The sequence below is a fragment of the Aliidiomarina indica genome (assembly GCF_015354615.1).
Lineage (GTDB): Bacteria > Pseudomonadota > Gammaproteobacteria > Enterobacterales > Alteromonadaceae > Aliidiomarina > Aliidiomarina indica.
On sequence record NZ_JACAVQ010000007.1, the window covers coordinates 1 to 57061 of the forward strand.

General features: G+C 48.8%; 54 protein-coding genes and 1 tRNA gene (1 of these 55 cut by a window edge). 24 read left to right on the top strand and 31 right to left on the bottom strand.

Annotated features, from left to right (window positions below):
• Nucleotides 1-264: 264 nt before the first annotated feature.
• From murB to HXZ99_RS10040, 3 genes are read left to right on the top strand one after another with little or no spacing between them, the layout of a single operon-like run.
• Nucleotides 265-1281, top strand: coding sequence for a UDP-N-acetylmuramate dehydrogenase (gene murB / locus HXZ99_RS10030; RefSeq protein ID WP_228517906.1), 1017 nt, complete (start codon nucleotides 265-267; stop codon nucleotides 1279-1281).
• Nucleotides 1271-2257, top strand: a complete 987-nt coding sequence (birA, locus tag HXZ99_RS10035; protein ID WP_194757169.1) for a bifunctional biotin--[acetyl-CoA-carboxylase] ligase/biotin operon repressor BirA — start codon at nucleotides 1271-1273, stop codon at nucleotides 2255-2257. The genes murB and birA overlap by 11 nt, the downstream gene beginning before the upstream one ends.
• Nucleotides 2235-2981: a type III pantothenate kinase gene (locus HXZ99_RS10040; RefSeq protein WP_194757170.1), complete on the top strand. Its 747-nt coding sequence runs from the start codon at nucleotides 2235-2237 to the stop codon at nucleotides 2979-2981. Before birA ends, HXZ99_RS10040 begins: the two co-directional genes overlap by 23 nt.
• Nucleotides 2982-2992: 11 nt before the next feature.
• Here HXZ99_RS10040 and nspC read toward each other — a convergent pair whose 3' ends face one another.
• The 6 genes from nspC to HXZ99_RS10070 all read right to left on the bottom strand — a co-directional run bounded on the left by nspC (nucleotide 2993) and on the right by HXZ99_RS10070 (nucleotide 11725).
• On the bottom strand, nucleotides 2993-4129 hold the full coding sequence (nspC, locus tag HXZ99_RS10045) for a carboxynorspermidine decarboxylase (protein WP_194757171.1): 1137 nt from the start codon (nucleotides 4127-4129) through the stop codon (nucleotides 2993-2995).
• A gap of 15 nt (nucleotides 4130-4144) precedes the next feature.
• Nucleotides 4145-5347, bottom strand: a complete 1203-nt coding sequence (locus tag HXZ99_RS10050; protein WP_194757172.1) for a saccharopine dehydrogenase family protein — start codon at nucleotides 5345-5347, stop codon at nucleotides 4145-4147.
• Nucleotides 5348-5437: 90 nt separating this feature from the next.
• Nucleotides 5438-7609, bottom strand: a complete 2172-nt coding sequence (locus tag HXZ99_RS10055) for a prolyl oligopeptidase family serine peptidase (protein ID WP_194757173.1) — start codon at nucleotides 7607-7609, stop codon at nucleotides 5438-5440.
• A 46-nt stretch (nucleotides 7610-7655) separates the two neighbouring features.
• The gene (locus HXZ99_RS10060; RefSeq protein ID WP_194757174.1) at nucleotides 7656-9572 is read right to left on the bottom strand and encodes a GNAT family N-acetyltransferase; all 1917 of its coding nucleotides are present in this window, start codon (nucleotides 9570-9572) and stop codon (nucleotides 7656-7658) included.
• Nucleotides 9573-9659: 87 nt separating this feature from the next.
• Nucleotides 9660-11078, bottom strand: coding sequence for a sodium-dependent transporter (locus HXZ99_RS10065; RefSeq protein ID WP_194757175.1), 1419 nt, complete (start codon nucleotides 11076-11078; stop codon nucleotides 9660-9662).
• 182 nt (nucleotides 11079-11260) lie between these two features.
• Complete coding sequence (locus tag HXZ99_RS10070) at nucleotides 11261-11725, bottom strand: hotdog fold domain-containing protein (RefSeq protein ID WP_194757176.1); 465 nt, start codon at nucleotides 11723-11725, stop codon at nucleotides 11261-11263.
• A 139-nt stretch (nucleotides 11726-11864) separates the two neighbouring features.
• Between HXZ99_RS10070 and HXZ99_RS10075 the strand changes: the two genes are divergently transcribed.
• Both HXZ99_RS10075 and HXZ99_RS10080 read left to right on the top strand, forming a co-directional pair.
• Nucleotides 11865-12203, top strand: a complete 339-nt coding sequence (locus HXZ99_RS10075) for a zinc ribbon domain-containing protein YjdM (protein WP_194757177.1) — start codon at nucleotides 11865-11867, stop codon at nucleotides 12201-12203.
• Between the two features lie 36 nt (nucleotides 12204-12239).
• Nucleotides 12240-13628 carry a flavin-containing monooxygenase gene (locus HXZ99_RS10080; RefSeq protein ID WP_194757178.1) on the top strand — a complete coding sequence of 463 codons (1389 nt, stop codon included), beginning with the start codon at nucleotides 12240-12242 and terminating at the stop codon, nucleotides 13626-13628.
• Here the strand turns inward: HXZ99_RS10080 and HXZ99_RS10085 are convergent.
• From HXZ99_RS10085 to HXZ99_RS10100, 4 genes are all read right to left on the bottom strand, one after another.
• Nucleotides 13603-13917: a hypothetical protein gene (locus HXZ99_RS10085; protein WP_194757179.1), complete on the bottom strand. Its 315-nt coding sequence runs from the start codon at nucleotides 13915-13917 to the stop codon at nucleotides 13603-13605. The genes HXZ99_RS10080 and HXZ99_RS10085 overlap by 26 nt on opposite strands.
• Entirely contained in the window at nucleotides 13910-14401 is a 492-nt protein-coding gene (locus tag HXZ99_RS10090; protein ID WP_194757180.1) for a hypothetical protein, read from the bottom strand. Before HXZ99_RS10090 ends, HXZ99_RS10085 begins: the two co-directional genes overlap by 8 nt.
• Nucleotides 14402-14596: 195 nt before the next feature.
• Nucleotides 14597-15757: a PQQ-dependent sugar dehydrogenase gene (locus tag HXZ99_RS10095; protein WP_194757181.1), complete on the bottom strand. Its 1161-nt coding sequence runs from the start codon at nucleotides 15755-15757 to the stop codon at nucleotides 14597-14599.
• Complete coding sequence (locus HXZ99_RS10100) at nucleotides 15754-16275, bottom strand: hypothetical protein (RefSeq protein WP_194757182.1); 522 nt, start codon at nucleotides 16273-16275, stop codon at nucleotides 15754-15756. Before HXZ99_RS10100 ends, HXZ99_RS10095 begins: the two co-directional genes overlap by 4 nt.
• A gap of 221 nt (nucleotides 16276-16496) precedes the next feature.
• Here HXZ99_RS10100 and HXZ99_RS10105 point away from each other — a divergent pair, with 221 nt between their 5' ends.
• Nucleotides 16497-18521: an NADPH-dependent 2,4-dienoyl-CoA reductase gene (locus HXZ99_RS10105; protein WP_194757183.1), complete on the top strand. Its 2025-nt coding sequence runs from the start codon at nucleotides 16497-16499 to the stop codon at nucleotides 18519-18521.
• A gap of 137 nt (nucleotides 18522-18658) precedes the next feature.
• Nucleotides 18659-19960 carry a Glu/Leu/Phe/Val family dehydrogenase gene (locus HXZ99_RS10110; RefSeq protein ID WP_194757184.1) on the top strand — a complete coding sequence of 434 codons (1302 nt, stop codon included), beginning with the start codon at nucleotides 18659-18661 and terminating at the stop codon, nucleotides 19958-19960.
• 151 nt (nucleotides 19961-20111) lie between these two features.
• On the opposite strand, the gene HXZ99_RS10115 is transcribed toward HXZ99_RS10110, so the two are convergent.
• A complete protein-coding gene (locus HXZ99_RS10115) occupies nucleotides 20112-21716 on the bottom strand; it encodes a cryptochrome/photolyase family protein (protein ID WP_194757185.1) in 1605 nt (534 codons plus the stop codon).
• Between the two features lie 17 nt (nucleotides 21717-21733).
• Nucleotides 21734-21862, bottom strand: coding sequence for a DUF2256 domain-containing protein (locus HXZ99_RS10120; RefSeq protein WP_194757274.1), 129 nt, complete (start codon nucleotides 21860-21862; stop codon nucleotides 21734-21736).
• A gap of 128 nt (nucleotides 21863-21990) precedes the next feature.
• Between HXZ99_RS10120 and rsuA the strand changes: the two genes are divergently transcribed.
• Nucleotides 21991-22686: a 16S rRNA pseudouridine(516) synthase RsuA gene (rsuA, locus tag HXZ99_RS10125; RefSeq protein ID WP_194757186.1), complete on the top strand. Its 696-nt coding sequence runs from the start codon at nucleotides 21991-21993 to the stop codon at nucleotides 22684-22686.
• 7 nt (nucleotides 22687-22693) lie between these two features.
• Here the strand turns inward: rsuA and HXZ99_RS10130 are convergent, their stop codons facing one another.
• Together HXZ99_RS10130 and HXZ99_RS10135 are read right to left on the bottom strand one after the other, a co-directional pair.
• On the bottom strand, nucleotides 22694-23977 hold the full coding sequence (locus HXZ99_RS10130; RefSeq protein ID WP_194757275.1) for an anti-phage deoxyguanosine triphosphatase: 1284 nt from the start codon (nucleotides 23975-23977) through the stop codon (nucleotides 22694-22696).
• Between the two features lie 69 nt (nucleotides 23978-24046).
• Complete coding sequence (locus HXZ99_RS10135) at nucleotides 24047-24523, bottom strand: GNAT family N-acetyltransferase (RefSeq protein WP_194757187.1); 477 nt, start codon at nucleotides 24521-24523, stop codon at nucleotides 24047-24049.
• 195 nt (nucleotides 24524-24718) lie between these two features.
• On the opposite strand from HXZ99_RS10135, the gene HXZ99_RS10140 reads away from it, so the two are divergent.
• Nucleotides 24719-25651, top strand: a complete 933-nt coding sequence (locus HXZ99_RS10140; RefSeq protein ID WP_194757188.1) for a LysR family transcriptional regulator — start codon at nucleotides 24719-24721, stop codon at nucleotides 25649-25651.
• 72 nt (nucleotides 25652-25723) lie between these two features.
• The gene (locus HXZ99_RS10145; RefSeq protein WP_194757189.1) at nucleotides 25724-26746 is read left to right on the top strand and encodes a helix-turn-helix transcriptional regulator; all 1023 of its coding nucleotides are present in this window, start codon (nucleotides 25724-25726) and stop codon (nucleotides 26744-26746) included.
• 42 nt (nucleotides 26747-26788) lie between these two features.
• Here HXZ99_RS10145 and HXZ99_RS10150 read toward each other — a convergent pair whose 3' ends face one another.
• On the bottom strand, nucleotides 26789-28519 hold the full coding sequence (locus HXZ99_RS10150; RefSeq protein WP_194757190.1) for a thiamine pyrophosphate-binding protein: 1731 nt from the start codon (nucleotides 28517-28519) through the stop codon (nucleotides 26789-26791).
• Between the two features lie 45 nt (nucleotides 28520-28564).
• The gene (locus tag HXZ99_RS10155) at nucleotides 28565-30199 is read right to left on the bottom strand and encodes an FAD-binding dehydrogenase (RefSeq protein ID WP_194757191.1); all 1635 of its coding nucleotides are present in this window, start codon (nucleotides 30197-30199) and stop codon (nucleotides 28565-28567) included.
• 84 nt (nucleotides 30200-30283) lie between these two features.
• On the opposite strand from HXZ99_RS10155, the gene HXZ99_RS10160 reads away from it, so the two are divergent.
• From HXZ99_RS10160 to HXZ99_RS10180, 5 genes are all read left to right on the top strand, one after another.
• The gene (locus HXZ99_RS10160) at nucleotides 30284-31006 is read left to right on the top strand and encodes an SGNH/GDSL hydrolase family protein (RefSeq protein ID WP_194757192.1); all 723 of its coding nucleotides are present in this window, start codon (nucleotides 30284-30286) and stop codon (nucleotides 31004-31006) included.
• Nucleotides 31003-31458, top strand: coding sequence for a VOC family protein (locus HXZ99_RS10165; protein ID WP_194757193.1), 456 nt, complete (start codon nucleotides 31003-31005; stop codon nucleotides 31456-31458). The genes HXZ99_RS10160 and HXZ99_RS10165 overlap by 4 nt, the downstream gene beginning before the upstream one ends.
• Nucleotides 31459-31540: 82 nt before the next feature.
• Nucleotides 31541-32320, top strand: coding sequence for a dienelactone hydrolase family protein (locus HXZ99_RS10170; RefSeq protein WP_194757194.1), 780 nt, complete (start codon nucleotides 31541-31543; stop codon nucleotides 32318-32320).
• A gap of 104 nt (nucleotides 32321-32424) precedes the next feature.
• Complete coding sequence (locus HXZ99_RS10175) at nucleotides 32425-32886, top strand: methyltransferase family protein (protein ID WP_194757195.1); 462 nt, start codon at nucleotides 32425-32427, stop codon at nucleotides 32884-32886.
• Nucleotides 32887-32931: 45 nt separating this feature from the next.
• Entirely contained in the window at nucleotides 32932-33402 is a 471-nt protein-coding gene (locus HXZ99_RS10180; protein WP_194757196.1) for a hypothetical protein, read from the top strand.
• Here the strand turns inward: HXZ99_RS10180 and HXZ99_RS10185 are convergent.
• The 6 genes from HXZ99_RS10185 to mutY all read right to left on the bottom strand — a co-directional run bounded on the left by HXZ99_RS10185 (nucleotide 33399) and on the right by mutY (nucleotide 37844).
• The gene (locus HXZ99_RS10185; protein WP_194757197.1) at nucleotides 33399-33701 is read right to left on the bottom strand and encodes a YciI-like protein; all 303 of its coding nucleotides are present in this window, start codon (nucleotides 33699-33701) and stop codon (nucleotides 33399-33401) included. The two genes, HXZ99_RS10180 and HXZ99_RS10185, sit on opposite strands and share 4 nt — an antisense overlap.
• A gap of 96 nt (nucleotides 33702-33797) precedes the next feature.
• Nucleotides 33798-33873: transfer RNA gene (locus tag HXZ99_RS10190), tRNA-Phe, on the bottom strand.
• Nucleotides 33874-33933: 60 nt separating this feature from the next.
• A complete protein-coding gene (locus HXZ99_RS10195; protein ID WP_194757198.1) occupies nucleotides 33934-35205 on the bottom strand; it encodes a glutamate-5-semialdehyde dehydrogenase in 1272 nt (423 codons plus the stop codon).
• Nucleotides 35202-36317 (bottom strand): glutamate 5-kinase, encoded by a 1116-nt coding sequence (proB, locus tag HXZ99_RS10200; protein WP_194757199.1) that lies wholly within the window; start codon nucleotides 36315-36317, stop codon nucleotides 35202-35204. Before proB ends, HXZ99_RS10195 begins: the two co-directional genes overlap by 4 nt.
• 150 nt (nucleotides 36318-36467) lie before the next feature.
• Nucleotides 36468-36740, bottom strand: coding sequence for an oxidative damage protection protein (locus HXZ99_RS10205; protein ID WP_194757200.1), 273 nt, complete (start codon nucleotides 36738-36740; stop codon nucleotides 36468-36470).
• A 99-nt stretch (nucleotides 36741-36839) separates the two neighbouring features.
• Entirely contained in the window at nucleotides 36840-37844 is a 1005-nt protein-coding gene (gene mutY / locus HXZ99_RS10210) for an A/G-specific adenine glycosylase (RefSeq protein ID WP_194757201.1), read from the bottom strand.
• A gap of 100 nt (nucleotides 37845-37944) precedes the next feature.
• On the opposite strand from mutY, the gene trmB reads away from it, so the two are divergent.
• Nucleotides 37945-38661, top strand: a complete 717-nt coding sequence (gene trmB, locus HXZ99_RS10215; RefSeq protein WP_194757202.1) for a tRNA (guanosine(46)-N7)-methyltransferase TrmB — start codon at nucleotides 37945-37947, stop codon at nucleotides 38659-38661.
• Here trmB and hemW read toward each other — a convergent pair whose 3' ends face one another.
• Both hemW and rdgB read right to left on the bottom strand, forming a co-directional pair.
• On the bottom strand, nucleotides 38662-39822 hold the full coding sequence (gene hemW / locus HXZ99_RS10220) for a radical SAM family heme chaperone HemW (protein WP_194757203.1): 1161 nt from the start codon (nucleotides 39820-39822) through the stop codon (nucleotides 38662-38664).
• Nucleotides 39819-40424, bottom strand: coding sequence for an RdgB/HAM1 family non-canonical purine NTP pyrophosphatase (rdgB, locus tag HXZ99_RS10225; protein WP_194757204.1), 606 nt, complete (start codon nucleotides 40422-40424; stop codon nucleotides 39819-39821). Before rdgB ends, hemW begins: the two co-directional genes overlap by 4 nt.
• Before the next feature lie 166 nt (nucleotides 40425-40590).
• Between rdgB and HXZ99_RS10230 the strand changes: the two genes are divergently transcribed.
• Nucleotides 40591-42321, top strand: a complete 1731-nt coding sequence (locus HXZ99_RS10230) for a potassium/proton antiporter (RefSeq protein ID WP_194757205.1) — start codon at nucleotides 40591-40593, stop codon at nucleotides 42319-42321.
• Nucleotides 42322-42412: 91 nt separating this feature from the next.
• Here HXZ99_RS10230 and HXZ99_RS10235 read toward each other — a convergent pair whose 3' ends face one another.
• The 4 genes from HXZ99_RS10235 to HXZ99_RS10250 are packed head-to-tail and all read right to left on the bottom strand — an operon-like array spanning nucleotide 42413 to nucleotide 45018.
• The gene (locus HXZ99_RS10235; RefSeq protein ID WP_228517918.1) at nucleotides 42413-42883 is read right to left on the bottom strand and encodes a DUF4426 domain-containing protein; all 471 of its coding nucleotides are present in this window, start codon (nucleotides 42881-42883) and stop codon (nucleotides 42413-42415) included.
• A 1-nt stretch (nucleotide 42884) separates the two neighbouring features.
• Entirely contained in the window at nucleotides 42885-43424 is a 540-nt protein-coding gene (locus HXZ99_RS10240; protein WP_194757206.1) for a YggT family protein, read from the bottom strand.
• A 12-nt stretch (nucleotides 43425-43436) separates the two neighbouring features.
• On the bottom strand, nucleotides 43437-44267 hold the full coding sequence (gene proC, locus HXZ99_RS10245; RefSeq protein ID WP_194757207.1) for a pyrroline-5-carboxylate reductase: 831 nt from the start codon (nucleotides 44265-44267) through the stop codon (nucleotides 43437-43439).
• Between the two features lie 49 nt (nucleotides 44268-44316).
• Nucleotides 44317-45018, bottom strand: coding sequence for a YggS family pyridoxal phosphate-dependent enzyme (locus tag HXZ99_RS10250; RefSeq protein ID WP_194757208.1), 702 nt, complete (start codon nucleotides 45016-45018; stop codon nucleotides 44317-44319).
• Nucleotides 45019-45091: 73 nt separating this feature from the next.
• Between HXZ99_RS10250 and HXZ99_RS10255 the strand changes: the two genes are divergently transcribed.
• Together HXZ99_RS10255 and tsaD are read left to right on the top strand one after the other, a co-directional pair.
• The gene (locus HXZ99_RS10255) at nucleotides 45092-46123 is read left to right on the top strand and encodes a type IV pilus twitching motility protein PilT (RefSeq protein ID WP_194757209.1); all 1032 of its coding nucleotides are present in this window, start codon (nucleotides 45092-45094) and stop codon (nucleotides 46121-46123) included.
• Between the two features lie 132 nt (nucleotides 46124-46255).
• Nucleotides 46256-47269 carry a tRNA (adenosine(37)-N6)-threonylcarbamoyltransferase complex transferase subunit TsaD gene (gene tsaD, locus HXZ99_RS10260; protein ID WP_194757210.1) on the top strand — a complete coding sequence of 338 codons (1014 nt, stop codon included), beginning with the start codon at nucleotides 46256-46258 and terminating at the stop codon, nucleotides 47267-47269.
• Here the strand turns inward: tsaD and plsY are convergent, their stop codons facing one another.
• Nucleotides 47270-47887, bottom strand: coding sequence for a glycerol-3-phosphate 1-O-acyltransferase PlsY (plsY, locus tag HXZ99_RS10265; protein ID WP_194757211.1), 618 nt, complete (start codon nucleotides 47885-47887; stop codon nucleotides 47270-47272).
• A gap of 215 nt (nucleotides 47888-48102) precedes the next feature.
• Between plsY and folB the strand changes: the two genes are divergently transcribed.
• Both folB and folK read left to right on the top strand, forming a co-directional pair.
• On the top strand, nucleotides 48103-48510 hold the full coding sequence (gene folB, locus HXZ99_RS10270) for a dihydroneopterin aldolase (RefSeq protein WP_194757212.1): 408 nt from the start codon (nucleotides 48103-48105) through the stop codon (nucleotides 48508-48510).
• A gap of 3 nt (nucleotides 48511-48513) precedes the next feature.
• Entirely contained in the window at nucleotides 48514-49044 is a 531-nt protein-coding gene (folK, locus tag HXZ99_RS10275; RefSeq protein ID WP_194757213.1) for a 2-amino-4-hydroxy-6-hydroxymethyldihydropteridine diphosphokinase, read from the top strand.
• A gap of 70 nt (nucleotides 49045-49114) precedes the next feature.
• Here the strand turns inward: folK and HXZ99_RS10280 are convergent, their stop codons facing one another.
• The gene (locus HXZ99_RS10280; RefSeq protein WP_194757214.1) at nucleotides 49115-50248 is read right to left on the bottom strand and encodes a multifunctional CCA tRNA nucleotidyl transferase/2'3'-cyclic phosphodiesterase/2'nucleotidase/phosphatase; all 1134 of its coding nucleotides are present in this window, start codon (nucleotides 50246-50248) and stop codon (nucleotides 49115-49117) included.
• A 142-nt stretch (nucleotides 50249-50390) separates the two neighbouring features.
• On the opposite strand from HXZ99_RS10280, the gene HXZ99_RS10285 reads away from it, so the two are divergent.
• From HXZ99_RS10285 to HXZ99_RS10295, 3 genes are all read left to right on the top strand, one after another.
• Complete coding sequence (locus tag HXZ99_RS10285; protein ID WP_194757215.1) at nucleotides 50391-52484, top strand: AAA family ATPase; 2094 nt, start codon at nucleotides 50391-50393, stop codon at nucleotides 52482-52484.
• Nucleotides 52485-52606: 122 nt separating this feature from the next.
• Nucleotides 52607-54385, top strand: a complete 1779-nt coding sequence (locus tag HXZ99_RS10290) for an acyl-CoA dehydrogenase C-terminal domain-containing protein (protein ID WP_194757216.1) — start codon at nucleotides 52607-52609, stop codon at nucleotides 54383-54385.
• A 148-nt stretch (nucleotides 54386-54533) separates the two neighbouring features.
• Nucleotides 54534-55982: a GGDEF domain-containing protein gene (locus HXZ99_RS10295; RefSeq protein ID WP_194757217.1), complete on the top strand. Its 1449-nt coding sequence runs from the start codon at nucleotides 54534-54536 to the stop codon at nucleotides 55980-55982.
• A 4-nt stretch (nucleotides 55983-55986) separates the two neighbouring features.
• Here the strand turns inward: HXZ99_RS10295 and HXZ99_RS10300 are convergent, their stop codons facing one another.
• On the bottom strand, nucleotides 55987-57061 hold the 3' portion of the coding sequence (locus tag HXZ99_RS10300; RefSeq protein ID WP_194757218.1) for a putative bifunctional diguanylate cyclase/phosphodiesterase. It continues 1193 nt past the right edge of the window; only the last 1075 of its 2268 coding nucleotides appear in the window; its start codon lies off the right edge, out of view; it ends in the stop codon at nucleotides 55987-55989.

Below are 57061 nucleotides of genomic sequence, written 5' to 3' on the forward strand. Positions count from 1 at the left end.
TCCGCCACATGGATGTGTTGCAGAGCGTGGCCTGCGCATAGAAAGCTGTCCTACTCTCCGGCTCTGGCGAAAGGCCAGCTCACGGACCAACGCGGTGCGTTGGCTACGTCTATTCTCAGCCTGGGGGTCGGCGCGGTATCCTGATGGTTGGTTCAAGATAGTGTACGCAATTGCGGATTTTTGTTGTTTTCAGAAAGAAAATCACCTGTGACGGGCACTGAATGATACAATTCAGTTAAATTAACGGTATCGTTTATTCATCATATGGTTTCATTGCAAGATAAGCATAGCTTTAGAATTCCTGTGTATGCTCGGGACTTGATCAAAGTGACATCACTCGATCAATTGCGAGATTTACCTAACACACAAGATCTTTGGATTTTGGGTGAGGGTACAAACACAATTTTTACCGAGGATTTCGATGGCAGTGTGCTCTGGGTCCAGTTGCTTGGTATCGAGGTTCAGGAGGAATCTGACGCTTGGATTTTAAACGTTGGTTCCGGCGAGAATTGGCATGCGCTTGTTGAGTATACACTCGCTCGCAATATGCCTGGCTTAGAGAATCTTGCGTTAATTCCGGGAAGTGTCGGTGCCGCACCGGTTCAGAACATTGGCGCCTACGGTGTTGAGCTAAGTGAATTTGTGGTCTCGGTTGAGGGTTATGATCTTGATGCACAAGAGATGCGCCGGCTGCAAAACGCGGCGTGTGAATTTAATTATCGTGAGAGCATTTTCAAGACCTCTCAATTTTCGCGATTTGTGATCACTAGCGTGCAGTTACGACTCCCTAAATCGTGGTCGCCACGTTTAAACTATCCCGACCTTGCCGATCTATCTGCTGCATCAACACCCGAGGCGGTAATGCAACGAGTCATTGAAGTGCGGCAACGAAAATTGCCTGATCCGCAGCAAATCCCCAATGCGGGAAGTTTCTTTAAGAACCCTATTTTAGCTGTGGAAACGGTAGAAGGGTTAAGAGCGCAGTATCCCAATTTGCCTGTTTTCCCGATAGACGCAGCATATTGCAAGGTGCCAGCAGGTTGGCTAATCGACAAAGCAGGGCTGAAGGCGATGCAGGTAGGGGATGCCGGCGTTCATCAAAATCAAGCCTTAGTGTTGGTTAACCGGGGTTCGGCAACGGGCCAAGATATTACCGAGTTGGCACATAAAATTATTGCTCAAGTATATGATATATATGGTATAAGACTGGAACCGGAAGTTCGTTTATTAAATAGTTTTGGGCTAATCCCGAAGGCCCATTGGTGGCATCATGGCGCGTAAAGACATCGATTCGATTCTCATGCAAACTTTGGCAGATGGTCGATTCCATTCTGGTGAGGCGTTGGGCGAAAAGATTGGAATTTCGCGTGCTTCGATCAATAAGCATGTGCAAAAACTGGGCAAACTCGGTGTGGATATTTTTCGAGTTACCGGAAAAGGCTATCGCTTAGCGCAACCTATTCAATTGTTAGATCTCGATGAGATCCGCAGGCATTTACCCCATTCCAGTAAGCATTTAGATATCGAAGTGCTTCATGTAACTGATTCAACCAATGATGTTTTGAAGCAAAAAATTGCCGAGAAGGCGCAACTCAAGCCTGGGGCTGCTGTCCTTGCTGAAATGCAAGCAAAAGGGCGGGGGCGCAGAGGCCGCGCTTGGTTTTCGCCGTTCGGCACGAATCTTTATTTGTCGATGTATTGGCCACTGAAAGACGGACTGAATTCTGCAACAGGGATGAGTGTTGCACTGGGATTGGCTTTAGCCCGGGAGCTATCGCAACAAGGTATTTCTGATGTTGCGGTAAAATGGCCGAATGATGTCTACATCGGCGGCAAAAAGGCGGCGGGAATTTTAGTTGAACTCGAAGGGCAGGCAGAAGGCGAAGGTTTTGCTATCGTAGGAATTGGGATTAACTTAAGCATGCCTGATGACATGCTCGAGATCGATCAACCCTATACGGCAATTCAGGCCCATCAAGACGACCCTGTCGATCGTAACCGCTGGGCTGCTCTCATCGTCCATCGTTGTGCGCACGCCTTAACAGGGCACGACGCAGAGGGTTTGGCGAATGTATTAGCAACCTGGCGTCGCTTTGACTATTTTTACCAGCGCCCTGTCCGTGTATTACTTGGTCAACATGAACATGTAGGTATTGGCTGCGGTATTGATGAAATGGGTGCGTTTTTGGTGCAGCAAGATGATGGCTTAAAGCGGTATTTTGGAGGCGAGATCAGTGTCCGAACCCCTTCTTCTTGAATTTGGTAACACCCGGTGGAAACTGGCACGCGCCGCGGCACAAGGGACGGTTGAATTTATTGCCGTGGGCTCTGAGATTGAGCCACTGCTCGCATACATTCAGTCGGCACATGCTTCCTACTTAGCGGTTGCCAGCGTTGCCCGTGAGGAGCATTTGAATCATTTGCGTGATGCGTGCTCAGGGCGTATTGACGTGCATGAGGCAACGGTGGAAGTTGGTTACGATATTACTTTGTGTTACGAAGACCCAAGCCGGCTCGGTGTTGATCGTTGGCTTACCCTGCTTGGAATGCGACCGGCCAAAGAGTCGGTGGCTATTATCGATGCGGGTACCGCAATTACTCTTGATGTGATGAATGCGGATGGAGCACATTTGGGAGGCTGGATTGCGCCTGGTTTTCGGTTAATGCAGGAAGCCTTGATTCAGAAAAGTAGTCGGTTGCGTATTAGTGAGCAGCAGCCGGTTGGCTTGTTGGGCACCGGTACTGAGGCGGCCATACATTTAGGCTGCCAGGCCAGCCTACAAGGCTTTGCGGCAGAAGCAGTTATGGCTGCAAAAGAATCTCTTCAAGAATACCCAGACCGGATCATCCTTACGGGTGGCGATGCCAAGCTAATTAATAAAAAGGCCCTTCCTCACGGTCCTAATGGCGTCGTAGAGAAAAGGCCTCATTTAGTACTGGAAGGCTTAGCGCAGTGGGTAACGTTCCAAGGGCTAAGCTAAGTACAGACTACTCACGATAAACGATGTTTAAAGTCGTGGTAGTTAAACTTGCGAACTAATCTAAAAATACCGCTTTCTTCAAGAATTCCAATTGCAGGATGCTCAACGCCGTTGAAGTACGTTGTCTTCACCATGGTGTAGTGCATCATGTCTTCGAAAACGACCCGATCACCCGGTTTCAATTTCTTGTCGAAACTGTACTCACCAATGACATCGCCTGCCAAGCAACTATTTCCACCTAAACGGTAGTTGTGTGCCTTTACGCCAGGGAGATCGGCATCGGTAATCGTGGGTCGATAGGGCATTTCTAAAACATCAGGCATATGCGCTGTTGCTGAAATATCCAGAATCGCGATTTTTCCGTTGTTCTCAACGATATCGACAACTTGAGCGACAAGAGGCCCCGTTTGCCATGCAACCGCAGAACCTGGCTCTAAGATGACCTCTAGATCATATTGCTCGCGTAACCGCTTGAGCTGCGCAATAAGATGATCTACGTCATAGCCCTTGCGCGTCATCAAGTGACCGCCGCCAAGGTTTAGCCATTTCATCTGCGGTAACCATTTAGCAAACTTAGTTTCAACGGCCTTAAGGGTGCGCTCAAGGGCGTAGGAGTCACATTCACATAAGTTGTGGACGTGAAGGCCTTCGATACCCGTGAGGTCCTCACCTTCAAGCTGTGACGCTAATACACCGAGTCGTGAACCCGGCGCTGAAGGATCGTAGAGCTCCGTTGACGCTTCTTGATGCTCAGGATTGACGCGTAAGCCCATGGATACCTTTTCTTGTTTCACATGATCGCGATACAAGTGCCACTGAGTAATGCTGTTAAAGGAAATATGGCAGCAATGTTCTAGCAAAATATCCATATCCTGCGGCTTGTACGCGGGCGAATAAGCATGAACTTCCTTCCCGAACTCGTCGGCGGCAAGTTCAGCTTCCCACGCAGAGCTCGCGGTGCATCCTTGTAAGTACTTACGAACCAGCGGAAAGGTGCTCCACATGGAAAAGCCTTTCAGTGCCAAAATAATTTTGGCACCGCTTTCGTCTTGCACACGCTTCATGATTTCAAGATTTTCTCGAAGCTTTTTTTCATTCATCACGTAACACGGTGATGGAATCTGTGCCGACAAGTAAGGGTTGCTCATCGCTATCACTCCTGATTAGTCTGCCAATGGATTCGTATCAACTTCTAACACTTTCCATGGCAAACCATACTGGTTTAAACGCTCCATAAATGGGTCAGGGTCGAACTGTTCCATATTCCACACGCCTGGCTTCATCCATTTTTCTTGGAGCATCAGTGATGCGCCAATCATTGCAGGTACACCGGTGGTGTAGGACACTGCTTGGGCGCCAACCTCGCGATTACACTCAGCGTGGTCGCAATTGTTATAGATAAATATAGTCTTTTCTTTGCCGTCTTTCATGCCGGTAATGTAGGTACCGATACAGGTTAAACCTTCATAACCTTCCGCCAGCGAACCTGGGTTAGGAAGAACAGCTTTTAAGAATTCCAATGGGGCAATTTGCTGGCCGTTAAAGTCGATTGGCTTAATTGACGTCATGCCGATACCTTCGAGCACGCGCAAATGGTTTAAGTATGCATCGCCAAAAGTCATCCAGAAGCGAGCGCGCTTAATCGTAGGGAAGTGTTTAACGATCGACTCTAACTCTTCGTGGAAAAGAAGATATGATGCGCGCACACCCACACCTGGGTAATCAAGATCTTTGCGAACGCTAATAGGATCGGTTTCATGCCAATCGCCATTTTCCCAATACTTGCCCCGTTGCGTGATTTCACGGATGTTAATTTCTGGGTTGAAGTTAGTCGCAAAGGCTTGGCCGTGGTCACCACCATTACAATCAACGATATCGAGGTAATGAATCTCGTCAAAATAGTGTTTTGCAGCATAGGCAGTAAATACATTGGTTACGCCTGGATCAAAGCCAGAGCCTAGTAGTGCCATCAATCCTGCTTCTTTAAAGCGATCGTGATATGCCCATTGCCAGCTGTATTCAAATTTAGCTTCGTCTTTAGGCTCATAGTTGGCAGTATCAAGATAGTGCACGCCTGTGGCTAAACAAGCATCCATGATTGGGAGATCTTGATATGGCAGCGCGACATTGATGACCAGCGCTGGCTGCACTTTTTCAATAAGAGCAACGAGTTCATCTACGTTATCCGCATCTACTTGGTAAACGCCTACAACCCGATCTTTCCCTGCTTCTTCTTGCAAGCGCTCACATTTTGATAAGGTGCGCGAGGCGAGATGAATTTCACCAAAATACTCAGGAAGCATCGCACATTTTTTAACAACAACTGAACTGACGCCACCGGCACCAATAACTAAAACTCGAGACATAATATTCACCCCTTTTTTGATGCTTGGGTTATGTATATAAAACGGGCGCGATTGTGCCTACGCCCGTGTTCAAAAGCAATCGTTTGTCGATTAATTTCTGCTGTGTTCGACCCCTAGATGCTCTACCAAGAATGCCCATTGATCGGCAATTTGCTCTATTCGCATCCAGGTTGGAGTGCCAGCGCCATGGCCAGCACGGGTTTCAACACGCAGTAATATTGGGTTATCACACCCTTGGTCACGCTGCATGACAGCCGCATATTTATAACTGTGCCATGGTACCACACGATCATCGTGATCGCCTGTGGTGATCAAGGTTGCCGGATAGCAAACACCGGCTTCAGTATTGTGAATGGGTGAGTAGGCATACAATGCTTCAAACTCATCACGATTCTCACTTAAACCATAATCATCACTCCAAGCCCGAGCGTTTGCGCTTGGCGTGTGGTAGCGCAGCATATCCAATACGCCCACGGCAGGCAGTGTTGCTGCAAAGAGCTCAGGACGTTGTATCGTCACGGCGGCAACTAGCAACCCACCGTTTGAACCACCTTGGATGGCCAAGCGATTCGGATTGGTATATTGATGCTCGATAAGGTACTCAGCAGCCGCAATAAAATCGTCGAATACGTTTTGCTTATTTAGACGCGTGCCGGCTTGATGCCATTCGAATCCATATTCACCACCACCCCGTAGATTCGGCAGCGCCAAAATTCCACCTTGTTCAAGCCAGACCAAGCGCGCTGGGCTAAACCCAGGCGTGATAGACACATTGAATCCGCCATAACCGTGCAGCAGAAGAGGAGCATTCCCATCAAGCGCTGTTGATTCATGGCGAACAATGAACATAGGAATGCGCGTGCCATCTTTACTCTCGTAGAATACTTGTTCCGTTACATATCCAGAGAGTTCGGCATTGACTTGCGTTTGTTGGTGTAAATCAATGGAACCATCACTAATATCGAACCGATAAACAGCTCCAGGCTGGGTAAAACCGGTCAGTCTAAAGAAGGTTTCACGATGATTCTTATCGCCACTGAATCCAGAAACAGTACCTATTTCGGGCAGTTCAAGGGCTTGTTGGAAACGTCCGTGGGCATCATAGAGATGAACCATGGATTGCGCGTCTTTTAGATAGCTAGCAAAAAAAGTTCCGCCCACATAGGAGATGCCACCTAGGGTTTCATCACGGGCTGGAATAATCTCTTGCCAGTTTTCTTGTGCTGGATTATTTACATCCACAGCGATAACACGGCCTGTCGGAGCATCTTGAGTTGTGGAGAAATAGAAAATATTACCGTCGGTTTCGATCAGCGAGTAAAGGCCATCCCACGCATCAAATAATGGCTGCCAGTTAGCTGTTGCATCAGAGCGATCCAGCACATAAACCGCATTGGCGATATAGCCATCCCAGTGGGTGGCCATTAGGAAGCGACCATCGCTTGTGACTGTCGGATAGGGGTTAATTGGGCGTTCGCTATCAACCGCGTAAATTTGCTCGTCGGCACTTTGCACGGTGCCCAACTGGTGAAAATAGATTTGCACGGTTTGCTGATCATCGGCGAGACCATCATCACCGTCAGGATAGCGGCTGTAGTAGAAGCCAGACTCGTCCGGTAACCACGTTAAATTGGTGAACTTGGTTCCGGTAATCGAAGTAATTAAATCCTCTCCGGTGGTGATATCGCGAACTTTGAATTCAACCCAATCGGAACCGCCATCGGAGACGCCATAGGCTATGTAATTGGCCCGGGGACTGACGTAGACACGAGAAAGGGATACCGTCCCGTCGTCACTCAGCTGGTTGGGATCAATTAACACGCGGCCAGGGTGAGTCACATCGTCAGTGACATACAAGACAGACTGATTCTGTAATCCCTGATTGCGATAGTAAAAATAGAGATCGTGGACACGGAACGGTGTGCTTAAGCGCTCGTAATTCCATACTTGCGTTAAGCGATCTTTGAAAAACTCGCGCGTTGATAAGCTTTCAAGATAGGGAAAGGTAAGCCTATTTTGTTGGTTCACCCACTGCTGGGTTTGCTCAGAGTTCATATCTTCAAGCCAACGATATGGGTCGGCCACCTCGATGCCATGATAGGTATCTATCTGAGAAACCGTCGGCGTATCCGGGTATTGTGGACCTGCAGGCACTGCAGTGTCGGGCTCGTAGGTTTGTGAACAGCCTGCGAGCAAAAGAAGGGCAGAAATCACTGCAATGTTGCCCGCTTTTTTATTGATATTAGTTATATACGAACCCATGATCATCCTTATGATAAATCAAAAATATCGATTGTTGAGGCAATTACTATACCGATAGGCGTGCTTGCGCACAAACGTCACGTAGATAGCCTTCAGCTTCTTTTTTACCTTGCAAATTCCAGCGCTTAGCCAAGTCTTTGAGGGGCGCGTTACTCATCAATGCCTCGTATATCTGTGGCTGCAGATCGTCAGGAAAGGTGATGAGTTGATAATGCAGGGCGGCGGCCAGAACTGGCTGTACCAACCCAAAATTTATCCAGCTAGCAAGAAACGCAATCAAGGTTTCTTGCAGATACCGTGAGAGCATAATTTGATCACTGGCTGTTAGCTTAGTGACAGGCAGTACGTAAAAGAAGCGGTCTTGGGGTTGTTTGATTGCTTGAAAAGGCAGCGTGAGCATATTGCGATGCTGTAAGCAATCAAGTTCGATTGTCGCCGAGTGGGTTAACGGATACAGCATCAATGCCGAAACGTAACCACTGGCGGCATCGGTTCGTTGTCCAAAACGTAATAGCCGAAAGCCCGCATGACGCCAAAATTTGAGAAGATCGTGCGCGGCACCAAAACTGGTTCCAAGGGCAAAGTAGCCAGACGTTCGATAGAAATTGAGAATACGCGTAAGGAACTTGGACCCCCAGCCCTGATTTTGCAATTCTGATGCCACGACTATGCGCGTGATGCGCGCATAGGATTTCCCCATGAGTTCTTTCTCACGCAGGTGATACCCCACAGACTGGGAGATAAGGTGACCGGGAATGCGGCGCTTACCTTGCCAAACGGATTCTCGCAATTCTCGAGACATCGGTGTTTCAAAGGCTAGCCAACAGGCGCAAATTAATGTCTCTCCCAAATAACCCATAATCAGTTGCTGCTGGGGATCGTCGAGCAACATGCGAACGTCATTAGGCGATGATTGATAATGCGCGGCCATCAACAGGGTGAAAACATCGGTAAATTCATGCAGCGCCAGATCAGTGGGCTTGGCAAATCGAATGGTTAAATCGAGCTTAAGATCTGCCTCTGTTAGCTGCGGTGGATTTCCCTGGTACATGCAGAAGGTTTCATTTAACAGGTGTTCAAGCGCATCCTGTTCGGGCCAACGAATGGGCTTAGTCAGTGTTAGCTCACAGACGTTATCGAAAGCCTGGGGCAAATGCTTTTTCAACCGCAGTGAGAAATGACGACCAGCACATTCATAGCCTTCGGATGTACTTGCAAGGATTAAACGTTCCGAACGCCGCAGGCAACGATTGATAACATGAGCAGGAACACTGGCTGCTTCATCAATAACTAGCCATTCCGTTGGCGTTTGAGGTTCCCAGTCAAGGAGTTGATCCGGCGGAATAAAGCGAAAAGAACCACCTTCAGCTCGCGCAAGCAAGGTGTCGGCTTGCGCCTTTGAGGGGGCACAAATGGTCGCGGTGATCGCGCGGGTCGCGATCCAATACCCGAGAATGCTCGACTTACCCCGGCCTCGTGCAGCTTCAAGATAAGCAACACAGGAACTTTGTTGTGGAAGGAGTTCATCGAGTTGCGCCAATAGTTCTTGCTGTTCGACGGTTGGAGAGAAAGGGGGTGGTTCACTGTCACATTGCGCGGATGCAGATACTATCAGCTGTTCTAGCTGGTTCAAATCAGCCAGTGGCTGCACACACGGAAAGTCATCACTGAGATCGAGTAGTCGCTCAAGCGTAGCGGTGATTTGTTGCAGGTCGCAGTGAATCAGTATGGCGCCATCGCGCCGGACGGTTCCGGCTAATGCGACGAGCGCATCTGCATGCATGCCTTGGCGAAAATCCAGATACACAAGTTGATGCTCAACGCCTAGGTAGCGACGGTATTGCGCCAAATGGCGTTGATCGAGCGCGCAGAAAAGTTGATTTTCAGGCAAGCTAGGCATCTCGAGCCTGTGGTCGAGCAAATAAAGCGTTCGCGTTATTGTCAGTGTGTGAGTTGCGTTCACAGCATCCCTGTTTTATGCATAACCATTAAGCGGCGATTGGGCCAAAAAAAAAGCGCCGAACTCGGCGCTTTTTGATCACCGAATGTTTTAAAACAATGCCGCGTTAAAGAACTTTCCAAGCACCGTATTAATAAACACAATGGCAAGTATAGCGGGAATAAAGGTAGTTAGAGAGAAGCTGACATATTTTTCTAATAAGCCACCTCTGTAGTTCACGGCACCTTCATTCAGTGCATCATGAAAATTGTTCTTCTTCCAATGCCATACCACGAACAAACAAATGAGCAATCCATTGAGTGGCAGCACGGTGTCGTAGAACACGTCATAGATCACATCGAAAAATGAATGACGGCTGCCGCCGTAGCCAACGAAATCAGTGAAGAACGCGACCATCCCAAATGAGGCTGTCGCAATCAGGGTGAGCACACCCATGGTTACGGCCAATACGCCTAACGCTTTTTGCCGCGATACATTGTATTTTCTGACAATTGTGGCTGTGGGAACTTCGATGATAGATACCAAGGAGGTTATCGCCGCCACGAAAACTAATAAAAAGAAAATAACAGCAACAATACTGGCACCCAAGTAACCAATCGAAGCCGACAGCGCAAGGAAAATTTGCGGAAGGAACGTGAAAATCATAGCGACTGAGGATTCGCTAAGTTCTGCAGGATTGGTATTTGGATTGATGGCAAAAATTGCCGGAAGCACCATCAAGCCCGCAGTAAAGGCAACCGCTGTATCGGTGATAAGAACCAGTTTACTGGCCCCTACTAGATTATCTTTTTGGCGCAAATAAGAGCCGTAGGTGATGAGAATACCCATCCCCAGTGATAATGAGAAGAATGCTTGCGACAGCGCACCACTAATCACACCGCCATCCACCTTGCTAAAGTCGGGAATAAGGAAGAATTGAACCCCGGCGAATGCGTTGTCGAGCGTAAGTACGAAAATCACGAGCGCTATGAGCATAACAAACAAAGCAGGCATCATTAATCGTGCTGCGCGTTCGATACCGCCGCGAACACCACTCACCAGAACCATATAAACAATGGCTGCGACCATGAGTAAGTAGCCAAATACACTGCCGTGATTAATAAACACGCCGAAATAGTCAGGATCGGCAATAACATTGAGATTACCGAACAGGGTTTGCACTAAATAGCCAAGAATCCACACGGTAATGACCATGTAGAACACCCCAATCATAAAGGGGGTGATCACCGCTAACCAACCGGCAAAGCGCCATGGGTGCTTTGAGCCGGCAATGGCGGCATAAGCGCCGTGGGGATCAGATTGAGTGCGGCGGCCTAGCCCCATTTCCGCAAGCATGATCGGCAAACAAATGAACACAACAAAAAGTGCATAAATGAGCAAGAAAGCGCCGCCCCCATTTTTAGTTGCAGCGACGGGGAAACCGACCATGTTGCCAATACCTACTGCAGACCCTGCAGCGGCGAGAATAAAGCCAATTCGAGAGCTAAAATGTTCGCGAGCTGTGCTCATAACTTGTACCTGTTCTTGTTGTTTTAATAATAATTCGTAAATGGATGACCTGAGAGGCAGGTTCATCATAGTGAAGCTGACAAAGCGTTATATCAGGTTTTAGCCCATGTGAGCAAACACCATGGGCTTAAAGTCGTGCTCCTTGCTATAAGTGATAGCAGCGTTTATCGCTCAGTCGATGTTCACTTTGTCGGCTTTTCAGATATATAGATAGTGATTTCACCCGTAATAACTGGCGTACCATCGGAACGAAAGCCCGTCACCTTGACCGGTAAATCACCACATTGCCATGCGTCGGGCGATGTTTCTGCAACAATGCGAATGTCTGAATTGGCTTTGGCCGTGTATTGCACCGTCATGCCCTTCGGGATCCAACGCAGGTGTTTGGGAATCGAGGCTTCGGCAAGGGCACCCATCGCCATCTCTAAACCGTTACAGAGAGCAATCGCATGAACTGTACCGATATGATTCTCAACTGCTTTGCGCTTCTTAAATGTAAGCTCACAGAAGTTCGGACGTAGCTCTCGAATGGTGGGCCGGATGCTTTTGAAGTAAGGCGCTTTGCGGGCGAACATCATAGAAAAAAGATGGCGGCCAAAAGGAAGCTTTAAGGTTTTGTGGTAAATACGTAACAAATAATTAGACATCGCCGTAGCGCCCAAATCACAGAATAGAGGTAAGTTATTGTTTCGCTATTTGCTTAGTACGTCAACGCCTCGCATAGGTGATATTTAGTGGGAATTCATGCATGATGTGAGAAATTTACATTCTCGAGTGAATCAATCAATGTCTAATTTCCCCCCGTGTCCCCAATGTCATTCCGAGTACGCATATTCCGATGGCGCGATGATGGTGTGCCCTGAGTGTGGCCATGAATGGTCTGAATCTGCGCCAACCGAGGAACAAGACGTTCCGTTAAAGCGTGATGCACATGGCAATGAGTTGCACGATGGAGATACGGTGACCGTTATTAAGGATCTGAAAGTAAAAGAGTCGTCGCTAGTGGTTAAGGTAGGTACTAAAGTGAAAAACATTCGCTTGGTTGATGGCGATCACGACATTGATTGCAAAATCGATGGCATTGGCCCGATGAAATTGAAAACGGAGTTTGTGAAAAAGGCGTAGCGCTATTTTTCATGGTTGAACGAATGGAGTGTGGTGATGAAGCAAGAAAGTGTGCGCGTTGCTGTGATCGGAGCAGGCCCAAGTGGATTGGCTGCGGCTAAAAATTGTCTTGAAGCGGGCCTCGAGGTTGTTGTATTCGAGAAAAATAATCAAGTGGGCGGCAACTGGGTATTCCGATCGAAAACAGGCCACTCCAGTGTGTATGAAAACACTCATATCATCAGTTCGAAAGCTTGGTCTGAATACGAAGATTTTCCAATGCCCGAGCACTATCCTGATTATCCAAGCCACGAGCAGTTACAAGCGTACTTTCATGCTTATGCTGAGCACTTTGGCGTGCTAGACGCGATTCGATTTGAAACGGAAGTGCTTCAGGTTGAGCCCGAAGAGGATGGTTTTTGTGTCACTTGGCGCGGCGCCACAGCTCATGACGATGACGCAGAGCAAACACATTTCACCCATGTGATGGTCGCAAATGGCCATCATTGGTGTCCCCGTCACCCTGAGTTACCTGGCACATTTTCGGGAACCTATCTCCATTCCCACGACTTTAAAGGTGTGAATGATACATGGCGGGATAAATCGGTACTGGTGATTGGCGCCGGTAATTCAGCCTGCGATGTTGCCGTTGAGGCCGCTCGCGTGGCCAAATCTGTGCACCTCAGTATGCGAAGCCCACAGTGGTTTTTGCCAAAGTTTATGTTTGGATTACCCAGTGATGTGTTGGGTGCCAAAACACCCACCTGGTTTCCAAAGCGTCTAAAACAAAGGTTGATGACCTGGCTAGTGCGACTTCTGCAAGGTGATTACGAGAAGAAATATGGTTTGCCTAAACCCAAGCATCCGTTATTGAGTCATCACCCTACAGTAAACTCTGATTTGCTCGATTTTATTCGGCACGGACGCATCACTCCTGAGCGCGCTATCAGCAAGGTTGATGGGCAACAGGTAAGTTTCGCTGATGGCCGGCGCGGTGAGTTTGATATTATCGTGGCATGTACCGGTTTTCGCACCGTCTTTCCTTTCTTTCGAAAGGAGATCATTGATTTTGAGCACAGTGAAAAAGTACCCCTTTACCTGAAGATGATGCCCAAACAATGGGATCGACTTTACTTTATTGGCCTATTCCAGCCACTTGGATGCATTTGGCCGTTGGCGGACTATCAAGCAAAGCTGGCAGTACGGGAAATTCAGGGGTTATATTCACGACCTCTCAATATGGACAAGGCGATCCAACACGAAATGGACAATCCACATTATCGGTTTGAAGGTGGCCCGCGCCACGCCAGCGAAGTGGACTATCACCAATTTCGGCAAGAACTTCGTTCAGCGCTGGCAATGTCAGGATTAGAGATTGGGACGCCACCCGAGGGTAAAAAAGGTCGGTACAAAGACTTCTTTACGAAGAAGGTAAAACCCCTTTAAAAAGCAAAGGAAATTGACGAAACTTCCTGCCCTCGTAGCTATCCTCTAACACCCAGCGGCGCAGATCGGTCGGGCTATCGGATACAGCGAAAAAATGTTCAAAACGACGCAGGGCAGCCTGCGCCGACTTTGGCAAGTGCTGTTGCTGAGCATAGAACGTCACATTATCTTGCACGATCGCCATTTTCTCTGGTGACGCGATGAGTTCATCGAGCGCGCGCTCGTAATAATCGAGCGTTAGCGGATGTTCTGAACGTTGCTCAAAGCGTTGGGAATTCCGTCTAGTCATATTCAGGCATACGGGAAAAATGGATACGCTGTAATTGGCCATCATCTAGAACAAAAAAGTGCTCACCATGCTCTTCTGAGAACTCGCCCAAACGTCCGCGCACAATAAGTAAACGTGAGTCGGCTCGATAATCAAACCATTCGTCATCCCCATACCAGCAGCAAAAAGTATCATCGAGCACGCGTGCTTCTCCAGTGCGGACGTTGACAAGACCGGCCATCGCGCAACTGGTGCCGCAGCCCCAGGTCGTAAACACGTATTCGCCGGCAAAGTTAATGTCTTGGGCAGCAGCGTTGGTAAGGCGGGTGCGAAACGTTCGCGCGGGGGGCTCATCGACATTGGGGGCGACCCGTTCGCCCGTGTACATGTCAGTCACTGGAAAATCTGAGAACATGGGGACGCGCATACCGTGGGCGCAGGCGATGGCAAAATAAACGATTGCACCGAGCAACAGGGTTCGAGTCATACATTTTAAAGGGGACATGGCGCCTCCGACATTGTGTGCTCACGCACTCAACTATACGTTTTACCATGGAGTATAGACAACGAAGGCTTTGCGGCGTTAAAAAAAAGAGCCAGCAGGGGATGCTGGCTCAAGCTCGTTGCTAGCGTACAGCAAGCCGGCAAACTTGCTGTATCTGATTAAACGCGCAAGATAAAAACTTGGATCACAAAAAAATCATTCGCGCGTTACTTTGATTATTTTTCCAGCAGAATGGTCGGTGAGTAAATACAGTGCGCCAGTTTCTGGGTGCATGGCGATATAGCGAATGCGCTGTTCAAGCTCGGCAAATAACGTTTCTTGGCTGGTTAGCTGATCATCCTGATAGCGCAAGCGAACAACCTTTTTTGCGGCAAGGGCTGGCACCAAGAAATCACCATTCCAATCGGCAAACATGTCGCCTTGATAAATTAGAAGACCCGACGGTGCGATAGAGGGCGTCCACTCAAATTCAGGGCCGGAAAGGCCGGGAAGATTTTGATAGGGAGTGATTTTTGCACCTGTGTAATCAACACCGCCCGTGACCAGCGGCCAACCATAATTCTGACCACTGCGTAACAGGTTAATTTCATCGCCGCCACGGGGGCCATGCTCACTAATAAACATAGCGCGACGCTCCGGATGCCAAGCAACGCCTTGCACATTTCTATGACCAAAGGTAAATATTTCCGGCTTCGCTTTGGGATTAGAAATTAGCGGATTATCCGAGGGCACGGTGCCGTCGAGTTCAAGTCGAACAACACTGCCAATGTGATTACTAATACGCTGGGCTTCTTCGCGATAATCAAATCCATCCCCTAGGGTAAGAATGAGGGTGGAATCGGGCATAAAGGCAATTCTTCCCCCGTAATGGGCACTGCCGCGTTTATCAGGGCTGGCGCGGAAAATTAGATGAAAGTTGGTGAGTTCGCTGCCATTCCAAAAACCTTTGCCCAAACATGTATTGTTCGCGCGCAAAGTACCACAAGCCCAGCTCAAAAAAACCGTTCTATCGCGGTTAAAAGAAGGACTAAGGGCTACTTCAAACAACCCCGCTTGACCGTCAACGAGCAGATCCTGTAACTCTGGTGTTACGTCCGTTAATGCATCGGTTGCGGAATTGACCAACCAGAGTTTTCCGGCGCGCGACGTGACGAGCATTTCCTCTTTCGGTAGAAATGCCATCGACCATGGAAACTCAATAGTCGCTGGTAGCGCTGTTAACACATAAGCAGGCGCAACTTCATCCCTTTCTTCAGGCTCATTAGTATCCGCAGCGAATGCGTCATTGAAACTAGATAACAACAATGTGCTGAAAACCGTGACAATACAGGTTTGGAGCAAACGACAGGGGTTCATTGGGACGCTCCTACAGTCGGATCTGTTGATGTGCTTACTTTTCCTCGAAAGGTACGGCGAAAATAGCGACTTAACAACGCGTAGATAGCACCACCACTGACCGCACTGAGTACCATGAAAAAGGTTCCTGCAGTGGTTCGCGTAGCTGCGATTAATGTTGGCATTGGGGCCACATGATCAATAAGTTGCAGTGCAAGCCAAAAGCCAATTCCCGTTCCGGCTGCGCACCAGCCAATAAACTGGCGCTTTTGAATACGGGCAAAACCATGGGCAACGGGCAGGGAAAATAGAAAAGTGATTGCCATAATCAGTGTTAGAAAGGGGGCAAAATGCACTAAGTCGTAGCAGGTAACCGCCAGCCGAGTGTGAAAATCTATGTCTGGGCCAATGGCACTGATGGTGAGTAAGTTGAATTGGGTTTGGATAACGGAGCCCAAAGCGCCCGCAAAAACGACGGCGAGGATAAACCCACACAGGTATCCTAAAATCCGTTTTCTTCGCGATGGTTTTTTCGACATAGTATTCCTCAATGGTGTTCAGCAGGGCTGCAACGTTCTACTCCAAGCCTCTTAACTTAGCGAACTCTTTACAGAACATCCACTTTTAACGGATAAGTGAACACGATTGTTTCCTATGAAAAAGGTGATTAAACCATCTCAGCGTACACCTGTGCTTGTACGTGTCGCAAGAAGCGGATAGAGTGAATTGCATAGAGGTAAGACCAGAGGAATTAAGGCACATGAGTCAACATTATCCGCATATGCTCGCCCCCCTAGATTTGGGCTTCACTCAGCTTAAAAACCGAGTACTAATGGGGTCGATGCACACCAATTTAGAAGAAGAACGAGGTGGCTTTGAAAAGCTCGCCGAATTTTACGCGCAGCGTGCGCGCGGAGGTGTCGGTTTAATCGTGACAGGGGGGATTAGTCCGAATGTGCGGGGACGGTTAGCGCCATTTGCAAGTCAGTTATCCAATCGCTTTCAAGTGAGCAAACATCGGCGGGTGACGGATGCGGTACATGCTGCAGGCGGCAAGATTGCCATGCAAATCTTGCATGCGGGGCGCTATTCCTATCATCCATTTAGTTTGGCACCCAGTGCAATCAAGGCCCCGATTACGCCGTTTAAACCTAAAGAAATGTCGGATGCTCAGATAAAGCGCACCATAAAGCACTACGCACGTGCGGCGAAACTCGCACAGAAAGCGGGCTATGATGGTGTGGAGATCATGGGCTCGGAAGGCTATCTGATTAATCAATTTATTTGTCGCCGAACCAATAAACGCACTGACGGCTGGGGCGGTGATTTTGAAAATCGAATTCGCTTTCCACTAGAAATTCTAAAATCAGTGCGAAAGGCGGTTGGCGAAGATTTTATCGTGATTTATCGCTTATCCATGCTGGATTTAGTTGAAGAGGGAAGCACCCTTGATGAGGTGATTACCCTAGGCAAAGCCGTAGAGCAGGCTGGTGCCACTATTATCAACACCGGTATTGGCTGGCATGAAGCGCGAGTTCCTACCATTGTCACCTCGGTTCCGCGTGCTGCCTTCCGCTGGATTACGGCGCGACTCAAACAAGAACTGCGGGTGCCAGTGGTTGCCACCAACCGTATTAATACGCCAGACATTGCCGAAGACATTCTAGCCAACAACGAAGCGGATATGGTCTCGATGGCGCGTCCGTTTTTGGCCGATCCTGACTTTGTGAACAAAGCGGCAAACGGCAAAGCTGATCGAATCAATACCTGCATTGCGTGCAATCAAGCGTGTCTTGATCATGTGTTTGAAAACAAGCGCGCGAGTTGTTTGGTCAATCCGTTGGCTGCCTATGAAACGGAATTGGTCATGAAGCCCACTGAGCAGCCCAAGAAAGTAGCAGTGGTGGGCGCGGGGCCAGCGGGATTAGCAGCGGCCTGCTTTGCCGCCGAACGCGGCCATGAAGTGCATTTATTTGATGGGGCCAAAGAAATAGGCGGCCAGTTTAATTATGCGAAGCAAATTCCGGGCAAGGAAGAGTTCCATGAAACCATTCGTTATTTTGCAAACCGTGTAAAAGATGCAGGGGTTCATTTGCATTTAAATTCCAAACAAAGTGCGGAAAGCCTACAAGGGCAACAATTTGACGATGTGATTTTGGCGACTGGGGTGCTGCCGCGGCGGGTTGATATTCCGGGGATAGCGTCGAAAAAAGTACTCGGTTATCTTGATGTTTTACGTGACCACACCATAGTTGGCCATCGCGTTGCAGTGATAGGTGCTGGCGGTATTGGCTTTGACGTATCGGAGTATTTAACCACGCAGAAGTCGCCTACCCTTCATCCAGAGGAATGGCACGGAATTTGGGGTATCGATCAAGATTATAAAAATCCTGGAGCGCTGCTGGAGCAGCCTCTGGCCGACCCGTCGCCGCGCAAAGTTTATTTGCTTCAGCGCAAAGAAACAAAGGTGGGTGCCGGTTTGGCGAAAACCTCGGGTTGGGTGCATCGCAATGCACTGCGACACAAAGGCGTGAAGATGATCAATGGTGTCACCTATAAAGAAATAAATGATCGCGGCATCGAGATTGAACGGGACGGAAAGTCAGAACTGCTCGAAGTAGATCATATCGTGATCTGTGCTGGCCAAGAGCCGCTGAGAGCCTTGCAACAGCCCCTTGAAGACGCGGGCTTGCGTGTACACTTAATAGGCGGGGCTGATGTTGCGGCGGAGCTTGATGCCAAGCGGGCAATACGTCAGGGAGCGGAAGTTGCTGCAAAACTCTGATCAATTTTGAGTTAAACCGCGTATCCTGAACTATATTGAAAGCACTTGCGAAAGTAAGTGCTTTTTTATTTCACTGCTAGCGATCAGTAAACTTGGCGTATTCATACGTAGTATCGCAATACACATGGAGAACCTGAATGAGCAAAACGACCGCCCCAAAAGTACTTGATGATGCTCGCGGCCGCCTCGAGTTTATTTATGAGCGACTGGATGTTTCCGAGGATGCACGTCAGCGTTTAGCCCAGCCTCAGCGGGTGATTGAAACGGCGATTCCAGTGCGCATGGACAATGGCGCATTGCGCGTATTCCAAGGGTGGCGAGTGCAATACGACACGACCCGGGGGCCAGGAAAAGGGGGTATTCGATTTCATCCTGATGTGAATGTTGGAGAAGTGACGGCACTTAGTTTTTGGATGGCAATTAAGTGCGCTGTGGTAAATCTTCCCTATGGCGGCGCCAAGGGTGGGGTAAAAGTAGATCCGAAAAAACTATCAAGAATGGAGCTGGAACGTCTATCGCGGGGCTATATGCGGGCGATGTACGATATTTTAGGTCCGGATATGGATATTCCGGCCCCAGATGTGAATACCAACCCAACGATTATGGGGTGGATGGCAGACGAGTATTCAAATATTGCTCGTGGCCAATTACCCGGCGTAATTACCGGGAAACCACTGGGTCTTGGTGGTTCAGAGGGACGCATAGCGGCAACCGGCGATGGTGCCCTGCAAGTTCTAAAAATCTGGAGTGAACGAAATAATCGAGATCCATCGTCGATGACGGTGGCTATTCAGGGCTTTGGCAATGCCGGCTACTATTTTGCCTGCGCGGCACAAAAGCTTGGCTTTAAAGTTGTTGCTGTGTCGGACTCAAAAGGTGCGGTTTACTCCGATGAGGGCCTTGATGTGCATGCGATTTGGGAACATAAAAATCGCACCAAAGAATTAAAAGGAATCGTCTATTCGGAGAAATCGGTGGATGACGAGAAAGATGTCGATCATATCGATAACGATGAACTACTCACATTAGACGTGGATGTTCTTGCGCTTGCTGCATTAGAAAATCAAATCACCAAAGACAACGCAAAGGATATTCAAGCGGGTCTTGTTTTAGAAATTGCTAATGGCCCGGTAACGAGTAAAGCCGATGAAATACTCGCCGACCGTGGTATCCCAGTGTTACCGGATGTGCTGGTCAATACCGGTGGCGTGATTGTGAGTTACTTCGAGTGGATTCAGAATCGAACGGGTGATTACTGGACGGCAGAAGTAGTGGGCGAGCGCATGCGAGCGCGAATCGCCGAAGAAGCCGCCACCTGTTTTGATCTTGCTGAAAACGAAAATATTTCCTTTCGTAATGCGGCCTATATGCAAGGAATTCGGCGAATTACACAAGCCATGGACGACCGCGGAAATCAAGGCTATTTTAATGGCGATTAGCTAGCCAAAAAGCCGCGCCAATCACATCGATAAGTATCCTTTATTTGCTCCAGAACTGAAGAAAACCTCCCTAGTTCGGAGGTTTTCTTCAGGGTAGACGTGCTCGTTTGCAGCCCCATGAATGTTCTTCACAGTGTCCGTTGCCACTTCATTAAAGTGAGTCAAGATCAAGTAGCCAAGTGTTCGCCTGTTCTAATATGGCAGCACGATCTGCCTCTTTCCGTTTTTGCCATTGATTCACAATCAATCCCATGCGCGGATTATTCCGAAAACTTTCTACATTTTGATCAATAAAATGCCAATACAGGGTGTTAAACGGGCAACTCTTACTGCCGGTTTTTGCGTTCACATCGTAATGACATTGAGCACAGTGATCGCCCATTTTATTAATATAATTTCCAGATGACGCATAGGGTTTCGATGCCAATAGACCGCCATCGGCAAATAAGCTCATGCCATGGGTATTAGGTAACTCGACCCATTCAATGGCATCGATGTAAATACCTAGATACCACGCGTTCACTTGATCCGGGCTGATGCCTGTGAGTAATGCAAAATTGCCCGTCACCATTAAGCGTTGAATATGATGTGCGTATGCATAATCAAGTGATTGTGTGATAGCCCGCTGCATGCAACGCATTTTGGTATCGCCAGTCCAAAAGTATGCTGGCAGCTGGCGCTCATGATTAAAGTAGTTGAGCTCTTTATACTCGGGCATGAAATGCCAATAAATTAAACGAACATACTCCCGCCAACCGAGAATCTGGCGAATAAAGCCTTCTACTTGCGCGATGTTGATCGAGTCAGGATCTTTTTCATAGGCGGCTAAGACACGCTCAATTACTTCTTTAGGGCTGAGCATCTTTGTGTTCAAGCTAAAGGAAATGCGGGCGTGAAATAGCGACCAGCCCCGTTCGCTCAGTGCATCTTGATAGCGACCAAACTTAGGCAGGCAATGGCGGATGAAATGGCTCATTAACTCGCGTGCCTGTCGGCGACTTATCGGCCAGACCAACTCTTTAGGATCAGCATGGCCTATGGTTTTTACCTTCATTTTGGTTAGGGTCGCATCAATATGGCTTACATCATTTTTGAATGTTAATGGCTCGGGAATCGGCTCTTTATCAGGCAGTTTATTGCGGTTTTCGTGATCGAAATTCCATTGCCCCCCTATAGGCTTGTCGCCGTCCATGAGATAGCCAGTCTGCTGTCTCATTTGGCGATAAAAAACCTCCATGCGCAGAACCTTCTGAGGTTCTGTCGACTCGTTTTCCAGCTTTGGAAAATATTGGCTTAAGGCATCACGTTCAGTAAGGAAATGCTCGCTAGAGACGCAGGTGCGACTTATTCCTGAGGGTAACGGCATGGTTCGGAGCTGGTGGTCTAAACGATACTCATCAGGCTGCTGATAACTTAGCTGTTGAGCTCCCGTCAGATCGAGCAACCACGTGAGGTTGTCTGCGAGAGATTGCTTGTTTTCATCACTATCTAAACGCATATAAAACACGTCGTGAAGGGTACCTAACGCATCGGCAAAGGCGCGCATAGATGCAAAGAAGGCGAGAATCTTTTGTCGATGATGGGTGACATAATCAGTTTCTTGTCGCATCTCCATCATGACATAAAGTACTTCGCCCTCGTCATTATCGGCAAACCACGAGTGAGTAGCATTGAGTTGATCGCCCAGAATAAGTCGAATCTCCCGATAGGCACTGAGTGCTTTAGGGAGTTGTCGTGAATGATACCAAAGCGCCATGGTGTGAGTCCTAGATACTACTTCAGGTTTCGCGCTCGTCGGCAACGCTCAGAACAATACTTAATGTCACCCCAATGGTTTTCCCACTTTTTTCGCCAACTAAAAGGTCGATGACAGATTGGACATACCTTTGTGGGCAAATACATCTTGTTGTGGGGCACTGTGATTGCTCCAAGCTATCGGTAAACGGTCACAGAAGATTGGCGTTCAGATGCCAATCGCATTTCAAGATAGTGTAGACTACGTAGAAAATAGGCATTGGGTTCTTTTATTTATGCGATTAGATAGATTTTTATCAGAAACTACGGGAATGAGTCGTAAAGAAGCGACGCGCACACTTCATCGTAGCGAAATTACAATAAACGGTGACGTGGTAAAGAAAGGGGCAGTGCATGTTCCTGAAGATGCCGTGGTTGAGTGGAATGGTACAACGCTCACCCTCTTAGGGCCCACTTACATTATGTTCCACAAGCCGGTAGGGTGCATTTGTGCCAATGACGATCTGTCCCATGTGACGGTCTTCTCCTATCTTGATCTACCGAATCCGGAAAAGTTTCATACAGTCGGCCGTTTGGATCTGGATACATCGGGCTTACTGTTTGTGACTAACGATGGCCAGTGGTCACATCGTATTACCTCACCGAAACATGCATGTGAGAAAGTTTATCGCGCTCAGGTGAGTGAGCCACTGCTGCCGGAGCACGTTGAGGCCTTTAAGCAAGGCTTAAAGTTACATGGGGAAGTTGCCCTGACACAGCCAGCGCACTTGGAGATTATTTCAGCCCATGAAGCCTTAGTTACGCTTACCGAAGGCCGTTATCATCAAGTACGGCGGATGTTTGCTGCAGTTGGCAATAAGGTAGAAACGCTCCATCGGGAATCCATTGGCGGCGTTCAATTAGATACCGACCTCGAACCGGGCGAGTTTCGCGATTTAACCGCCGCTGAGGTTGCCCAGTTAGCGGGTTAATCTCTAATTAAACAAACAATCGCCGATACATGCGCTCCGCATAATCATCGGTCATCCCTGAAATATAATCACACAGAATTCGGTCAGCGCCTTGCTGACCGTGCTCTGAGAACGCCCGTTCCCATCGAGTACGTGTGTTTCGCGGGAGTAAACGGGTGGGCTCTGCGTGAAACGCGTCAAACAGATGCAGCAGCATATTCTGACTGCGGTAGCGCAGTTGCTGAATCGCCGGTTGATTAATGACGTGCTCAAAAACGACCGATTTCAATGCGTTTAAAAGTTCGCGCTGGGCCGTTGGCAGCCATGCGTTAAAACGAATTAAAGGCGACTCTGCGCTCGGTAGCACCTCATGAACATAGATTGCCGTGACAAATATATTCACCATGGCGCCAATAGCGTTTTTGCGTTGATGGTGAGCACTCGAGAAAAGCTGCTTACTCAAGTCGGTCATTAAGTCGCGTAACGGCGTATCGAGCGAGGAAATGACGGGGTCCATATGTGCATGCCACTGGGCTTCGCTAAGCGTGCCGGTGACCACGCCATCCTCAAGATCATGCACACCGTAGGCGATGTCATCAGCCAGTTCCATCATAGACGCGTCAAAAGATTTATAAACGGCGCGTTGCCATGGGGAGCGCTCCAGTTTATCAACCTGTTGAAAGAGTTCGCGGTCGCTACTGCTTAATGGCGCAAGAACCCAATCGAGAAGCGCTGCTTCTGATTTAAATACCGCTTTTGCTGGCTTCCATTCGGCCAACGACCGAGGATAAGCTTCGGTGGGTTGGCTGAATTCAGGCATCACGACCGGGTATTTTAGTAGTCCAAGTAGGGTGCGCCGGCACAAATCCATGCCATGATGCTCGTGATAGGATTCTAACCGACCCAGGATACGAAAGGTTTGCCCATTCCCCTCGAAGCCACCAGAACCTAGCATTTTGTAATTTAATGCCGTTTCACCACCGTGCCCAAACGGCGGGTGCCCGATGTCATGGGCAAGGCACAGGGCTTCCATTAAATTCTCATCTGGCAAAAGTTCGCGAATTGTAGCGTCGGCACTTTGCTTTAAATGATTAATCAATGAGCTGCCAATTTGCGCCGCTTCGAGACTATGAGTGAGACGGGTACGGTAAAAATCATTCTCACCCACGTTCATAATTTGGGTTTTCGACTGGAGGCGTCGAAAGGCGGCTGAATGAAGAATGCGGGCACGATCCCGTTGCCATGGGTTTCTTAAGTCTCCTGGACGGGTTGGTTCTGCCCCAGAACGGCGCGCTTGCCATTGTGCATCCATCCGCTTACCTTTTTTCATTGAGTGGCCTAGTGATGTTACGTGAATTTTCTGTCGCAATGCAACGAGGAACTAGCGATAGGCGGATAAATCAGCCAATAGCATATGTAATCGATGTTCCCCTTTCCCTAAGTGGTCTTTATATTCTGCGAGTGTTTGAAATCCTGCCTGGGAATACAAGGCCCAGGCCTGAGTATTATTAGGCGCTACCGTGAGTTCGATAGCATCTATGTTAAGTTTGGCTAAGTGCCTTAGCGACTCGTGCAATAGGCGTTTGCCGACACCTCGGCCGCGAGCATGGGGGCTGCTGAGCAGAGACATGCACCAGATGTGATTTTTACCTGCGCCGGGGGCGTATAAAATGTAACCCAGTACAGATTGGCTTGTGGAATGGTCCGTGTCATCTTCAGCGACAAAGAAGCCATGAGGCCACTGATGTAAGGCTTGCCAGAAAAATAGTTCAGGGTACCCCTCTCGGCCATATTCGGCATGCTCCATAACCGCTATTTCACCGATATCAGAAGCGTTAGCAAGGCGAACCTGTATCATTCAATTCTCCTTTTCAGTGACAACAAAACACCTTTATAACCTGAGATTACCATAACTATGGGTTTGCCTCGTAGTATTCATATAGGGTAGGTATCTGGTTGTAATCAATAAGTATTCAAAAAAAGGATGGTTATCTAGCAATTTATGCGAGAATCGAATACAAAGAGGTGAGTACGCCAATTGCGGGAGACTCTGATGATTTCACCCAACTTACGTAAGTTAGACTTAAACCTGTTGATTGTGCTCGATGTGCTGTTACAGGAACGCCATGTTTCGCGCACGGCTGAGAAACTAAATATGAGCCAGCCGGCGGTGAGCCGAGCGTTAACGAAATTACGTGAAGGGTTCGCCGATCCTTTATTAGTGCGTAGTGGTTTTGGAATGGTGTTAACCTCCAGAGCAGAGAAACTTGCCGCGGAGTTGAAGCCAGTTCTCCGCGATTTAAATCAGTTGGTGGAGCCCCCTGAGTTTGATCCAAAAACAGATGCGAGCCTGATCCGAATTACCGGCTTAGATCTCGAAGTGGGTTTGTATTTTCCTGCATTGATTCGTTACGTGCGTCAGCACGCTCCCCGCATGCGCTTTGAAGTTGTGCGTCAGCAGTCGGATAGTTTTCCCATGCTTGAGCGCGATGAAGTGCACTTTAGTTTAAGTGGCTTGCATCCGATAAATGCCGAGCATTCATTGCATCGGCGCCTTTTAGCGGAAGTCCCGGTGGTTTGCTTAATGTGGAACGAGCATCCGCTCGCCCATAAAGCTTTTACCGTGAAGGAATATGCGGCAGCTCCTCATGGTTTAGTCTCGATTACTGGGCATGGTCCCGGCTCAATGGATGACGTGTTAGCCAAAGTGGGTTTAAGCCGTAGTGTGGCAGTACGGCTTGCAGGCTTTACTTCGGTTGCCGACTTTCTTGAAGGCACCGATCTTATTTTTACATTACCTAAACCCCTTGCCGAACGTATTGCAGTGGGGCGTGATCTCGTGATTCGTGAATTACCTGAATTAATTCAACAACGTCCAGTAAAATTCTATTTGTATTGGCATGAGCGCTATCACCAAGACCCTCGCATAAAATGGTTGCGTGAACGTTTGGTTACCTTGATTGCAGAGCAAAACGACACTCGCTGAGATTGCGAAATGCTTGCCGAGTATCCCCGTATCAAGGTACAGTTTAGTTGTCTAGTTTTCACGGAGAGAACGATGAGTGCACAAGGAACCCGACAAACAGTTACCCGTCAATGGGAATTACTCAAGCAGCTGCCATCCCGCGGCCCTGGAATTACCAGTGGTGAACTCACCCAACGTTTAATTGACGAGGGGTTTGCCGTGAGTAAACGCACAGTGGAACGTGATCTTAGCGATTTAAGTTGTCTGTTTCCCATTCAATGCAACGACAAAAGTAGGCCCTTTGGTTGGTACTGGCTGCGCGATGCCAGTGTAGATTTGCCGGGAGTGTCCTTGGCAGAAGCCATGTCGTTAACCTTAGTAGAAGAAACCTTAAAACCCTTATTACCGCACTCGGTGCTTCAAGCGATCCAACCGCGCTTTGAGCTTGCTCGGGCGAAGCTGAATAGTTTGGGGACTAACCAAAAGCTTTTAAATTGGAGTAAGAAAGTAGCCCATGTGCCAGCCATGCTGACTCAGTTGCCTCCGGAAATTAATGAGGAGGTGCTCGACCAAGTGCAATTGGCGTTGCTGCACGAGCGCTGCGTTCACATTGCATATCACTCGATGGGCCATCCGGAAGCGAAGACCATGACGCTGCACCCGCTAGGTTTAGTTCAGCGCGGAACCGTCACCTACCTGATTGCTCGTGTGGAAGGTTATGACGACGTACGTATGTTTGCTCTGCAGCGGATCTCATCGGCACAGGTGCAAGAGGATGCCCCCTGTCATCCGCCTCAGTCATTTGATTTGCAAGCCTACGTGGAGCAGGGCGCTTTCCAGTTTAGTGCAGGGAAAACATTGGTATTGCGCGTCAAGATATACTCTGCAGATGTCGTTCGGCTACTTACGGAGAGTCCGTTGAGCAAGGATCAACGCATCACCAACCTAGGTGAGTATTCAACCTTAAGTGCAACGGTAAATGACTCCTGGCAGCTTCGCTGGTGGCTGCTTTCGTTAGCTGAGTTGGTGGAAGTACTTGAGCCTACTACGCTGCGTAAGGGCATCGCCGAACGGCTACAACAAGCGGCTAAGCGGTACAACGCAGCGCGGTCGTAGTTATGCGCTCGCGGGTTTGTTTGCCCGCGAGCTGGCGGTCAATTAGCCGGTGATTTTACGGATTAACGCGCGGCTAATTACCCTTATTTTATCTCGGGTTTCAAAGCGTTTTAAAGTGCTCTTCACTACCCCTTGGGTGAATCGCGTCCGTTTGCTGTAATCAATATGCACATCAACTAGCACTGTCTCGCCGTTGTCTGCTGCCTTTAAAGCGGCAGCAATGACTTGTTCACATGAGTCATTGCTGTTTAAAGCCATAAAACGACAATCGGTTGTTTCTGCAAGGGCCTTAATATTTAGCGGCTTTAATACCGTACAGGTTTTGCGGTTGTAAGGAATTTGCTGTGCCTGCGCGATCTGCGATAGTTCGCCGTCATTGAATACAAACACAACGCAACCCAACTCTAATTGGCTGGCAGTCGATAACTCTAATCCGGTCATCTTCAACGCGCCGTCGCCGACCACCCCGACAACCTGTCGATTGGGTTTGGCAAGTTTGGCGCCGATAACTGCAGGAATGCAGTAACCCATGGCATTAAAGTCACTTGGAGAAATAAACTGACGAGGCCCGTGAACAGGCATGAGTTCGGCCATGAGAAAGGTATGATTTCCGTCATCAGCAACAATAATGGCATCGTCATTTAGCTGTCGTCGTAACTCATCGAAAAAGATACCGGGATTGACCCGATCACCGCTGTTGTAGTTTAACCACTCTTTTTTATAACTCGCCTTTGCGTGGGCGATATCTTTTCTAATGTTGCTGCTATCGCGTGCATCCATCGATTCTTTCAGCGCGTTCAGGAGCAGCGGAACCGACTGCTTAGAGTCACCGCCCACGGCAATTTTCGCCGGGAAATTTGCGCTGAATACATCGGGGTTAATATCCAAATGAATAAGGTTATCTGGCACCGGCATACTGTAGCTTCCGGTCGGGATCTCGGCGAAGCGTGTACCAATGGCAAGTAGGCAATCGCAATCAGCAAAGGCTTGCGCTGCTGCAGGTACCGCGTAATCGCCAAAACCCATGCCTGTGTGTAGCGGGTGATTGCCCGGAAAGGCGCTAAGCCCTTGCAATGTAGTACATACCGGAGCGCCCAAGTATTCGGCTAACTCTATTAGTGCATTGCCTGCCGGAATTGCGCCCCAGCCCACAAATATACCGGGCTTTTTGGCACTACTTAACAGCTGTGCCGCCTGTTTGAGCAAGGTTTTATCCACTTGCGGTGTAGCAGAATTGCGTTCAAAGGCAGGCATGCCTTCAACGTCACCTAAAAAGTTACCAATATTGTAGGGCAGCTCCACAAAAACCGGACCAGGTTCTTGTGAGGTTGCGATGCGATAGGCTTCATAGATCGTTGGGATCACCTGAGCATGGCTCTCAATTCGGAACGTGGCTTTCGTGATGGGTGAGAGCAGGGTATGTTGGTCGATATCATGCAACTGGTATCTATGCCCACTTTGCGTATGAATTCCGCCCGAGATGATCAGCATTGGAATGCCGTCGAGGCCGGCTTCACCAATACCGCTTGCGGCGTGGGTAACGCCAGCTGCGGGCACAATGACCATAGTTCCAATGGTATCCCCCATGCGACTGACGGCGTCCGCCATAAACGCTCCACCGCCTTCGTGGGCGACAAGCACAGGATGGATTTGCTCAGAAGCATTTAGCTCATCATATAACTCGGTGTTATGCACCCCAGGGATACCAAAGGTATGTGTGATACCGAGCTGTTCAAGTGCATAACGTGCTAATGCAGCTCCTGATTTTTTCATAAAACGTCTCCCACTGCGCTAACGCGCGTAGTATTCCTCGGCGATTTATTCCGCCGCTGTTGTAATCGCCTTTATTGCCCGCCGGGCGTTAAAGATACAATTTGATAAAAACGTGCCCTCAAGGGAGCGAATTCCACTGATCCCACCGCCGCCAAATCCAGCCGCTTCACCTGCGGCGTAAAGACCAGAAATGGCAATGCCTTCCATGTTTAGCACCTGAGCGTTTAAATTCGTTTGCACGCCGCCCATACTTTTGCGGCTTATAATTCGTTCTCGAATCGCAATCAGCGGCCCCGCTTTAGGGTCGATAATTTTTTGAAATTTACATGTACGTAAGCGATCACTTCGCCACTGTCGAAGCTGCTGCAGGCGACGCAACTGATCGTCATTCCAGAAGCTGGCGCCCAAATTAATTTGCTGATCGTAGTGGGCGATGTCGGCACGCATTTGCTTCGCATCAATAGTGAAGTTCGGTTCAAGCTTTTGCATTTTCTCGATCAGCTGGTCGAGTGTATCTGCCATAACCACATCAGGGCAGTGAGTGGTGAGCCAATGCACTAACTTATGGTTCCCTCGCAATGTTTGCCAAATTACCTTCAACATTTTCTTATCTCGAAAATGCGGGTTTTCATCCGTGCCGGAAATGGCAAGTTCCTTTGCTGCAATACGCCAGTTCATGACTTGCCATGTAAATTGGCCCGGTTGCTGTCCTGTACGCTTGCACAGATCATGGGTGTCGAAGCCGGTGATCATCGGAGCCGGACCAATACGTGCCCCAATCGCATTAAACCAAAGCGCAGAGCGTGGAGGGATGAGACTCAAACCATGTTGAGGAAATTGGGGCTTGGGATGCGCTATTCCTGCTGCGTAATTCCACATGTATCCTAGATTAATCACCTGACCGCCAATATCTGATACGGCGTTATGCATAGAACCGTCAGCGGCAGGAGAAACGCCATTCAGAATGTTGTTAGGACATGTCCCATAGATAGGATCCCAATGGCGACGCACCTGCTCTAAATTTCCGTTGATCCCGCCGGAACATACCAGAGTCGATTTTGCCTGAACGGAAAACGCCTTTTCTTCAGAGTTTAGGCCCACACAACCGGAAACATGACGGTTGGAGATGGCAAGAGACTCGACACGATGCTCAAATAGTAAGGTGAGGCGATCATTATTTGCATGGTTGCGCAGCTGCTGAATCAGGGTTTGCACGATGCCACGACCGCATCCCCATGCAATGTGATAGCGAGGGCGAGAGTTGCCGTCGCCATAGTTGCCGCGCTCTACCCATTGTACCGCTGGAAAAAAGCGTATCCCTTTGTGCTGTAACCAATCATATATTTCAGTTTTGCAATGATATGCATATTCGTGAGCCCAGCGTTTTCCCCAAATATCGTTGTCGCCGAACTGTGCGGCATTACACCAATCTTGAAAGAGCAGCTCAGGCGAATCTTCGATGCCGTTTTTGCGTTGCTCCGGAGTATTAATCAGCAGCATGCCGCCGAACGCTTGATTCGCTTGTCCACCAAAGGCATCTTCAGATTCTGCATCAACCAGAGTCACACGTAGGTTCGCATCTAAAGCTTCAATGGCCGCGGTGATCCCAGCAAGGCCACCTCCAATAATCAATACATCGGAGCTATAATGATGCGGGTTGCTTTGCGACGTTAATGGCATTGAGGTTTCCACGTATATTTCTCGAAGTTTTTAGCCTAGATCAGGTATAGTTTTAACACTAATTCAACGGAATAACGACAATCCATGCTGACATCTCTCGCGAAAATCATACTGGCGCCCGCATTATTGAAACAAGCGCGCTATGTGCGCACTAATACCCCGCGCCTGCCTGAACCTGAAGGTCCGCGTGAAGGCGTGATTGCCGGCAACGCAGAATCGAAACCGCTGAGGATATTAATTGTGGGGGATTCTGCCGGTGCTGGGGTGGGGGTTGCGACTCAAGAGCATGCGTTAAGCGGCCAGTTGTTAAGTTGTTTACAGCAAACGTTCCCAGGCCGAGCAATTCACTGGTGTTTGTGGGCAAAAAATGGCGATACGACGGCGATGGCGCTGATCAAGTTACATATACGAGAAGCACGTGAGTTTGATGTAGTGGTGACATCGCTCGGGGTTAATGATGTTACTCGTAATATTTCTCCTTATCGATTTCGCCGCCAACAGCAGGCGTTAGTGGAATTATTAGCGAGTAAGTATGCGGCCAAGCACGTCATTCTTACTGCTGTGCCTCCCATGCATAGTTTTCCTGCGTTACCGCAACCACTGCGCTGGTTTCTCGGGCGTCAGGCGGAACGCCTAACCCGTGAACTAGATACCGTTGCAGCGGTAAATGATCACTGCGAAGTGTTGCATGTCGCATTTCCATTAGATCCCGAATTAATGGCAAGTGATGGTTTTCATCCGGGACAGAAGGGCTACCCACTCTGGGCAGACGCGATTGCCCGAAGAATTGCGGAGGCCAAATTATGAGCGACCAGAATAAGCAAACGCCATCGTCTTTTAGTAGCCCATCGGTCAGTTTTATTACCTTGGGTGTCGATGATTTAGAACGCTCAGTGGCTTTTTACCGGGATGGTTTAGGTTTTAAAACAAAGGGTATTGTTGGCAAGGAGATTGAAAACGGCGCCGTGGCGTTCTTTCATTTGCAGCCAGGATTGCGTTTAGCACTTTGGCCGCGACAGAGCATTGCTTTTGAACATCAACTCAGCCTAGGCCCGCGCGATCCTGCGGGAATGATGTTGGCGCATAATGTAACGACCGCCAGCGAAGTGGATAGCCTTATCGCCTGCGCTCGCGCCGCAGGTGCACCAATTTTACGAGAGCCTAAGCCATTCCCGTGGGGCGGCTACGGGGGCGTATTTGCCGACCCCGATGAGCACCTGTGGGAAATTGTTTGGAATCCCGGTCTGTCCGAACTCTAGATCCTAACTATACTTCTCTGCGTAACGAGGCAACAGCGAGGTGAGCTTGCTGATCTGAAACGACATTGTGCGGAGAAATAACATGAAATTATTAAAATTATGGCTAGGTTTCATTGCCCTCAGCATGGTTAGCTGCGTTTTGCTGACGTCAGCAGCGCAGGCAGGCTTGGTAGGCGAGTCCTATGTCTATGAAATTGATGGTATCGAATACGAAGGGTACGTTGCCTACAATAGTCGGCTCGAGCAATCCTTGGGCACTGTAATGATCGTGCATGATTGGAGTGGCCCGGATGATTATGAGAAGGCCCGCGCCGATCAATTAGCTGCCTTAGGCTATACCGCATTTGCCATCGATGTTTATGGGCGCGACCGGCAACCAACATCGGTTCAGGAGAATCAGCAGCGTGCGGCAGAGATGTATCAGAATCGAGAAGAATTTCGTAACAGACTGATGGCGGGTCTTGCTGAAATCGCGAATATTCCAGGAGGAACCGATAACGTTGTGGTGATCGGCTATTGCTTCGGTGGAGCGGCGGTACTCGAAATGGCCCGCGCTGGCGCGAAAGTACAAGGATTTGTGTCATTTCATGGCGGGTTATCACTTCCTGACGGACAAAATTATGCTGATGTGACGGCCCCTATTCTAATTTTGCACGGCTCTGCAGATCCGGTAACGGGTTCGAAAATGGATGATCTTGCTGCTCTACTTGATGCGCTCAATGAAGCAGGCGTAAGCCATAACGCCCATGTATATGGTGGTGCGCGTCATTCGTTTACAGTGCCGTGGAGTAGTGATTATCACTTAGATGCGGATCGCGCGAGCTGGCAGCAGTTTCAGCAGTTCTTAAAAGACACGCTTTAAACTGCGTCCTGTTATCAGTGGCCAAGGGGTGGTGCGTGCTTTATTAAAAGTATGGTATACACTAAATCGATTGGTTTTTCGGTTTTACTATTCGAGTGCTGTCGATGAATACATTAGAGTTAAAAATCCCACCCCTATTGCTCGTTCTGATCTTTATCATCGACATGCTGATATTGCGTTGGTTATTCCCACGTCCAAGTTTTAGCTTTCCCTCACAGTTTGAGTTGAGTATCGGCTTGGTTGCACTGGGCTTTTTGCTTCCGCTGTTGGGCTTTCTACAGTTTCGTAAACACAACACGACGGTAAATCCGGTTCAACCGGAAGAATCTAGCCACTTAGTGCGTAGTGGTATTTATAAAATGACTCGTAATCCCATGTATTTGGGTTTCTTTATAATTCTTTGTGGTGTGGCGGTGTACCTAGGCAATGTGGTGAGCTTGGTGATGTTGCCTTTGTTTATTTTGTATATGAACCGCTTCCAAATTATCCCAGAAGAGCGCATCTTAAGTGAGAAATTCGGCGAGGCGTTTACGCAATACATGAAGCAAGTTCGGCGCTGGATATAAACCTTGGTTAAAACGATGGGTATGGTGAGAGAAAGGATACTTACAATGAAAAAAATCGTGCTTTCTATAGCTTTTTTGGTGGTATTAAGTGGTTGCCAAAGTGTCGATACAGCAACCTATCCGTCGCAGCAGGAAGGTGATTTCGAACAACAGCTATTTGCCGCCATGGCCGGAGCCCAAGGGGAGATTACCCCTGAGCTTTTAGCCGTTATTGAGCAGTATCCGTTAGGTAGCTTTGAGAACCCGGTGCGCGCTTATATGCCACGCGGACAACAGGAGTATTTATCACGGCTACGCTGCAGAGATGGAAGTCGCGTTTCTTTTCGCCGAACCGGAAATGTAGGTGACGGGCCTTATGGCTCTATAGTGGATGTGTATCAGGTGGCGTGCTTCGTAGACAATGAGCTTGAAGTCACGGGCATATACATGGATATGTATCACAAAGATTATGTGGAATTGCGGGCTGTACCTAATTTCTTAGTGGTGCCCCCTCGCCCGCAAGTGAGTGACGATTAGTCCGTAAGTTTTACGGCTGCATCGGCGCCCACAACCGTTGTCCAAGGCCGGACTGTCCATGTGCCCACTAACCCATTCAGCACATAGGGGTCTGTTTCTGCAAAGGACTCAGCGACTCGACTGTTGTCACCTTGAAATAGTAAAACCGCCCCATCGACAGGCTCGGCAAGGGCGCCTCCGAGGACTAAATCACCCCGTTTAACCGCCGCACGGGCATGGGCAAGATGCGCATCGCGGAAGGCCTCGCGCTTTGCTACATAGTTATCTGCTAAGTCGGTATAGAAGAGTAAATAGTGCATTTGAACCTCTTACGTTAGATAAGATTATCGTACACACAAAGGTCGCAAATTTGAAAATAAAAAAGCCTGTCCGCAAGGACAGGCTTTCTTTAATAATGGTGCCCAGAGGCGGAATCGAACCACCGACACGGGGATTTTCAATCCCCTGCTCTACCGACTGAGCTATCTGGGCATGCCGTGCATCTTTCGATGCGGGCGGTATTAGACTCGTTTTAGCGGCTTCTGTCAACCGCTATTCGCGAATCTGACCGGTTCCGGTAACCACAAATTTCTCTGTAGTAAGCGATTGTAGGCCCATGGGGCCGTAAGCATGAAGCTTTGAAGTAGAGATGCCAATCTCGGCCCCTAAACCTAACTGACCGCCATCAGAGAAGCGTGATGAGGTGTTCCACATGGTCACAGCGGAGTCGATATCTGCAATAAAACGCCGCGCTGTCGTTTCATTTTCAGTACAGATAACATCCGTATGGCCACTAGAAAACGCATCCAAATGCTCGACGGCATGGTCGTAATCGCGCACTGTGCGAACCGCTAGCTCAAGGGCTAAATATTCCACGCCAAATGCATCGTCAGCGATAACTTCAGCGCCGTCGAAATGCTCGATTGACCGTTCACAGGCATGAACTTTCACCTGCTTCTCGGCTAACGCTTTCGCAGTCATAGGCAAGAAGGTATCGGCGACATCTGCATGCACCAGTAATCCTTCAAGGGCGTTACACACGCCGGTGCGCTGAGTTTTACCGTTGAGTAATAACTGTAACGCTTTATCTAAATCCGCGTCTTTATCCACGTACAAATGACATACGCCTTTGTAATGTTGGATGACAGGGATTTTGCTGTTATCGCTCACGTAGTGGATTAAGCCTTCGCCGCCGCGAGGAATCACTAAGTCGATATGATCGCTTTGCTTGAGAAGCTCTGCCATAAGATCACGGTCTGGGGTAGGAACAACCGTAATCACATCTTTGGGCAAACCGCTTGCTTCAATTGCGCTGTGCATGGCTTCGGCAATGACTTTACTGGTGCCAATCGCTTCGCGTCCACAGCGTAAAATCACCGCATTACCTGACTTAAAGCATAAAGCGCCTGCATCGGCGGTAACATTGGGGCGTGCTTCATAAATCATGCAAATCACACCCAGAGGAATGCGCATTTTATCGACACGCATGCCATTGGGGCGTTCTTCAAGCAGATAGCTTTCGCCGACAGGATCGGGCAGGGCGATGATTTCTTCAATGGCGCTGGCCATGTCGTTGATACGTGCTTGATCAAGCGCCAAGCGATCCATCATGGCCGCATCTAATCCTTTTGCTTCGCCGGCCCGTAAATCTTCGGCGTTGGCCAGTAAGATTGCGTCGGTGTGGGCGCGGATAGCATCGGCCATGCGTTGTAGTGCTTTATTCTTATCCTCGGTGGATAAGGTGGCAATTGAGCGGGCCGCTTTGGCCGCGCGCTTTGCAATATCCTGAGCTAATTCGGTATTTGTATGCGATTGGTTACTCATTTTTTACTCCATAACATTAAATCGTCGCGATGAATGACTTCGCTGATAGGGCTATACCCATAAGCTTCAGCGATGGCGCTGCCGGATTGACCTTTAATATGGATAAGCTCATGTGAGCTGTACCGGCATATACCTTTAGCGATCGTTTCCATGTTTTCTGCACTGCGTATGAGTACTGCATCGCCGCGATCGAAGTTTCCTTGTATATCGACGATACCCGAACTAAGTAATGATGCGCCGTCGTCGCGTAATGCTCCAACCGCGCCTGAGTCGACTAGAACCTCACCTTGGGCAATGAGGGTGTGGCGCAACCAGTGCTTCTTATTACTTAACGGGTTTTCTTTGGCTTTAAACAGCGTACCTGGGTTTTCGTTGCGTAGTAGCACTTCAAACTTACTGCCTTTGCGGCCGTTTAAAATATAGGTATCAATACCATGGGTTGTTGCTTTCTCGGCGGCTTCTACTTTAGTGCGCATACCACCGGTACCAACGGCGCTCGCTGAACCACCTGCAAGCGCATAAATATCTTGATTAATTTCATCTACCACAGGCATGAGCGTGGCATCTTTGTTTTTGTTCGGATCTTTATCAAAGAGTCCGTCAATGTCACTGCAGATAAACAAGGCATCGGCATCAACAACCGTGGCAACCATCGCCGCTAAATTGTCGTTGTCACCTACTTTTAAGTCATCTGTTGCAAGTGCATCGTTCTCGTTCGCAATGGGCATAATGCCATGCTCGAGCAAGGTGTTTACTGTGTTGCGAATACTAATGTAGCGTTCGCGATCACGTAAATCATCGTGGGTCATAAGAACTTGGGCACAGGGAAAATCGAAAAACCGTTGCCAGCTTTCCATAACGTGGGTCTGCCCCACAGCGGCCATGGCCTTTTTCAGGACTACCGGAACATTGTTGTGCTCAAAATCGAAGTGATGTCGGCCTGCTGCAACGGATCCAGATGACACCAGGACAATTTCTTGTCCGCGCTCACGGCATTCATTAATAAAGCGAGCGATGGCGAGAAGATATTTGGAACTGCACCCGTTTCCATCTGGCGCGATAAGAGCACTACCGACTTTAATGACTGCTCTTCGCCAGGCTGGGATTTTCATAGAGACTCCCTGTTGGTCAATCGAGGCGCGAAGTCTACCACAGGGAGCCTTTTATCGCCACCGACCACCTTGTAAAACGGCTGTAAATGGCATTTTCATTCGCTATACACACAATTCACGGTATTTTTATAAGTTATGTTCGTGAATCGCTTATTTTTCAGGTGGTACATAGCCATCAATTTGTACATCTTTACCTTCAAATAAAAATGCAACCATCTCTTTCTCAATCAAGGCGCGGGCCTCTGGATCCATAAGGTTTAGGCGTTTTTCGTTAATCAGCATGGTTTGCTTTTTTTGCCATTCAGCCCAGGCTTCTTTCGAAATATTTTGATAAATTCGCTGTCCGAGCTCTCCAGGGTATAATTGGAAATCTAGACCCTCTGCTTCCTTTTGTAATCGTTGACAAAAAACTGTTCTTGTCATGGTTTTCTCCAAAAATTTCGTTCGCAAGTAAGAACACAGTAAATTAAGGCTGTTAGGTGTGACTTATCATATCATAAGCCTGCGATTACACGAGGTTGCTCACGCTTTCTGATGTTCAATGTATTTGCGAATGGGTGCGGGTAAACCTATATCACTGAGGCTATCAAGCGACACCCATTGCTCTGCGGTGGCCTCTCGTAACTCATGAGTGGGAGGTTCGTTCACCGTCCAAATCTTTGCGTCTAGTTTATAGTGGCTAAATGTATGTTGGAATTGGCCTTTAAGGGTTGCATTAAAAGGAGCTTCGGTAAGTTCTGGCAAGCTCCAAAGTGATGCCCAAATGCCATGTGCGGGGCGTTTTTCCAAATAAATGTCGGTTTGCTTTTGTATCCATAAAAAATGTCCGATGCGTTGCGGAATCACTTTTTTCGGTTTGGGGGTTGGCAATTGGTCGACCATGTCGGTTCGCAAGGCAACGCAGTGCTCCGCAAACGGACACTGTTGGCAGTTAGGGTTGCGTGCCGTGCACAGGGTGGCGCCGAGATCTAACAAGCCTTGGGCGAAGCGACGGTTGTTTTCTGTGGGGGTATAACGTTCGGCTAATGCCCACAATTGCTTATCTACTTTGCTAGTGTTTGGAACGCCCTCAACCCCAAACAAACGACAAAATAAGCGCCGCACATTGCCATCAACAATCGGGCCATACTCATCGTAAGCAAAAGATTTAATTGCACCTGCGGTATAGCGTCCCACCCCGGGAATAGATTGAATATCGCTTAGTTCGCGCGGGAATTCGCCATGATTCTCTTGCACCAAATACTTAGCTGCTTTACGCAGATTACGGGCACGCGAGTAGTAGCCGAGGCCTTGCCACAGCGACATAACTTCATCTTCAGATGCTTCTGCCAAGCGTGTGAGGGTCGGAAATCGTGCCATCCAACGTTCAAAATAAGGGATAACGGTGGCCACTTGGGTTTGCTGTAACATAATTTCGGAGACAAGCACGCGGTAAGGCGTGGCGGGATGCTGCCAGGGTAATTGGTGACGCCCGTGAGCTGCCTGCCATGAAAGCACAGTTGCAACGAAGTTTTTTGGTTGAATCATACAAGTTTGCTTGTTTTTCCGTCACCAGATTGGATAATGGCGACCCGAATGTAATTGACCATTTGGTTACGAACAACCGAGTGTAACAGGTTCATAAACGATGACAGAGCAGAATTCCTCACCAGAACAGAGCAAGACGGGTGTTTATATCCGTAAAGTACGCAGTTTCGTGCGCCGCGAAGGCCGTTTAACCAAAGGGCAGGCGGGTGCACTCGAGCGTCAATGGCCGCATATGGGCATCGATTATGTGGACACCCCGCTTCATTTTGGCGAGATCTTTGGCAATGACCATCCGGTGGTTCTCGAGATTGGTTTTGGTATGGGGCACTCCTTGGTAGAGATGGCAAAAGCCGCTCCCGAGCTCAATTTTGTCGGCATTGAAGTACATCGGCCTGGTGTTGGGGCATGCTTGCTCGAAGCAGAAACCCAAGGGGTGAGCAATCTTCGTGTAATCGAACATGATGCTGTGGAAGTTTTGCAAAATTCGGTGGCCGACGGAAGTTTAAGCAAGGTTCAAATCTTTTTTCCCGACCCCTGGCACAAAAAACGTCATCATAAACGCCGGCTTATTCAGCCTGATTTTGTTGCTTTACTGCGCAAAAAATTGACGCTAGGTGGCGTTTTACACTTGGCAACGGATTGGGAAAATTACGCAGAGCATATGCTTGAGGTGATGAACCCCGCTCCTGGGTTTGCGAATCAAGCGGACGATAATACCTATATTCCTCGTCCCGAAGAGCGGCCGCTTACCAAATTTGAAAAACGTGGCCAGCGGCTTGGGCATGGTGTTTGGGATATGAAGTTTACGGCAGTTTAGCTAATTATCAGGAAGTAAATCGCTAAGCACCTTATTCAAATACAACCGCCCTCGGGCGGTTGTTTGCCATGTGCCGGCAGAATCTTGAATGAGCGCATCGCGAACAGCGTCTTGCAATGCCTCTTCCGCCAGCTCGATGGGCAATCCCGTGCGGTCGCTAAATTCTTGTTTCGGAATCGGCTCAAGTAAGCGTAATCGATTCATAAAGTATTCGAACACAAGGTCGGTTGGCGCCACGTCCCATTGTCGAAGTAAATAGGGTCGGGTGAGATCAAGGTAACCCCGAGGATGTTTTATTTTCTCGGTGCGAATAATTCGTTGCTGTTCAGGTAAGGTTATTTTTCCATGCGCGCCGCAGCCAATCCCCAAATAATCACCAAAACGCCAGTAGTTCAAATTATGCTGGCCGCGATGCCCTGGCTTTCCAAAGGCACTTACTTCGTATTGCTCATAACCCGCCGCAGCTAAAATTTGGTGGCCCTGCTCATAGATCTCCCAAAGAATATCATCGTTTGGGAGTATCGGCGGTTTGCTTGCAAATAGGGTATTGGGCTCAATGGTAAGTTGATACCAAGAAATATGGGGTGGATTTAAAGCGATAATGCCCTCTAAATCGGCGATGGCGGTAGCCAGCGTTTGTTCCGGCAATCCGTGCATTAAATCCAGATTAAACGAATGTAAATCGAGGCTTGCTGCGTGTTTTGCAGCAGTTTCAGCCTGATTGGCATCGTGAATGCGGCCAAGTCGTTTGAGCTGCGCGAGTTGCAGTGATTGCACGCCGATAGAAAGACGATTTACCCCAGCGTGTTGGAAACCTGCAAAACGTTCAGTTTCGAAGGTGCCTGGGTTTGCCTCAAGTGTAATTTCGATATGTTTAGAAAACGGAATTCGCGCTTCAATTCCAGCTAATAGTTTCGCAATGCCGTTTGCAGAGAATAAGCTGGGCGTTCCACCACCGATAAAAATCGAGGTGAGTTCGCGGCCTTGAACATAGTTTAAATCGGCCTCGAGATCATCAAGAAGACAAGCAATGTATTGTACCTCAGGGATTACTTCAGGTTGGGCGTGAGAATTAAAATCACAATAAGGGCACTTCTGTACGCACCAAGGGATATGCACATACAAACTCAACGGAGGTAATTGGAGCTTTGGTGCTGTCATTGGCGACTCATTTGCTCGAGCAACATGCGCAGTGCGCGTCCGCGATGGCTGAGTTTTTTCTTTTCTTCTTTACTTAATTCAGCGGCAGTACAGGACTTTTCTTCTGGGATAAATATGGGGTCATACCCAAAACCACCTTTACCTGAGGCTGCAAAGGCGATGCGGCCAGGCCAACGACCATGACACACCAAAGGCGTAGGATCATCGGCGCTTTGCATAAAAACGAGGACACAATGAAACTCTGCCTGACGCTCCGCTTCTGGAACATCTTGGAGTGCTGCCAATAACTTTTCAAGGTTGCTTTGGTCGTTGGCGTTCGGTCCCGCATAGCGAGCAGAATAAATACCGGGAGCGCCCCCTAAAGCCTTAACGGATAGACCAGAGTCATCCGCTAGTGCCGGAAGGCCCGTACTCATACACGCGTGTCTGGCTTTAATAATTGCATTCTCAATAAAGGTTAACCCAGTTTCATCGGCGTCGCTGACACCAAGCGCCGATTGCGGAGTAATGTCCCAACCGATGGGGGCTAACAGGTCGGCAAGTTCAGCTACTTTTCCCGGATTACCTGTGGCAAGTACCAGTTGACGGGGGGAGGTCGTCATCACGTGTTCCTGTTTTATTTGAATTTCAATTAGTTAAAGATATGTATAGGAAGGAAATAAATCCGATGCCCATTATAGCGCAGATAAACCCCTGTGGTATTATCGATTATTAAGATTCACCAGAATTAAGGGGAGAACCCCCTCATACGGAGCGTGCAGTCGAGTTATGGATGCAGTAAACCTACTGATTTTAATTGCCGGAACCTTGTTGTTTGTGAGTATTCTCGCAGTACAAGTATCTGTGCGTGTAGGCGCTCCTCTGTTACTCGTGTTCCTCGTTTTAGGCATGCTCGCTGGTGAAAATGGCTTGCTTGGCATCCAATTTGATAATCCAGATATCGCGCTGTTAATCGGTTCTGTTGCCCTCGTTATTATCTTATTTGATGGCGGCTTGCGCACACACCCTGAGCGATTTCGGGTGGCATTAGCGCCGGCAGCGATGCTGTCGTCCGTCGGTGTGATTATTACTTGTATTATCACCGGTGTCAGCGCCGCCTACTTGTTTGGCTTCTCTTGGATTGAAGGGCTCTTGCTAGGGGCGATTTTGGGTTCCACCGATGCTGCGGCTGTGTTCTCAATCTTCCAATCCCAGCGCTTGCGCATCAAACAGCGGGTCGCCGCGACCTTAGAAATTGAGTCGGGAAGTAACGACCCTATGGCGGTAATGCTTACCGTCACCTTGGTGAGTGTGCTGGCTATGCCCGAGACGCCGATGGATGCGTCTGTTATTTTTGTATTTTTACAGCAAGCATTGGTCGGTGCTGCAGTGGGGTTTGGTGCTGGTAAATTGTTTGTTTACGGTTGTAAGCACTTAACATTGCACGTTTCATTCTTTCCACTGTTAGCCGTTTCCGCCAGTGTGTTGGTGTTTGGTTTAACCGCGCAGTTGGGGGGGAGCGGTTTTCTCGCGGTTTACCTTATGGGTTATTTAGTGGGGAACGCGCGTCTTCCTCAAGTAATGCATATCCTCCGAGTACATGATGGGCTTGCTTGGTTATCCCAGATTGTTATGTTCTTAATGCTCGGTATTCTTATGACACCAGCATCCATTTTAGATATCGCATTGCCGGCCTTGGCTTTAGCCATGATCTTAATTTTTGTAGCGCGGCCGATAGCGGTGTTAATTAGCTTGGCGCCCTTCAGATTTCCTTGGCGGGATCAATTCTTTATAAGTTGGGTGGGGCTACGCGGGGCAGTCCCCATTGTACTCGCATTATTCCCGTGGATTGCCGGGCTTGAGAACCAGCAACTTTACTTTGAAATAGCCTTTGTTGTGGTTCTGGTGTCGTTAGTTGTGCAGGGGTGGAGTATTGCCTTTGTTGCACGTAAATTGGGACTTGAAGTACCACAGGAACCGGAACCCGATTATCGCACGCCGCTTGATGCAGTGCATGCCAGTGAAGTGCTCGAAGTCGCGGTGTTTAATATCACTGAGGACAGCGCTGCTGCGGACCATCACTGGGACGAGATTAACCTGCCCCGGGAGGCCGATTTTGTGGGGCTTATTCGCGATGATCAGTGGATTCGGAGTACAGTTAATCCGATGCTGCGCTCAGGTGACGCCTTGATGGTTCTGGCGCGCTCCGATGACATGAGTAAAATTTCTGAAGTGCTGGGCAGTACGGGCACGAATTCGCGCATCAATAAGAAAACCTTCTTTGGTGATTTCGTCCTTAACGGGGAAATTACGTTAGCCGATTTGGCTGGTTTCTATGTGCTTCCCGACGAAGGTGGAGAAGATCTGAATACATCCATTAACGATATTTTCAAACAGCGCTTTCATCGTCGGGTTGTGGTCGGTGACCACATTATACTGGGGAATCTGATGTTCACCGCACGGGAAGTTGCGGATGATGGCACCATTTTAAAAGTTGGGGTTAAACCGGTTGAACTATAACGTCGGAATGCGTGTGTCGGTGTAATCAATGTTGCCCGGCAGAGCAAATAAAAAACCGCCCTGAGGCTTGCTGCCTTGGGGCGGTTTTATGTTAGTCCCGATAGAACGTATGCACAAAGCGAAGTTCTTCGTTGCGATCACCGTGGGTGATGGTGATAAAGAAACGCAAGCGGTCCTCATTTACGTGAGAAACCTCGGCAATGTAATAGATCGCAGGCTCTTCTATAAAACGACGGAAATTTAAGTTCTGCCGTTGGCCTAAATTGTTTAACGCATAACCGGAGATGGCCACCCGTTGTGCTGGCTTTCCTTCTTGCTCAGCATCAAGCACAGAAATATTTACTAAGCCGCGTGAACTGCTGCGACGCACATTGTATGCGCTTGCGATCTCCGGGGTGAGCATGGTGCTTGGGAATGCAATGTAATGCACCTCCCAATTACCAAACTGTTCATACTGACCACCTTGCTCGTTCGCGAGTGCTTGCCATGACATCAAGGCAAGCGCAGCCAAGGCAACTAGCCAGGCGACCGAGGTAAAGCGGCATAACCATATTTTAATCATACTAACCCGCTCCTATGATAGAAATGCGGACAAACTGAACGATGATGATTAACACTAGCACCGATAAATCGAGGCCACCAATCGGTGGGATAATCCGACGAATAGGCGCCAGCATAGGCTCAGTTAATTGCGCAAACACGAATTCAATCGGATTACGCCCCTGACTAAACCAACTCAAAATGGCACGGACAATCAAAATCCAGAACATCAGCTGCAAGGTGATTACCAGCACACTTTGAATGGCGATCATAGTTAGGTTTAGCACGGAATAAGGAAATTCACCGATTTGCATGTAGATAATGGTGAAAATTTTCAATCCAGCAAGCGCCAAAGCTAAAACCGCCGCTGCTAAATCGAAACGGCCGATCGTAGGGAGAAGTCGACGAAGCGGATTCAAAACAGGGCTGGTTATTTTCACGATAAATTGAGAAAACGGATTGAAGTAATCAACCCGAGCAAGCTGCATCCATATACGTAACACAACCGCCATAATGTAGAGGTCGAATAAAGTTTGAACGAGAAAAATAGCACCGTTGTTCATCGCTGGGGTCCTTTAAAAAAGTTTAGCCATTTCTTGGTTACGGGTTACCGCAGCGCCAACTGCTCGCTTGGAAATATCACTTAGCTCAGAATTTTGATATACCTCAATTCCTTTTGCTGTCGATCCGCCTTTACTGGTGACTTGTTTGCGTAAATCAACCAAAGATAAATCACTTTCGATGGCCATTTTCGCTGCACCCAGGGCGGTTTGCTGCACCATGGCTCGCGCTTGCTCTGCATCAAAACCAAGATCTTCAGCCGCTCGCTGTAAGCCATGCATAAATTCAAAGAAGTAGGCAGGGCCGCTACCCGCAACGGCACCCAGCACATCAATGGCATCTTCATTCTCGAGCCAAAGGGTTAAACCTACATAGTTAAATACTTGTGTGACGAAATCTTTATCTGCGTCGGTCGCGTTACTGTCGGCCACTAAACCAGACACACCCTCAGCTACCAGCGACGGTGTATTGGGCATCACCCGAATTAAAGTAATGTTCTCTCCGAGCATTTCGTAGTAGCGCTCAAGCCGAAGCCCAGCAGCGATAGTGATAATCAGCTTTTTGTCTAAGTCGGGCACATGTGCGGCGAGATCTTCACACACTTCGCGCATCAATTGAGGTTTCACCGACAAGACAATAACGTCGGCCTTGCCGGCGATTTCGTGATTATCTTGACTGGTATAAATACCATATTTTTCTTCGAGCATGTCGAGTTTAGGGCGGCTTGGATTACTGGCCATAATGGCAGTTGTCGGATATCCACCTTTTACCATGCCGCCAAGAATACTCTGGGGCATATTGCCCGCACCGATAAAACCGATGGTCCGAACATTAGAAGACGTCATGTTACTTCCTTTTTTATTTAATTAGGTTAAACGCTTACTGCGACAGCATTTATCGCTCTCGGGTTCCGAAAATTGCGGTGCCCACTCTTACCATGGTTGAGCCAAACCTGATTGCCAGCGACAAATCGTTACTCATTCCTAAGGATAATGTATCTACGTTGGGATCGCCTTGTTGTAATTCAAGAAAAGCAGCCTCAAGAGCAGAAAAGGATTTAATTTGCTCCTCCTCGCTGCTGTTCGCTTGCGGAATAGCCATCAAGCCACGCAAGCGAAGATTCGGGCAGTCAGCAATAAATTCGGCTAATTGAGGCACGTCTTGCAACGACACACCTGCTTTACTGGCTTCATCATCGATATTTACTTGAATGAGGATCTGCAAGGGGTCCATGTGCGAGGGGCGTTGGTCATTAAGCCGCCGTGCAATTTTTTCACGATCAATACTATGCACCCAAGCAAAATGGGCGGCGATGTCTTTGGTTTTATTGCTTTGAATAGGTCCAATAAAGTGCCATTGAATATCGGGGAGGTCTTGGCATTGCTGAATTTTCTCAACGCCTTCTTGCACATAATTTTCACCAAAAAGCCGTTGGCCGTATTCATAGGCAGCGCGGATGTCTGACACAGGTTTCGTTTTACTGACTGCCAGAAGTGCGATACTTTCAGGAGTACGGTTTGTTCTTGCTGCCGCTTCAGCAATTTGCTGGCGAACTTGCGTAAGATGGGTGGCAATGCTTTTCGCGTGAGTCGTCATGAACAGCAAACCTCAATATTAATCCCGCTCAGGAATTTGGGCATCATACTCAAAAGAATGAAGACTCTAAATTATGGATATCAACGAACTGCTCGCATATGCTGTAAAACACAATGCTTCGGACACACATTTGTCTTCAGGCTCTCCAGCAATCGTTCGTATTGATGGCGAACTGCGTAAGGTTAACACAGAGGTGCTGTCATCTCACCATGTGCAAGAAATGGTTTTGTCGTTGATGAATGAACGGCAAAAAGCAGAGTTTGAGACGCATTTGGAAGTCGATTTTTCTTTTCAGGTAGAGGGCTTGGCACGTTTTCGGGCCAATGTGTTTGTTCAGCAGAATGGTCCGGCGGCGGCGTTTCGAACTATCCCCGACTCGGTACTAAGTTTAGACGCACTAAATGCGCCGGAAATTCTCAAACGCATCGCCGAATACCCACGCGGATTAGTGTTGGTGACTGGGCCCACCGGCTCCGGTAAGTCGACCACGTTAGCTGCAATGGTCGACTATATAAACGAGAACTTTCCCCATCATGTGCTTACCGTTGAAGATCCCATTGAGTTTGTACATAAGAATAAGCGCGCATTAATTAATCAGCGGGAAGTACACCGTGACACCTTAAGCTTTAGCAATGCGCTCAGAGTCGCTCTTCGCGAGGACCCGGATGTTATATTAGTGGGCGAATTGCGCGATCTAGAAACTATTCGGTTAGCACTGACTGCCGCGGAAACTGGGCACCTGGTGTTTGCTACCTTGCACACGACGTCTGCGCCAAAAGCCATTGATCGGATTATTGACGTGTTCCCAGGCGATGAGAAAGCCATGGTGCGTTCGATGCTGTCTGAATCCTTACGTGCGGTGGTCGCTCAATTACTTTTAAAACGAGAGAGTGGTGGGCGCGTGGCCGCGCACGAGATTATGTTGGCTACCCATGCCATTAAGAATCTCATTCGTGAAGATAAGGTGGCACAAATGTACTCGTCGATTCAGACCGGCGGTGCGCTTGGTATGCAAACAATGGAACAAGCGATGAACCGTTTGCGTGATGCCGGTGAGATTTCAGATGAGCAAGTTCGGGCAAAATTAGGCATGATTAGCAGCTAAGCGAGCATCGGTTAGGACGTTAACGTCTTCATGCTGCAGCGAAGCTCTGGTAAACTTAGGCTCGCTTAAATGAGTGGTGGACGTTGGCTAGCCTTCTACACCCGATACGTATTTTGCAGGTGTGGAGACAGGATGCGCGTTTTAGGAATTGAAACCAGTTGTGATGAAACCGGCATCGCTATTTATGATACCGAGCAGGGCTTATTGGCGAATACGCTATATAGTCAGGTCAAGTTGCATGCCGACTATGGTGGCGTTGTGCCTGAGCTGGCTTCTCGTGATCACGTGCGTAAAACCCTACCTTTGATTGAGCAAACGTTAGCTGATGCAGGCCTCACCGCGGCAGATATCGACGGGGTTGCCTATACCGCTGGGCCAGGCCTAATTGGTGCATTATTGGTGGGAGCGACTATTGGTCGCAGCCTTGCGTTTGGCTGGCAGGTACCCGCTATTGGCGTACATCACATGGAAGGCCATTTGTTGGCACCCATGCTTGAAGAACGCCGCCCTGAGTTTCCTTTCGTTGCCTTGTTAGTGTCTGGTGGACACACCCAGCTGGTTCGGGTGGATGGGATTGGTCAGTACCAACTGCTCGGTGAGTCGGTGGATGATGCCGCGGGTGAAGCCTTTGACAAAACAGCCAAGTTACTCGGTTTGGATTACCCTGGGGGGCCTCGTTTAGCCAAGCTCGCAACGTCTGGCCGCGCGGATCGCTTCCAATTTCCACGACCTATGACTGATAAACCCGGTCTTAATTTTTCTTTTAGTGGCCTGAAAACAGCGGCTGCGCAAGCAATTGCCAAACACGGTGATGATCCGCAAACCCACGCAGACATTGCGCGAGCGTTTGAAGATGCAGTTGTGGATACACTCATTATTAAATGCCAGCGTGCGCTAGAGCATACCGGTCTTAATCGACTTGTTATGGCCGGTGGTGTGAGTGCGAATGTTCGATTGCGCGCAGCGCTTGAGCAAACACTTGCCGATTTAAAGGGTGAGGTATTTTATCCGCGTCCTGAGTTCTGTACCGATAACGGTGCCATGATTGCCCTAGCCGGTGCGCAACGGTTAGTGTCGGGTTATCAAGAAGATTTAAGTGTGCAGGTACGCCCGCGTTGGCCGCTAGTTGAGCTGCCCGCCATCTAATTATTTTTTCGGCGGCGTTTTACGAGAAGGTTTGGCATTTCGTAACCCTACTTCGGTACCATGCCAAAGGCGTTTAATATTTGTGCGGTGGCGCCAGATAATGAGCGCCGCAAGCATGATAGCCGGAATGGTATATTGGGGTTTGATCAGCCAAGCGAAAAGTGGAGCCAATGCCACCGTAATTAATGCAGCGAGCGATGAAACGCGACTGATCCAAAACACAATGCCCCAAGTGACAATGAGCAGCAACGCCATTTCCGTGGCTACTGGGAACATCGCGCCAAGTGCTGTCGCCACGGCTTTCCCTCCCTGAAACTTAAAAAACAGGGGGTAGATATGGCCAAGACAGGCGGCAACAGCGACAAGTCCTAATATAATCGGCGGTAACCCAAGTAAATAGGCGCTCCACACGGGAACCATGCCTTTTAGCACATCAAAAAATAAGGTAAATCCGGCAGGAATAGGACCACCGAGGCGATAGACATTCGTGGCGCCGGGATTGCCGGAACCGCGAAAACGGGGATCGTCAAGTCCAAACAGCTTGCTGATAATAACGGCGCTGCTAATGGAGCCTAATAGGTAGGCTAAAACGATCATGAGGATGGCCAGGGCAGACATCGGCGGTATGGCAATTCCTTGTAGCGTTGCTCTTGTTGCGCCGAAGTCAGCGCGTTACTATGCGGTGCGCGCTTCAGTGCGTTCGTTTTTCAAGGATACGGTGTTTTTTGGTTAAATGCTATCCGACCTGTGGTGGTAAATCGGATGAAATTCGGGCAAAACTGTAACAATTTATAACCATCGCGAATTCTGCGATTTGAGGTAAAGCGAGTCCTATGAACAATCACAGCAAAGATGTATTTAATCGCCATCTATTTGAGGGTGATGTTGTGCTAGTGGAAGGTCTCGAGGTTCCTGCCGTGATTGGAATTTTCGACTGGGAACAGGCGATTAAACAACCTTTGATTGTGGATGTGGCGGTGGCTTGGGATAATCGCAAACCGGCGGTATCCGGGAAAATCGAAGATGCGTTGGACTATGATCAACTGAGCCGGGCAATCACCTCCTGGATTCAAGAAAAACCCTACGGATTAATTGAAGAAGTGGCGGAAATGCTTGCTCAGCGTATCTTGCATGATTTTGGCGTAGCGGCAGTGCAGTTAAAAGTTGCCAAACCGACTGCGGTGAAAGCGGCGCGAACGGTAGCGGTGCAAATTACCCGATTCGCATCAGGAGCCAATTAAGTAATGGCGCAGGAAACGAGCGAGCACATCGTATATTTTGGTATCGGGAGTAATCTCGAACGGAAAAAGCATATTAAGGCCGGTATCGCTGAATTAGCACAGCGCTTTGATCATGTTCCCTTACGTATTTCCAGTGTCTATGAAAGTGAAGCGCTTGGATTTACCGGACCTCCATTCTATAACCTAGTTGCAGTAACCCGTACACAATTAACACTGTCCGAAGTACAACAGGCTATTCGTGATATTGAATCCCGTTATGGTCGCCCACCTGATGCTGAGAAATTTAGTTCGCGAACATTAGATATCGATATTTTAATCTTCGACAATTGCATCCAAAACGAAAAGAAGGGAAGCGAGCCAAAATTACCGCGACCTGAAATCCTGACCAGTGCTTTTGTATTAAAACCATTGGCTGAACTCGCGCCACATGCGCGCCACCCGACAGCCGGCCAGACTTTTAGTCAGTTGTGGAAGATATTTCAAGATCAGGATCACAACCAGCATCTGACGATGGTAAACGAGGCATTAAAGTAGAAGCCCTTTCTTTAACACCGTCACTTTGCGGCACTCATCTTGAGATATGCACTCATCGATGCATGTCATATCAAGCGGTTGATAGATGCTGTTCTAATTCAGCGATTCGTCGTCGATCAAGCTCATCCCGAATGGCTGAATGTTGAAAGCCATCGGCAATGACCTTCTTTACTTCAACGTTAGCGGTAATATTTAAGGCGCGCTCGAGCACTTTAATATCGGGGCGTTGCTGCCAGCCCTGTCGCTGCGCAATATAGGCGAGTGCCGTGAGGGTGTGCTGAAGTCGCTCTGGCCGTCGAAAGGCATCGCAAATATGTAAAAAATCTAAAATAGCCGTCGCGCTTAGCGTCGATTCACTGAGCTGTTGGCAGATAAGGCGAAGACTTTGACTGATCTTCATATGAAGTGTGGGGACACGAAAATGCTCACTTACATCAATTGTGGGCGATTCTTTATTGAGGTCATAGCAGGCTAAAGCAAACCGCACGACATCACTTTCCTGCACTTCATGGGTCAGGCGCAAACAGTGCATGGGAATATCATGCATAGGCGCGCCGACAAGTTCTGTTAACGCCCCAACTCGTTGCAGGGTTTCAAAGTAAACGGCTGGATAGGGTGTGATTAATGCCTTATAGGTTTCCATCCATACCCGTTCTGGTGTCAAACGACGTAGTTCACCTTGTTGGCTCATGCTGACCAGCAATTTTTCCGTATCTTTAGCAACGGTAAATCCAAGGCCGTAAAAGCGCGCTGCAAAGCGTGCGATGCGCAGAACGCGCAGCGGATCTTCACTAAACGCCGGGGAGACGTGGCGTAATACCTTTGCTTTAATATCAGCCAAACCACCGTAGGGATCGATCAAACGACCATCGTTGCTTTGCGCAATGGCATTGATGGTCAGGTCGCGGCGAAGTAGGTCGTCTTCCAGGCTGACATCAGGACTAAACTCACAAGTAAATCCGGTATAGCCGGGGCCCGACTTTCGCTCCGTGCGCGCAAGGGCGTATTCTTCTTTGCTTTTAGGATGCAAGAACACGGGGAAATCGCGACCTACGGGCTCGAACCCTCGCTCAATTAACGCTTCAGGGCTGCTACCGACCACGACGTAGTCTCGCTCATGGACGGGCAAGCCTAGCAGCTCATCACGCACGGCTCCACCAACGAGATACACCTGTAACCCTTGCAATTTGGGATCCTGAGTCATGCTTATCCTTCGTGTTTCTTAAAAGTGCGCTGATTGAAACTTTTTTCAATCTAACGTACAGATAATCACGAATGCTTGCACGCATTGCAAGGATTCATAAGGCCTGTTACTTTGATTTTATTCGGTTCAATTGAGCATACCCATGTACCACGACTATTTTGGCTTCGAGCAGACGCCGTTTTCTATCGCGCCCGACCCCGATTTTTTGTACTTAGGCCCTCGTCATCAAGAGGGTCTTGAACATCTGCGCCAAGGGCTAAGCGGCAGCGGTGGCTTTTTATTGCTGACCGGGGAAGTCGGTACAGGAAAAACAACCTTATCACGGGCAGTTTTGGCAGAGCTGCAGGCTCATGTGGATGTGGCTTTTGTATTGAATCCTATGTTGAGCGAACGGGAGCTTTTGGCAACGATTTGTGATCAGTTTGCGATACCGGGTCGTCATGAAAAGGCTTCTCTTAAACGCTTAACCGATCACTTGAGCCGGTTTTTGCAAGAGGCGAGCGCGCAAGGGCGACAACCTGTCGTTCTGATCGACGAAGCGCAGCACCTACTGCCGTCGGTACTCGAACAGTTACGCCTGCTCACCAATTTAGAGACCAACTCACGCAAGTTATTGAGTGTGGTGCTTATTGGTCAGCCAGAGCTGCAAACGCTATTACAACGCCGCGAATTGCGGCAAGTGGCACAGCGAATTGTCGCTCGTTACCATTTGTTTCCGCTTACTGAAAGCGAAACGCGGGCCTATATTCACCATCGTTTAGATTGTGTTGGCGGTGCGCCTGACATTTTTGATTCAGCGGCATTGAAACAGATTTTTAAGTTTAGCCAGGGCACCCCGCGACTGATTAACTTAGTCTGCGATAGAGCATTGCAGTTAGCAGCACGGCAAGAAACCCGAAAAGTGGGCAAAGCCTTGGTTGCTGAAGCCGCTGAGTCTTTGAGTTTCTCGGTCCAGAGTCGTCCTCAGCACCGTCATGGCATGCGCTGGACGACGGTGTTTGCAAGTGCTGCGGTTCTTGCCATTGTGGTCAGTGCTGGCATGTGGACGTGGTCTGAGCGCAGCAAGGATTTTGAGCAAGAACGCGTGGTCCAGCAGCAAATTGACAGGGAAACGGAGCGCGAGTGGACAGAAGATAATTCGGTTTTAACTGGGCTACCGCCCGCCGATATGTTCCGCTTGCTTGGCGATCGTTGGCAGGTACAAAGCTACATCTCAGGAACTCAAGCGTGCAATGAAATTCCGGCGTTAAATTTGGCGTGCGTACGTGGCCACTTTACCTTAGAACAATTGATTCGCTTAGACTTGCCCGCACTATTAGAGTCACGGGTTTCTGAACGATGGCTGATGTTAAATGGCGTGGAAACTACCGATACCGGACTACATCGAATGTCCGTTATCGACCAAACGGGTACACGCACAGTGAGTACCCAAGAGCTGCAGCGCAATTGGAGCGGCGAGGCTATCGTGTTTTGGCAGGTGCCAAACAGCACCGACTTTGAACGCTGGGTACGAGAGGGTGTGCAGGAGTATCTACCTTATTCTCTGCGCGGAGCATCCTTGTCGCAACAGCTAGAATGGCTGCGCACAAGTCTCGGCCGGCTTGTGACTGGACGCCGCTCCGCGGACGAGCCGGATCAGCTCACTGACATTGAATTGGCCTATTTGAGCTCAGGGTACTTTACCAATCGACCCTCGCTGCAACGTCCACAAATCGTGCAGGTGCCGCAAGGCCTTATTGCTTATGATCCGGAAGCACCGAGCATGGCGGATGTGTCAATTCCACTGATGCGGCGCAGTTTGCCTGCATTGACGAGTGCGAGCGCTGACAATGTGAACACAAGTGAAACTGAACAACGGGCATCGGTGCAAGATCCCCTCGCAGAACCGACGGAAGACGTGTCTGATCATATTCGGCACCTTTTTGATAGTGCCGTTGCAGAAATTGGCATTGATGATGTGTTGAGAACTGAAAATCAGGCAACGGTGACAACGAGTTTGCCATTTGCTCGTGATTTATCACGTGACGAGCGACAACAACTGCCGCGCTTTAATTATGATTCGCATATGTACAGCGGGCGCAGTCGTGATCGTTGGATTCGTCTTAATGACCGCATGCTGCGAGAAGGTGAACGCATGGGAGAGTTGCGCGTGATTGCCATCGAGCCTTCCCACACGGTGTTCGGTTATCGCGATATCTTGTTCCGTTTGGAGGCCCTTGAGGATTTGAATTTCTGACCTACTGAAATACTTGCTTCATGTTGGAAGCTTTGCGATGATGCTCCTAAATTAAACGCTTGTTTGAAAATGTTCAAAGGTGATGTTTCTACATTACCTCATAATGAATGTGGGAGTAGCACATGAGTGATTATCGCGCAGCGCTTCAGGATATGAACTTCCTGTTGCATGATGTTTTTCAAGTTGGTCAGGACTGGGAACAAATGCCGCAACTGGCTGACATGATGGATCCTGATACGGCGCGGGCAATTTTGGATGAAGCCGCAAAATTAACGGAGACCCTGATTGCGCCAAATGCACGCGCAGCCGATGAACAGGGTATTCGTTTCCAAGATGGCTCTGTGACAACCCCCGATGGTTATAAAGAACAATTTCGTCAGCTTGCGGAAGGCGGCTGGGTGGGCGTAACAGCCAATCCTGATTTTGGCGGAATGGGCCTGCCGAAAACACTCTCTGCACAATACGAAGAAATGATGTGTGCTGCGGATATATCCTTTAGTTTATATTCAGGTCTCACTGCAGGCGCCATTATGACATTGGATCTGCATGGTAGTGATGAACTGAAGCAGATGTATTTACCTCGGCTTGCGGCGGGGCAGTGGACAGGCACCATGTGCCTCACGGAGCCTCATTGTGGCACCGATTTAGGCATTATTCGCAGCAAGGCTGTGCCCGCAGCCGATGGCAGTTTTGAGGTGTCAGGAACCAAGATCTTCATCACAAGTGGTGAGCATGATCTGGCTGAAAATATTGTCCATTTAGTGTTGGCAAAACTACCGGATGCGCCGCCGGGAACGAAAGGCATTTCACTGTTTTTGGTGCCTAAGTTTCTTGTTAACGAAGAAGGTTCGCTGGGTGAGCGAAATCCGGTGGTGGCTGGTTCTGTTGAACACAAAATGGGTATTCACGCCTCAGCCACCTGCGTTATGAATTTCGACGGTGCTAAGGGATGGCTCGTGGGCGAACCTAATCGCGGCCTAGCGGCGATGTTTACCATGATGAACTACGAACGTTTGGGCGTTGGTATTCAAGGATTAGGAGCCGCATCACGCTCCTATGTGACCGCGTTAGAGTATGCCAAGGATCGCAGACAAGGGCGCGGCGCAAAAGCAACACAAGAACGTCAGGCTGAAGCAGACCCATTGTTAGTCCATGGTGATGTGCGTCGCATGCTGCTCACCATGAAAGCCTTTATTGAGGGCGGCCGTGCATTTTCAACCTATGTGGGGCAACATCTAGATCGTGCAAAATTCTCGCCAGAGGCAGATCAGCGCGCCCAGGCAGAAGCATTGGTGCAGTTGCTAACGCCGGTTGCGAAAGCATTTATGACAGACACTGGCTTAGAAGCCACCATCGCTGGGCAACAAATACTGGGCGGTCATGGTTATGTCCGTGAGTGGGGGCAAGAGCAGTGGGTGCGGGATTGCCGCATTGCTCAAATCTATGAAGGGACCAATGGAATTCAAGCACTCGATCTGCTTGGTCGCAAAGTCGCGGGCTCACGCGGTGAGTTACTCAAGCCATTGGTTCAGGAAATTAAGACATTTTTAGCGCAAGACAGTGGCGAGTGGGCAGATCAATACGGGCAATTAAACGATGCCCTCGATCAGCTGGTTTCCGTCACGACCCATGTGCTTGAGAAAGTGCCTAGTGATGAAAATATAATCAATAGTGTCGCCGTCGATTATCTAAATTTAGTCGGCTATGTGGTCTACGGCTATATGTGGTTGCGAATGGCGCGAGTGGCGGAAGCACAGCCTGAACTTGGTGAGTTTGCCAGTGGAAAAGGTAAAACAGCTCGTTTCTACTTTGCCAAATTATTACCGCGGATTACCGGTTTAGTGGCGGCCATTGAAGCAGGTTCAGACAGTCTGTTTGAGGTTTCTGTCAACGAATTCTAACGGCGAAGCGTAATTACAGACGCATATAAAACCTCGGCTCGTGCCGAGGTTTTTTTTTAGCCAAATTTCGACCACTTGCTCTTTGCATTTGCGCAAGGTTCACGTATTTTGGAAGATATAAAGGACACACACTTAAAAAGATAAAACTATGCATGAGTTGAGTGGGGACGCGCGACAGGACGATCATAGTTCGCGAATACTGGAACAATCGAGTGAATTAACTCTGTTTCGCGGTGTACTGTTGTTCATAGGCTATGTGGTGTTATGGCGCGTCTCGGCATTGATGGAATATGCCCCGCACGCGAGTCTTTGGTTTCCGCCCGCAGGCTGGACGCTTGCTGCCTTCCTGGTATTTGGTGTTCGCGCTCTCTTTCCTCTCGCACTGGGCATGATGTTCACCACATTCTGGATGAATGCGATTTACGATGCGGGCCAAACCATTACCGAAGTTCTCGTTGTCGGGTTACTGTTTACCTTTGCCATTTCGTTTTCCTACGGGCTTGGTGCTGCACTGTTACGACAGTTTGTGCGTTTTGGCGTGGTGCGAGATCTCCCGGTTATGGTCATGTCGTTTCTGGCGCTTGGGGCACTGACCTCATTATTGGCCTCGTTTTTAGGCACACAGGTGTTACTGATTGCCGGCACCGTGAGCATTTTCGACGTGTACACCATTTGGCTGCCCTGGTGGATTGGCGATATGGCAGGCGTCTTGGTACTCACGCCCTTATTTATGGTACTCATGCTCTGGCGTCAGCCGCATTTATCGAGCTGGGTGCGCACATTGCGTATCAGTACAGAGCCAACGCCAATTTATCAATTTGGGGTAAAACTCACGGTATTACTGTCGTTATTGTACGCCTGCATTTTGTTGTCGTGGTGGTTCGAACATCGCGATGTGGCATTTGCCGTGTTTTTCCTTATCATCCCACAAATGTGGATTGCGTATACCGAGAACGCCCTTCGCACAGCGGTTAGTTTAGGTGTATTTAGTCTGTCGTTAGCCATTGGCATTAATCTTTTCGATTTGGGCGAGTCGGCGATGGTCTATCAATTCGCAGTGACCGTGATTGCCGCAAGTGTGTATTTTGGTCTGGCTGTGCCCGTGTTGCTTGCGCAAAATCAGCAGTTACAAATGCAAGCGCAGTTCGACTACCTAACCGGCGTGACCACGCGGGGTTACTTTAGCGAATTAGCGGCGGACGAGCTTGAGCGGGCTTCCCATTACAAGTATCCGATTAGTTTGCTGATGCTCGATCTAGATCACTTTAAGCGCATCAATGATACCTACGGTCATGCGGTGGGCGATAAGGCACTGATGGCGGTGGCCGATGTGTTAAAGAATCAGCTGAGGCCATCTGATCTTTGCGGGCGTTTTGGCGGTGATGAATTCTTAGTGCTGTTGCCCGGATTAAGTGAAAGCAGCGCTTCCAAGGTTGTGGTTCGCATTAAGGACGCGTTTGAATACATTGCGATTGAAGGCCTTGATGAGCCTATCTCGGCGAGTTTTGGCATGGTGCAAATTGAGCCGGGCGAAAGTTTAGAAAAAGCGTTACAGCGAGCAGATGAGCACTTAATAACAGGTAAACGGCGGCGCTAAAGCTTTAATGGATAACCTGAGCGCTCGCCAGAAACTGCCGAAATTCCGGAACAGGTAAAGGATGGGAGAATAAAAAGCCTTGGAAGCGCTGGCAACCTAGCTCTAATAAAAAGTCTTTTTGTTCCGGTTCTGCGACTCCCTCTGCGATAACATCGAGATTCATTACTTTGGCAAGACGGAACACTAAATCTGCGATGGCGGTGTCGTCAGTGTTCTTCACCATATCCCGGACAAAACGTAAATCGAGCTTAATTTCGTGAATGGGTAGGGCCTTAAGATACGACAGTGACGAGTAGCCGGTGCCAAAGTCGTCTAAAGAAAAACGCACTCCTAATTTTTGTAAATCAAGCATATGCTCAACGACGGTATCGGTATCGCGAATCATTGCACTTTCGGTTATTTCAAGCTTAAGTCGCTCCGGATTAGCGCCGGTTTCTGTGAGGATGTCACGAATATCACCAAGAAACTCTGGCTGCAAAATATGCTCTGCACTGATATTTACTGAAATAGGGATGTCGTATCCGGTTTCTTTCAATTCATTTAAAAGATGGCATGTTTCTTTTAATACGATTTTCCCGATCTCACCAATTAACCCAGTTTCTTCGGCGAACGCGATAAATTGTCCGGGTGACAACAAGCCGCGGGTTGGGTGATGCCAACGCACGAGTGCTTCAGCGCCGATAATCTGATCATCAGCATTGTTTTGTGCCTGATAGTACACTTCAAATTGTTTGTCGGCGATAGCAGTACGCAAGTCGGAATACAGTTGCGCTCGCTCAATAGCCTCTTGCTGCATCGCCGGATCATAATATTGAATGGTATTGCGGCCTTGGGCTTTGGCTTTATACATGGCCAATTCCGCTTGCTTGAGTAAATTTGCAGGAGTTTCCTGATTGTTGCCATAAACAATACCGATACTGGCCGAACCATGAAAAGTGTGGCCGTTGATACGAAACGGGCGGGCAAGCTCGGCACGTATACGTTCTGCACTTTCCTGTACATAGAGTACCGATTGTTCATTATTGTCCATGGCCGTTTCAATCAGCAGCAAAAACTGGTCGCCGCCTACGCGAGCTAAG

Excerpts from the sequence above, each read along its gene's own strand:
- HXZ99_RS10070 (WP_194757176.1), bottom strand. The coding sequence starts at position 11,725 with ATGTCTAATTATTTGTTACGTATTTACCACAAAACCTTAAAGCTTCCT.
- birA (WP_194757169.1), top strand. The coding sequence starts at position 1,271 with ATGGCGCGTAAAGACATCGATTCGATTCTCATGCAAACTTTGGCAGAT.
- folK (WP_194757213.1), top strand. The coding sequence starts at position 48,514 with ATGGCGCAGGAAACGAGCGAGCACATCGTATATTTTGGTATCGGGAGT.
- rdgB (WP_194757204.1), bottom strand. The coding sequence starts at position 40,424 with ATGACGACCTCCCCCCGTCAACTGGTACTTGCCACAGGTAATCCGGGA.
- HXZ99_RS10065 (WP_194757175.1), bottom strand. The coding sequence starts at position 11,078 with ATGAGCACAGCTCGCGAACATTTTAGCTCTCGAATTGGCTTTATTCTC.
- HXZ99_RS10235 (WP_228517918.1), bottom strand. The coding sequence starts at position 42,883 with ATGATTAAAATATGGTTATGCCGCTTTACCTCGGTCGCCTGGCTAGTT.
- HXZ99_RS10130 (WP_194757275.1), bottom strand. The coding sequence starts at position 23,977 with ATGGATGCACAATGGCAAGCGCGCCGTTCTGGGGCAGAACCAACCCGT.
- proB (WP_194757199.1), bottom strand. The coding sequence starts at position 36,317 with ATGAAAATCCCAGCCTGGCGAAGAGCAGTCATTAAAGTCGGTAGTGCT.
- HXZ99_RS10255 (WP_194757209.1), top strand. The coding sequence starts at position 45,092 with ATGGATATCAACGAACTGCTCGCATATGCTGTAAAACACAATGCTTCG.
- HXZ99_RS10115 (WP_194757185.1), bottom strand. The coding sequence starts at position 21,716 with ATGGCGCTTTGGTATCATTCACGACAACTCCCTAAAGCACTCAGTGCC.
- HXZ99_RS10160 (WP_194757192.1), top strand. The coding sequence starts at position 30,284 with ATGCTGACATCTCTCGCGAAAATCATACTGGCGCCCGCATTATTGAAA.
- HXZ99_RS10205 (WP_194757200.1), bottom strand. The coding sequence starts at position 36,740 with ATGACAAGAACAGTTTTTTGTCAACGATTACAAAAGGAAGCAGAGGGT.
- HXZ99_RS10150 (WP_194757190.1), bottom strand. The coding sequence starts at position 28,519 with ATGAAAAAATCAGGAGCTGCATTAGCACGTTATGCACTTGAACAGCTC.
- HXZ99_RS10180 (WP_194757196.1), top strand. The coding sequence starts at position 32,932 with ATGAAAAAAATCGTGCTTTCTATAGCTTTTTTGGTGGTATTAAGTGGT.
- trmB (WP_194757202.1), top strand. The coding sequence starts at position 37,945 with ATGACAGAGCAGAATTCCTCACCAGAACAGAGCAAGACGGGTGTTTAT.
- HXZ99_RS10100 (WP_194757182.1), bottom strand. The coding sequence starts at position 16,275 with ATGTCGAAAAAACCATCGCGAAGAAAACGGATTTTAGGATACCTGTGT.
- HXZ99_RS10075 (WP_194757177.1), top strand. The coding sequence starts at position 11,865 with ATGTCTAATTTCCCCCCGTGTCCCCAATGTCATTCCGAGTACGCATAT.
- HXZ99_RS10280 (WP_194757214.1), bottom strand. The coding sequence starts at position 50,248 with ATGACTCAGGATCCCAAATTGCAAGGGTTACAGGTGTATCTCGTTGGT.
- HXZ99_RS10120 (WP_194757274.1), bottom strand. The coding sequence starts at position 21,862 with ATGTATTTGCCCACAAAGGTATGTCCAATCTGTCATCGACCTTTTAGT.
- tsaD (WP_194757210.1), top strand. The coding sequence starts at position 46,256 with ATGCGCGTTTTAGGAATTGAAACCAGTTGTGATGAAACCGGCATCGCT.
- HXZ99_RS10095 (WP_194757181.1), bottom strand. The coding sequence starts at position 15,757 with ATGAACCCCTGTCGTTTGCTCCAAACCTGTATTGTCACGGTTTTCAGC.
- HXZ99_RS10135 (WP_194757187.1), bottom strand. The coding sequence starts at position 24,523 with ATGATACAGGTTCGCCTTGCTAACGCTTCTGATATCGGTGAAATAGCG.
- HXZ99_RS10170 (WP_194757194.1), top strand. The coding sequence starts at position 31,541 with ATGAAATTATTAAAATTATGGCTAGGTTTCATTGCCCTCAGCATGGTT.
- HXZ99_RS10155 (WP_194757191.1), bottom strand. The coding sequence starts at position 30,199 with ATGCCATTAACGTCGCAAAGCAACCCGCATCATTATAGCTCCGATGTA.
- HXZ99_RS10230 (WP_194757205.1), top strand. The coding sequence starts at position 40,591 with ATGGATGCAGTAAACCTACTGATTTTAATTGCCGGAACCTTGTTGTTT.
- rsuA (WP_194757186.1), top strand. The coding sequence starts at position 21,991 with ATGCGATTAGATAGATTTTTATCAGAAACTACGGGAATGAGTCGTAAA.
- HXZ99_RS10250 (WP_194757208.1), bottom strand. The coding sequence starts at position 45,018 with ATGACGACTCACGCGAAAAGCATTGCCACCCATCTTACGCAAGTTCGC.
- HXZ99_RS10185 (WP_194757197.1), bottom strand. The coding sequence starts at position 33,701 with ATGCACTATTTACTCTTCTATACCGACTTAGCAGATAACTATGTAGCA.
- HXZ99_RS10240 (WP_194757206.1), bottom strand. The coding sequence starts at position 43,424 with ATGAACAACGGTGCTATTTTTCTCGTTCAAACTTTATTCGACCTCTAC.
- HXZ99_RS10195 (WP_194757198.1), bottom strand. The coding sequence starts at position 35,205 with ATGAGTAACCAATCGCATACAAATACCGAATTAGCTCAGGATATTGCA.
- HXZ99_RS10055 (WP_194757173.1), bottom strand. The coding sequence starts at position 7,609 with ATGGGTTCGTATATAACTAATATCAATAAAAAAGCGGGCAACATTGCA.
- folB (WP_194757212.1), top strand. The coding sequence starts at position 48,103 with ATGAACAATCACAGCAAAGATGTATTTAATCGCCATCTATTTGAGGGT.
- hemW (WP_194757203.1), bottom strand. The coding sequence starts at position 39,822 with ATGACAGCACCAAAGCTCCAATTACCTCCGTTGAGTTTGTATGTGCAT.
- mutY (WP_194757201.1), bottom strand. The coding sequence starts at position 37,844 with ATGATTCAACCAAAAAACTTCGTTGCAACTGTGCTTTCATGGCAGGCA.
- nspC (WP_194757171.1), bottom strand. The coding sequence starts at position 4,129 with ATGAGCAACCCTTACTTGTCGGCACAGATTCCATCACCGTGTTACGTG.
- HXZ99_RS10105 (WP_194757183.1), top strand. The coding sequence starts at position 16,497 with ATGAGTCAACATTATCCGCATATGCTCGCCCCCCTAGATTTGGGCTTC.
- HXZ99_RS10295 (WP_194757217.1), top strand. The coding sequence starts at position 54,534 with ATGCATGAGTTGAGTGGGGACGCGCGACAGGACGATCATAGTTCGCGA.
- plsY (WP_194757211.1), bottom strand. The coding sequence starts at position 47,887 with ATGTCTGCCCTGGCCATCCTCATGATCGTTTTAGCCTACCTATTAGGC.
- HXZ99_RS10050 (WP_194757172.1), bottom strand. The coding sequence starts at position 5,347 with ATGTCTCGAGTTTTAGTTATTGGTGCCGGTGGCGTCAGTTCAGTTGTT.
- HXZ99_RS10290 (WP_194757216.1), top strand. The coding sequence starts at position 52,607 with ATGAGTGATTATCGCGCAGCGCTTCAGGATATGAACTTCCTGTTGCAT.
- HXZ99_RS10080 (WP_194757178.1), top strand. The coding sequence starts at position 12,240 with ATGAAGCAAGAAAGTGTGCGCGTTGCTGTGATCGGAGCAGGCCCAAGT.
- HXZ99_RS10175 (WP_194757195.1), top strand. The coding sequence starts at position 32,425 with ATGAATACATTAGAGTTAAAAATCCCACCCCTATTGCTCGTTCTGATC.
- HXZ99_RS10090 (WP_194757180.1), bottom strand. The coding sequence starts at position 14,401 with ATGTCCCCTTTAAAATGTATGACTCGAACCCTGTTGCTCGGTGCAATC.
- HXZ99_RS10285 (WP_194757215.1), top strand. The coding sequence starts at position 50,391 with ATGTACCACGACTATTTTGGCTTCGAGCAGACGCCGTTTTCTATCGCG.
- HXZ99_RS10140 (WP_194757188.1), top strand. The coding sequence starts at position 24,719 with ATGATTTCACCCAACTTACGTAAGTTAGACTTAAACCTGTTGATTGTG.
- HXZ99_RS10085 (WP_194757179.1), bottom strand. The coding sequence starts at position 13,917 with ATGACTAGACGGAATTCCCAACGCTTTGAGCAACGTTCAGAACATCCG.
- murB (WP_228517906.1), top strand. The coding sequence starts at position 265 with ATGGTTTCATTGCAAGATAAGCATAGCTTTAGAATTCCTGTGTATGCT.
- proC (WP_194757207.1), bottom strand. The coding sequence starts at position 44,267 with ATGACGTCTTCTAATGTTCGGACCATCGGTTTTATCGGTGCGGGCAAT.
- HXZ99_RS10165 (WP_194757193.1), top strand. The coding sequence starts at position 31,003 with ATGAGCGACCAGAATAAGCAAACGCCATCGTCTTTTAGTAGCCCATCG.
- HXZ99_RS10110 (WP_194757184.1), top strand. The coding sequence starts at position 18,659 with ATGAGCAAAACGACCGCCCCAAAAGTACTTGATGATGCTCGCGGCCGC.
- HXZ99_RS10145 (WP_194757189.1), top strand. The coding sequence starts at position 25,724 with ATGAGTGCACAAGGAACCCGACAAACAGTTACCCGTCAATGGGAATTA.